The sequence below is a fragment of the Halorientalis pallida genome (genome assembly GCF_004118325.1).
In the GTDB taxonomy this organism is placed as follows: Archaea; Halobacteriota; Halobacteria; order Halobacteriales; family Haloarculaceae; genus Halorientalis; species Halorientalis pallida.
Genome location: NZ_RDFA01000010.1, coordinates 1 through 56,160, shown reverse-complemented (window position 1 = coordinate 56,160; position 56,160 = coordinate 1). Strand labels below are relative to the sequence as shown.

Here is a 56,160-nt window from a genome sequence, read left to right as displayed (position 1 = left end):
TACGGCGATACCCCGAAAAGCGTTGCGCGAGCGGCCGGCGTTGCCGCGTCAGTCGTCCAGCCGGCCGGGCAGGTCGTTGATCGAGTCGATCACGAGCTCCGCGCCGGCCCGCTCGTACTTCTCGCGGCCCGATTCGCCGGTGAGCCCGCCAGTGAGGACGCCCACGCCGTAGTAGGTCCGGTCGGGGTCGGCTTCGGCGGCGTTGACGGCGGTGCGAACGTCGTCGAGGGTGTCGCCGGCGAAGGCGACGGCGTCGGCCCCGAACCGCTCGGCCAGCGTCGTCAGCGCCCGCGGATGGGGTTTCCCCTCCTCCCAGTCGTCCATCGTGAAGCGGTGGTCGGCGGGCACGTCCAGGCCCACGCGGTCCAGCGCGATGTCGGCCTCGGCGGCGGGTCGGCCCGTCAATACGCCCACGTCGAAACTGCGCCGGAGGCGGGCGAGTGCTTCGGGGTCGACGAGTTTCGGTTCGTCGTTGATGAACCCCGCCGTGTCGAGGTCCGACTCCCCGCCTTCGAGGTCGCTGTACAGGTCGCTCCCGAGGTACAGTTGCTGGAAGACGTCACGCAGGCGGTCCGTGTCCCAGGCGTCGTAGATGCGCTCGCGCTCGGCCGGGCCGACGGCGTTGACGACGACCGTCTCGGCGGCGTCGAGGCCGCCGCCGGTCGCGGCGATCATGTCGGTGAAGGACTCCAGATCACGGTCCAGCCCGTACTGGGTGGCCAGCACGTACAGCGCCGCCGCGTAGGTGAGTTCCCAGTCGTTGTTGAAGCCCCCGGCGTCCTTGAACTGCTGGACGGCCGCCCGGTCGACCGTGTCCCCGTAGATGTGTTCGATAGACTCGACGATAGCCCGGCGGTAGGAATCGGCGACGTCGACGAGCACCCCGTCGACGTCGAGCACGACCGCATCTACCTGCATACCAGTTCCAAGAGGGGCTGACTTGAAAACCGCTTCTGACCTGTCGAGCCGCGAAGGGCGGCGTGTGCCATCACACCACACGATCATCCGGGTCGGCCGTCGTCGGTCACGAACAGCGTCTCGCCGGTCCCAGCGAGGTGATCGCGAGTGACCGGCACCAGTGGCGGGTCGCCGCCCAGCGTAGTGAACAGGAGGGGTGCGCCGGCCTCGCGGGCGACGGCGCGGGTCGGCCAGTGGAGTTCCGGCGGCAGGTTCAGCGCGTAGACGGCGTCGGCGTCGGCGTAGACGGCGGGATCGGGGTCGGTCACGTCGTCGCGGACGAAGTGGACGCTCGCGGGCGTCTCGCGGTCGTAGACGTCGGTGGCGGTCACGGTACAGCCCCGGTCGGCCAGGGCGGCCGCGACGGCGGGACGGTTGCCGATTCCCACTTCCACGAGGGTGTCGTGGGTGGCCAACCTGTCGACGAGAGCGGCGTGACGAGCGTCGGACACGGCGGGATGTTTATGGGCAGCCCGGTCATATGCGTTGGCATGCACGTCGACATCGTGCCGGTCGGCGAGGTGGCCGCCCCAGTAAAGCGGGAAGCCTCCGCCGGATTGCGGACCGTCTACGACTGCGAGGTTACGGTCCACGACGCCCAGCCGGTGCCTGACGGGTCCTACGACGCAAACCGGGACCAGTTCCGCGCAGAGGAGTTCATCGAACTCGCCAGCCACGTCGGCTCCGGGGAGAAAAACATCGCCATCACCCCGAAAGACCTGTTCTATCGGCGGCGCAACTACGTCTTCGGGCTCGCCTACCTCGACGGGAACGGTAGCGTCATCTCGACCTATCGGCTCCAGACCTCTTCGGACGGCGGCTTCTCGAATCGCTCCGCGGAAGACATCTTCTCGGACCGGGTGCGCAAGGAGGTCGTCCACGAGATCGGCCACACGCTCGGGCTGGAACACTGCGACAACAAACGCTGCGTGATGAACTTCTCACCGACCGTTCGGGAAGTCGACGTGAAAGAGGAGAACCTCTGTGGCACCTGTCAGCGACAGGTTCTCTGAACGAGAACCCGGACAAGACGGGTACGCGCTATGCGCCGGCCTTCTGGAGCGCGTCCTCGATGTCGTCGGCCTGTGTGACGCCCACGAACCGGTCGACGATTCCGTCGTCGTTCTCGACGATGAGCGTGGGCAGGGATCGGACCTGGTACTCGTTTGCCACGTCCTGCTCCTCGTCGACGTTTACCTTCTCGAACTCGACGTCTTCCCACTCCGTCTCCAGCTCCTCCAGGATGGGGTCCTGGGTCTTACACGGACCGCACCAGTCCGCGTAGAAGTCCTTGAGCGTGACTGTCATAGATCTACGACGGATGTAGCCCACGGTTCCCGATAAGGGTTTTCACTGCCGAGACGACCGGGTCCTGCGGACGAGTCGCCGGACTGCTCCCGTGAACGCGACTGGCACGACAGAACATTTATTCGACGGGTCACGAAAGTGGCGCGTATGCGGTTCGCTTCCTACGTCATCACGCCACATCGGGGGTACTTCGATCCAGGGGAGGAGGTATTCAGGGATCACGGGGTGATTCTGCGGACCATCGAGGACGTCAGCATCCTCACCGACGAGTCGTTCGTGGCGCTGTACGAGGTATCGGCCGACGTCGGGGACATCCACGAGAGCATGTCACTGGCCGGCGACAAGGTGATCGGCTACGACATCGCCGGCGGCGAGGGGACGCGACGGCTCCAGGTCCACTACTATCCGAGCGACGCCATCAGGAGTCTCTTCGATCTCCACCGGTCGCACGCGACCCATCTGGAGTACCCGCTGGAGTTCGTCCGCACGGACACGTCGAGTCTGCGGATCTCGCTGCTGGGGCCCGAATCGGAACTGCAGGACCAGATCACGGCGACTCGTGAGGCCATCGACGTGACCATCGAACAGGTGAGCAGTTACGAACCGGCGGCGAGCCGCGAGTTCGGGTCGCTCACCGAACGCCAGCGCGAGGTGTTACAGACCGCCGTCGAGAAGGGCTACTACGACGTGCCACGGAAGGTGACCTACGAGGACATCGCGGCCGATCTGGACTGTTCGGCCGGAGCCGTCGGCCAGCACCTCCGGCGCATCGAGAGCGAGCTCCTGACGGGCGTCGTGCCCGAGACCGGCGTCGGGGCGGACGCCGACGGAGCGAACTGATCCGCCCGCGCCGCCGGAAAAGTGAGAGTCGGGACGCCTGCGTGGGGAACAGACGCAACGTGGTGTCTGACTCCGGCACCGCGGGGCAGGTCCCAGACGTACGCCACGGCGCCGGTCGCTCGAACGGACGTCGGCCGCCGGCGGAGTACACGGCGAACCGGTAGGAGATTCTGTTACCGGCCGCCAGGTCACCCCGTGTCGCGGGCGAGCGCCCGTGTGACAGTCACACCACGGTAGGTATCAGCGCCGTCCGGTTGCTTAATTTTCTGCTTTCGACGTGAAGAATTTTATTAAAGACGTCCAGTCGCCGACGAGGGGCGGTTTTGAGCCTCGAAACGGTGACAATCACTATTGAGACGGTTCGCACTACAGGGAGTGTGAGACACGTCACGTACGCGCTGACGCCGGAGCGGGGGTATTTCGACCCGGGGGAGGTGGTCTTCCGGGAGTGTGGGGTCGTCCTCCGGTCGATCCAGGAACTCGACCTGTTGACGGACGGGACGGCGGTGACGCTGTACGAGGCGGAGGCAACCCGCGACCAGATCGACGGGAGCCTCGCGCAGGCAGACGGCAAGGTGATCGACTATCAGGTGGCGGACGCCGGCGGCCACGTCGTGCTCCAGGTCCACTACCACCCGAGCGACCTCATCAGGAACCTGATCGAACTCCACGACTCCTACGCGACACATCTGGACTACCCGCTCGAGTTCGTCGATCCGTCGACTTCGAGTCTCCGGGTGTCCGTGATCGGCGCGAAAGACCAGCTCCAGGCCCAGATCGCGGCGACGCGCGAGGAGGTCGACGTGACCGTCGAACGCATCGGCGACTACGACCCGGGGACCGACCGGCGGTTCGCCGCCCTCACCGAGCGCCAGCGCGAGGTGTTGCTGATCGCCGTACGGAAAGGCTACTACGAGTCGCCGCGGGAGGCGACCTACGACGACATCGCGGCCGACCTGGACTGTTCGGCCAGCGCGGTCGGGAAACACCTCCGCCGGATCGAGAGCGAACTCGTCGACGCGACGGTCTCGGACCGGGCGATGGGTGAGTTCCACGACACGCTCGCCGAGATACAGTAGGGCGAGGCCGGACAGTTGCCGTCCAGCTGGTCTTCACCCTGTGCGACCGCCGACCCGCTCGTCACCGAGAGGCCGGCGACGGTGACCGCACCGGCGGCCACACCCTGCAGTACGCGCCGTCGATCGATTCCGCGCCGCGTCGATTCCGCGTCGATACCCTGTTGGGCCTTCGGCGTGTGTACCATCTGTGTCCCCCCTCTGTGTGAGTTCCCCCACACGAAACGTACGAAGCGGGTACAGTGTATTAAATTTCTAGTTTTTCGTGCTGTAATTATTTTGCAGTGCAGGCGAACCCGTCACGCGGCGTGTGCGAGAAACCGTGGATACTCGTGGGCGGTGCGGGGTCGAATCCGGTGCTTTCGACTCGCTATCACCACCAGCCGTCGTCGTCTTCGTCGTCGCTCTCCACGTCGGTCCCGTCGTCGTCGAACCAGTCGACGATCCGGAGGACACAGCCCCGATCGGGCCGGAAGTAGTCACAGTGGTTCAGCACGGCGTCGCTGACGTCCACGTCGGTGTACGTGTCCGGTGTCGATCCGTCGTCGAACCAGCCGCCGTCACACTCGGCGCCGAGACAGCCGACGCCCTCGGTCGTCTCCAGCAGTTTGTAGGCGCTACAGACGATGTCGTCGTTCTTGGAGTGGAAGTCGTACACCGCGTCGGCGGAACTGGCGATGCCGTCGCCGAACCGCCCGTCGGCACAGACGGTCTCCGGGTCGTTCGCCGCACCGACGGCCGACACCGACGTGACCGACCCCGACAGTTCGTCCAGCATCGCGTACGGAGCACGCCCGCCCAGCGAGTGGCCGACGACGCGAACCGTGGTGTCCGGGTTGGCAGCCATGTACCCGTCGAGCCAGTCGGCGAACGCCTCGCCGGCGGCTTCGGCGGCCTCCTTGCCGGCCCACCAGTTGAGCGTGTTCGAGTCCCAGAGGACCGAGACCACCGGCGCACTGTACCCGTTGGCGTCGAGTGCGTCCGCCAGCGCCGCTCCCTGGTTCTCGCCGCCACCGGAGGCGTCTTCGAGCCAGCCGTGAACGTAGAACAACACTTCGTCCGCGCCCGACGGCATCGCGCCGCGGGTCGCAGGTCCGTCGCCGGTCAGGTCGACGACCGGCGTATCCTCGGGTGCCGCCGGCAGGTCGGCCAGGCAGTTCCCGAGGAACTCCGCCTCGGCCTCCTCGGCCGTGGCGGTTCCGCTAGCGGCGCCCAGTCCCACCGTCCCGACCGCGGCCGCCGACGTGGCCCTCAGCACGCTCCGGCGGTTCAATCGCGAGTCCCCATCCTGTTCGTCCCGGTGAGTGGTTTCGTCTGTCATCGCTTCCCTTAGTGACACACGCTAACACGCGTCAACGTGTCAGCGTTCTCTTCCGCATCCGGAATTACTCGAGTTGCCGGTCAATTGAGGCGATTGATCTCTGGGGAGCAAGGCGAAAAGCTTACCCCCAGGGACCGGTCACAGTCGGGTATGAGCAGCAACGACGGCGGGGGGCTGATGTCGAGTGCCGGGCTGGTCCGGTACTTCGACGCCGAGGACAAGAACGCGATCCGGATCGACCCGAAGACTGTCGTCGCCTTCGGCGCCTTCTTCGGCGTCCTCGTGCAGATCCTGAACCTGATTCTTTAGGACCCCGGCCCGCCAACGGCCGGGCATGCACTTCGACCAGCGGACACAGCAGGCGCTCCGCGAGGCCGGCCTCTCGACCGACGAGATCGGCGCGGCCTCCGAGCGCGTCGTCGAGGCGACCGCCGAGACGGCCGACGCCATCGAGGACTTCTTCGACGGACTCGACACCGTCCACTCGGACATGGACATCGCCCACAGCGCCAGCGACGTCGTCGAACACGAGGTCGAGTACGTCGACCTCTACACCCACGCCGCCGACCTGCGGGGCTATCTGAAGTTCGACGGCTGGGGTGTCTACGTCGAGGGCGGCCGCGTCCTCACCGACGACACCGTCGAGTTGACGCTGGGCCCGACCGTCCACGACCGGGTGCGATTCACGACCGACCCGGATTCGCTATGAACGTCCGCGTCCGCGGCATCTACAGCACGGCCCTGACTGCCACCTTCGGGGACCGCGAGGATCTGTCGGTGGTGCAGGCCTCCGACGCCATCGCCGAGCGCTTCGAGGGCTCGTTCCCGCCGGTCCACGCCGACGCGAGCGTCGAGACGACGGGCGACCGACAGGGCGTCGGCGTCGCCGGCGACCCCCGGGCCGTCGAGACGGTGACGACCCTGCTCGCGGACGTGGGACGGGACACGCTCGTCTGGACCGATCCTGCACCGCGGGACGCGGTGTTCGACGGCCGGGTGACCGAGACGCTGGGCAGCGGCGCAGTCGTCCGCCTCGACGACGGCGCCGAGGGGTTCCTGCCCTACGACCGCGCCGACGGCCGCGTCGAGACCGACGACCGGGTGCGCGTCCAGGTCCGCGAACCGTCCCCGCCCTGGGGCTCGAACAGACCCGTCCTCGACACGGAGATCGGGTTCACGGGCGCGCTGGCCGAACTGGTCCGGGGCGGGTCGACCACCCGCGGCGGCGGCCCTGCGGACATCGTGGATCTCGTCGCGGCGGACCCCCGGGACGGCTGGGGCGTCCGCTGGGGACGCCTGTCCGACGACGCCGAGTTCGACGCGCTCGCCGACGCCCTGCGGGCCCACAACGACCGTGCCGAATCGCTCGAGGAGACCCTCGCCGACGCCCCCGACCCCGGGGGGGCAGTCGGGCGGCGCTGGGACGGCACGGCGACGCGGTGGGTCTGGTTCGGTCGCGAGTCCCGCTTCGCGCTGGACGAACGCCGGCGCGACGTGGTGCCGACGATGGCCGGCCACCACCGCATCAAGGCCGGCGACGACCGCGCGAGCGCCGCCGTCGACTTCGCGGAGGCGATCTGTGGCTCGGCGGCGGGCGACGGCGAGCAGGACTTCCCGTTCGGCGTCGTGACCCGGCAGTTCGGCCCCCGCGAGGGCGAGTCCGTCGAGATCGGCCACGGCAAGCCCGACGGCCGCTACATCAGCCTGGGCCGGGGCGACGTGGCCGAGTACGACCCCGACGGGACCGTCACGGTCTCGCGGGAACTCTCGCCGGGCGGGACGCTGGACGCCATCGGCGAACCCATCGAGGCCGGGGACGTGGCCGTCACGAAGTTCAAGGAGGGCCGCTGGTGGTACGCGACGGTCTACCGGGACGCCGAGGACCGCCGGAAAGGGACCTACGTCAACGTCTGCACGCCCGTGGAGGTGTTCCCCGATACCGTCCGCTACGTCGACCTGCACGTCGACGTGGTGAAACACGGCGACGGCCGGGTCGAACGGGTCGACGACGACGAACTCGACGCCGCCGTCGCGGCCGGCGACGTGCCCGAAGCTCTGTCCGAAAAGGCGCGGAGCGTGGCCAGTGCAGTCGAGAACGCCCTGTAGTTCTCCCCCTACTCGCCACCGCGACCGTACCGCCACGCCCCAAGTCCGAGGCCAGCGAGCCCCGCCAGCACGCCGAAGCCGGGACCGCTCGCGCCGGTGGTGGTCGCAGTTCCGGTCCCGGACGGCGTGTCGGTCGCGCCCGCGGTCGGCTGTTCGGTCCTCTCGGTTCCGCTTCCATCCTCGGGCGTCAGGCCGGACCCGGGATCGGGGAACGTGTAGAGCCGTTCGGTGACGTCGACGCCGGGTGGCTGATCGACGCTGGGGGCGACCAGGAAGTCGCCCGCGGGACACGCGGTCCAGAAGCAGGCGTCGTCGGTGTCGCGCCAGGCGGCGACCTCGGTGGGGTCGGCCGGGTCGCTCACGTCGAAGACCTTCACGCCGCCCTGGTACCAGGAGGTGTACAGTCGGTCGCCGTCGAACGCGAAGTTGTGGGCGGTCGTCCAGACGCCGGTCCGGTAGCTGGCGTTCTCGCCGTCTGGAACGGGCGGCGGATCGATCCGGGCGAGCCGGGCCGGATTCACCGTGTCGGACACGTCGTAGAGGACGATCCCGCCGGGACCGGCACTGCCCCACGCTTCGACGCCGATGCCGAGCAGGTCGCCGCTGTCGTTCACGGCGACGTAGTGGTCGTTGCCCGGCCGGCGGAGCCCCTCGCGCTGAGCGGCTCTCCGGCCGTACTCCCGGAGGTCCTCGACGGGGCGACCGCGGACCCGGGAAACGAAGGCGGGGTTCTCGGGGTCGCTCACGTCGACGATCCACGTGCCGGCGTCCCAGTGGGCCAGGTAGGCCAGGCCGTCCTGGACGAACACGTCGTGGAGGTTCGCGAGGGAGTATCGCACGTCGGCCCACCGCTGGTCGTGGTCGGTGAGCGCCCAGCCGCCCAGCCGCTGGGGGTCGGCACCGGCCGACACCGTCGCGAGGCCGACGCTTCCGAGGGTGTTGGCGGTGAGGTAGGCCACGCCGTCGGTGAGGTCGCAGTTGTGGATCGGGTACCGCGTCTCGTGGACGCCGAGTCGCTCGGGCGCGGCGGGGTCGCGCACGTCGTAGAAGACGGCGGCCTGGACGGCGTCCCGGCGGGGGTTTGCCGGGCCGACGACGGCCAGCGTGTCGCCGTCGAGTTTCACGTCCCAGACGTTGCGCAGCGGACCGTCCTCGCGGTCGGCGAGGACGTCGCGGCGCTCGGCCAGCAGTGTCGGCGCGGTCGGGTCGGCGAGGTCGACGGTCGCGAACCCGTCGGAGACGGCGGCGTAGGCCGTGGTGCCGTCCGCACCGACGACGGCCTCGGCGAGCCCCGGGAGTTCGAGCGTCCCGAGCGGTTCGAACGGAGACGACGATTGCGGGCGAGGGCGACCGGCGGCGACCGGACTCACTCCGATTCCGGCCGTCGCCGCGAGGAACTGGCGGCGGCGCATGCCCCGAATCAGGTGGCTGCGACACCTATGGGTTGTGGTACCCAGTCGGCACGACAGGTTCAAGCCTCGTGGCGTGGTAGCACGAACCATGGTATCGGACGGATCGACGACACCGGTGGAGCTGACGGAGGACGAACGGGCCGCGTTACACCAGGTCGAGCTCGGGCTGGAGTGGCTCCACCGGGCACACGGACATCTGGTGGAGTTCCACCACAACACGGGTCACGCGATGGACCACCTCGCGGCGGCCGAACCGCTGTTGCGGGAGTGTGGCTACGACGACCTGGCCGACGCGGTGCGGGATCGGTACCTCCCCCGCGGCGTCATCGACGACGACCGGTGGTCCTACGACGTAGTGGAGAGCTTCCAGGAGGGCTTTCTCGACGAGATAGAGGGCTTCGAGCGGGAGGCTCGCGAGGTCGTCGCGGACGGACAGCGCCACGCGGCCGAGCGGGCACAGGAGCGAACCTGGAAGGAACGGGGCGGCCGGGAGCGGCCGGAGTGACCGGCTGAGAGCGGTCGGCGGCTCAGTCGTCGGCGAGGAGCCGGGACTGGATGTACGCGTCCAGTTCCGCGCGGATCTCTTCGAGTTCAGGGTCGGTGCTGGTCGTCGACTGGAACATCGCGCCCTGCACGATCGAGTGGATCATCGTCGCGACCTGTTCGGCGTCCACCTCGCGGAAGATCCCCTGTTCGATGCCCTCTTCGATGATGTTCTGGATGCGCTGTTTGAAGTAGCGGTCGTTCTTCGTGAACTGCTCGCGGAAGGCGTCGTCGTGGGCGGACTGGGCGCGCAGTTCCGTCATGGCCCGGTTGAACTCCGACTGTTCGCCGCCGAGAAAGGTCGAGAAGACGTGGTCGAAGCCGATCCGAATCCGGTCGTCCGCGTCGTCCGCCTCTTCGAGCGGGATCGTCCCCTCCATCCGTTCGAGCATGAACGCCAGGAAGTCGACCAGCAGCGCGTCTTTGCTGTCGTAGTGGTGATACAGCAGGGACTTGCTCTTGTCGAACTCGTCGCCGATGCGCTGGATCGTCAGATCCGCGTAGCCGTGTTTCGAGAGTGCATCGTACGTGGCCTTCATGATGGCCTCGCGCGTGTCGTCGGGCTCCGGCTCGAACAGGTCCGTCCGGTTCGGCATTGTTGACTGAATATTCAGTCACCGATTAATAGCCTTTCGACTCTCCCCATCGAGCAACGAACCTGGTACCGAATGGAAAGATACTTGTGTTGAATGAACGTTCAATCAAGTACGCGAACTGACTGAACGTTCAATCAAGCATGAGAGGATCACAACTTGCGGTTCTTGGAGTCGTGGCACTGTTTCTGGTACCGATGCCGGCGTTGGGTGGGTTCGTCGTGTCGGGTAATCCGGAGTTGTCGGCGTCCATCGGGGACAACACCGTCGTCTCCGGCGAAGACACGACGCTGAACCTGCAGATCAACAACCAGGGCGAGGTCGACTACGGCTCAGCCAGTGGGCTGGAGTCGCAGGTCACCAAGGCTCGCGGGCTGACGGTCGATCTACAGTCCGGGAAGGCACCGGTGAGCATCGAGACCGACCGACAGACCGTCGGGCAGTTGCCCGGCGAGGCCTCGGCAGAAGTGCCGTTCGACATCGCCGTCGCCGAGGACGCCGAGCCGGGGACGTACACCCTGACGGTGGAGGTCGACTACGAGTACTACTCGAAGATCACCCAGTCCGACACCGGCCTGCGGAGCTACAACGAGAGGACGGAGACCGACACGTTCGAGGTCACCCTCCGCATCGAGGACAGCGCCCGGTTCGAGATCGTCGACACCGAGTCCGACGTGCAGGTCGGCTCGAGCGGGACGGTCGGCGTGACCATGGAGAACACCGGGACGGAGACGGCCAGCGACACCAGCATCGAACTCGAATCGCTGAACGGCGACCTCACCTTCGGCCAGTCGAGTTCGGCGACCCGCTACGCCGGCGAGTGGGCACCCGGCGAGCGGAAGACCATCGAGTACCAGGTCCGCGCCTCGGCCGACGCCGAACAGCAGCGCTACGCCTTCCGCGCGACCGCCAGTTACGACGACAGCGACGGCGTGGCTCAGCAGTCCGACGGGCTGTCGATGGGGGTCGTCCCCCTGCCCGAGACGAACTTCGAGTTGACGAACGTCGCGTCCTCGCTCCGCGTCGGTGAGGACGGCACCCTTTCGGGGACGATCCGCAACGACGGCGACCTGACCGCCGACGACGTGGTCGTCCGGCTCACCAGCCAGCTACAGAACCTCAACCCCACTGACCGGGAGTACTCCGTCGGGACGCTCGAACCCGGCGAGTCGGCCGACTTCGACCTCGACATCGAGGTCAACGACGCCGCCACCAGCGGCCCCAAGCAGTTCGTCTTCGTCGCCGAGTACCGCGACGGCGACGGTGACGCGCGCACCAGCGACGACCTGCCCACCCGCGTGGACGTGGCCCCCGGCTCCGACGCCTTCGCCGTCAGCATCGTCAACGGATCGGTCGAGAACGGCGGGTCGACGACCATCGGCGTCGAGGTCACCAACACGGCCAACGAGACGCTGTCGGCCATCTCGGCGAAGATGTTCGCGGACAGCCCGATCAGCGTCTCCGACTCCGAGGCGTACGTCGACGAACTCGCCCCGGGTGAGTCGACGACGATCAGCTTCAGCGTCGGGGCCAGCGGCGCACTGCCCAAGCAGTACCCGCTGTCGATCGACTTCGAGTACGACGACGCGGACGACGACACGCTGCTCTCTGACCGGTACCGCGTCCCCATCGACGTGAGCGAACGGAGCGGCGGTGGCGGCGGCTTCCCGCTGACGCTCGTCGGGGTCGGCGTCGTCGTCGTCGTCGCTATCGGCGGCTACATGCGCTTCCGCTAACATGGATCACCAGCGCGTCATCGACCGGATCGACGAGACCATCGTCGAACGGCCCGGCCGGATCATCCTCGCGTTCCTCGTCGTGACCGCCCTGTTCACGATGGGGCTGGGGAGCGTCGGGACCTCCGCCGGGACCTCGCAGTTCACCACCGGCCTCCCGGCCGAGGAGGCGTTCACCCAGGTCAACGAGAAGTTCTCTCCCACGTTCGCCGCCGACACCGGAAGTACGTCGCTCATCCAGTACAACCGGAACGTCCTCGACAGGGAGTCACTGCTGAACATGCTTCGCGCCCAGGAGCGACTCCAGGAGCGGGACTCCCTGCGCGTGGCCTCGACGGCGAGTGCGGCCCGCATCGTCGCCACACAGCTCGATCCGTCGGCGACCACGCTCGAGGCACAGATCGACGCCGTCGAGGACGCGACCGCCGGCGAGATCGACCGGGCGGTCGCGCGGGCGGCCGACCGGAGCTCGCGGTTCTCGGGGCTCCTGAGCAACGACTTCAACCGCAAGTCAGCGACCGCGACGGCGACCATCGGGTCGGTGAGCCACGAGGTTCCCGCGGGGCTGTCCTCGGGGTCGGGCCAGGGTGGGACCAGCCCGCTGACGCCGATCCAGGAGCAGTCGATCTTCGTCGTGTCGAGCGTCGAGGGGTCGATCCAGGTGTTCGGTTCGGGCGTGCTGGCCAGCGAGTTCTCGAACGTCATCCTGGACTCGCTTCTGATCGTCGTGCCGGCCGCGGTGCTCTTCATCACGTTCTTCCTGGTCATCGCGTACCGGGACCTGCTGGACCTGCTGCTGGGCGTCGTCGCCCTGGTGATGGGGATCATCTGGACGTTCGGGTTCATGGGCCTGGCCGGAATCCCGTTCAGTCAGATGCTGATCGCCGTCCCACCGCTGTTACTGGCGGTCGGGATCGACTTCGGCATCCACGCCATCAATCGCTACCGCGAGGAACGGGAACTGGACTACTCCATCGAGGAGTCGATGCGGGTCACGACCGACCAGTTGATCGTGGCCTTCTTCATCGTCACCGGGACGACGGTCATCGGCTTCGCCGCCAACCTCGTCAGCGACCTCGGGCCGATCCGTGACTTCGGGGTCGTCGCGAGCGTCGGGATCGTCTTCACCTTCCTGATCTTCGGGATCTTCCTCCCGGCGGCGAAGGTGTGGCTCGACCGCAGGCGCGACCGGATTCCGATTCCCACCTTCAGTCAGACCCCCATGGGATCGGAGGGGTCGGCTCTCAGTGGCGTCCTTCGACTGGGCGTCGTCGTCGCCAACCGCGCGCCCGCCATCTTCCTGATCCTCATCCTGCTCGGGACCGCCGGCGCGGGCTACTACGCCACCGGCGTCAACACCTCCTTCGCCCAGGAGGACTTCCTCCCGCCGGAGGACAACCCCGACTGGGTGATGGAGTTACCCGAGCCGTTCCGCCCCCACGAGTACACCGTCACGGAGACGACGAACTTCCTCGAGGACAGGTTCGACTCCACCCAGTCGGACTCGGTGACGATGTACGTCGAAGGGCGGTTGGAGAAGCCCACGGCCCTGGAGAGTATCCACAGAGCCGGTGACGATCCGCCGGATACCGTGCTCACCGACGGCGGCCGTCACGCGGATTCGACGAGCATCGTCACGGTGATTCAAGACCGCGCCGAGCGCAACGAGTCGTTCGCGCAGCTGGTCGACCGCAACGACCGGAACGACGACGGGATTCCGGACCAGAACCTCGGCGACGTGTACGACGCCCTGCTGTCCTCGCCGGCCCGCGGGCAGGCGCTCGACTACATGACCGAGGACCGCCGGGCCACCCGCGTCGTCTACACGGTCGAGTCGGGCGCGGAACAGGGCGAGATCACCGCCGACGCCCGCGAGATGGCAGACGGCTTCCGGTTCCACGCCGTCGCGACCGGTCAGACGGTCGTCTTCCAGGCGGTCTCGGACGTGATCTTCATGTCCGCCGTCGAGAGCCTGGGGCTGGCCCTGCTCGGGGCGACCCTATTCCTGTTGCTCGTCTACTACGTCCTCGAAGGACGGGCGACGCTGGGCATCGCGAACGTCATCCCGATCGTCACGACAGTGTCGCTGGTCGCGGCGACGATGCGCTTCGCCGACATCCCGTTCAACGCCATCACGGCGACGATGCTGGCGATCACCATCGGGCTCGGGATCGACTACTCCGTCCACGTGACCCACCGGTTCGCCGACGAGCGCCGGGAACACGACCTGGTGACGGCCCTGGACCGGACGGTCCGTGGGACCGGCGGTGCGTTACTCGGCAGTATGCTCACCACGGCCTTCGGCATCGGCGTGCTCGCGCTGGCGCTGTTCCCCGCCATCGGTCAGTTCGGCATCCTGACCGCGATCAGCATCGTCTACTCGTTCCTGACCTCGATCTTCGTCCTCCCGGCGGCGCTGGTGCTGTGGGACCGCTTCGTCGGCTACGACGACAGTCCGGCGGCGACCACGGGCGGAGGCGGGCCGTCGCCGGATCTCGGCCCCGAACCGGCCACCGGGACGCCCAACCCCGACGTGGCTGGGTCCACCGAGGACCCGTCAGTGACCGAATCCCTGCTGGGAATCGGCTCGACGCCGGAGCCCGACACCGCGACGAACGGCGGCGCGACGGCCAGTGGGAACGGTGACGCGGCCACCGCCGACGGCGACGCGGACGCGACGGGCGAGGACGACACCGGGGAGGAAACGACGGAGCCGACTGCCGACGCGGACTCGACCGCCGAGGACTGACCGGCGGCGTTCGCGGGCGGGCCGATTAAGCGCTCGGCGGCGCTATCGGGGGTATGCTCACACCCGATCTCTCTGGACGGACGGCGCTGGTGACCGGGAGCGCGAAAGGCGTCGGACGGGAACTGTTGCTCGCCATCGCGGCCTGCGGGGCCGACGTGGCGGTTCACTACCGGACGAGCGACGCGGCCGCCGTCGAGGTGGCCGAGACCGCGCGCGAGGCGGGCGTCGACGCGACGGCGGTGCAGGCCGACGTGACCGATCCCGACGAGGTGGACGCGCTCTTCGGGACGGTCGAGGAGCGTCTCGGGACGGTGGACGTGCTGGTGAACAACGTGGGTGCGTTCGCGCCGGTCCACTGGGCGGAGATGGACTTTTCGACGTGGAACACGGTGCTAGAGACGAATCTGAACGGGACCTACCTCTGCTCGAAGCGGGCGCTACCGGGGATGCGGGCGGCTGGGGACGGCCGGATCGTCAATATCGGGTACGCCAGCGCCGAACGGGCGCTGGTCAGCCCGAAGAACTTCCCCTACTTCGTGGCGAAGACGGGCGTGTTGATGTTCACGCGGATGCTGGCGGGAGACACCGCCGACGACGGCATCACGGTCAACGCGGTCTCGCCGTACGTCGTCGAGAACTCCGACGAGTTCCCCGACGACCTCCCGCGGGATCGACCCGCCGCCTTCGCGGACCTGCTCCAGCCCACGCTCTTTTTCCTCGCGCCGGACAGCGACTATCTCAGCGGCGCGAACGTCGAGGTGTCGGGTGGCTGGGTGCCGGAACGGGTCTGACGGCGGAACGCTTTTTTCCGATTACGTGAATGTGAGACAATGTGACGGTCAAAGAACCGAGGACTACGGAGGAGGAGCGGGTCGCCGTGCCGGTTGGGGAGGCCGGCGTCGACCGGGAGGAGCTACCGCTGGACGTGCGGGTCGAGTTCTGGCTCGAAACGTTCCCCTGGTTTCCGGCGTTCAGCGCTGGTCTCGGGGCGTTCGTACTCGGCTACCTCGGGTTGTTCGCGGTGGTACTGGCGGGGTCACTGACGCTACCCGCAGGGAATCTACCGGTCCGGGTCGGGTTCCTGTTCTACAACGCGCACAACGTCGCCGTGACCGGTGTGACGACGGCACTTCCCAGTAGCATCCCGTTGACGATGAACTACCTGCCGATGGTCGAGCACACACTGCTGTACCGGTTCTACCCGGCGATCGTGCTCACGATCACGAGCGCGCTGTTTACTTTCTTCCGCGTGCCCGTCCGGCGGAGTACGGGGGCCGCACTCGCGACCGGTGTGGCCGTGGGGACGGGCTACGTCCTGCTGGCACTGGCCGGCACCTTCGCGTTCTCCCTGCACGTCGACAACGTCCTCTACCAGCCCTCCCGTGCGGGCACGGCGCTGTACCTCCTCTGTTACGGCCTGCTGTGTGGCGTCGGTGGAAGTCTGTGCGGGCAGGCGGTCATCGGCGCAGTCCACAGCAAATAGGAGCGTTACCGGCCGATCGCGTCGACGAACCGCCCGAGCCGCCCCTCGCGTTTCTCGCCCTCGGTGTCGCCGGTCGACTCCTCCGGTGAGACCGCTTCGTCACCGCTGTCGGCGGCCGCCGTCTCGGCGGGCACGTCGCCCTCGCTGGACGGCGCCGCCGGAGCACTCACCTCGACGCTCGTCGTCGGTTTCTCGGGCGTCGGTTCGAGCGTGCTGGTGATCCGGGGGGTCTGTCCGGGTTCGATGTCCAGCACCGCCGCGGGGTCGGTCGCCACGTCGTGGCCGATGAGCAACCGGACGACCAGCGTGCGGTAGGGCATCAGCGGGTCGGCGTCGGGCACGTCGAGGTCCGGGATCGTCGCGAGGTGGTGGGTATCGACGATGTCGACGATCTCCTCGTCGGTCAGCCCCTGGCAGGTCCGGGAGACGACGACACCGGCGACGGAACAGTCGAGGCCGCGGACGAACTCCGCGGTCTTTTTGGCGTCCAGCACCGCGGCGCGGTCCGGCGTCGTCATCACGATTGTCTCGTCGGCCGCCTCGATGGGGATGGCGCTCTCCCGGGAGACGCCGCTGGCGGTATCCAGGACGATGGCGTCGTAGCGACCGGCCAGGACGTCGACGACGTCCGTGATCCCGCTCGGATCGGCGGCCGCGAAGGCGTCGAGTTCGCTGGCACCGGGCAGCACGTCGAGTCTGCCGGCCGCGTCGAGCGCGTCGGCCGACTCGCCGACGATGGCGTCTTCGAGGTCGGCGTTCCCGCCGAGGACGTCGTGGAGCGTCGGGTCGTGGTCGATGCCGATGATGCCCTGGAGATTCGACATCGCCAGGTCGGCGTCCACGAGGACGACCTCCCGACCCGTCGCCCGCAACGTCGCCGCGAGGTTCGCCGCCGTGGTCGTCTTGCCGACACCGCCCTTCCCGCCGGCAACTGCATAGACTGTCGCTGGCATTGTTGATGAGAACGAGACCGACCACAATAAATCGGGGCTACCGTTCGCGCACGGAAAGGCATGCTACAGGCAGTGAGAACGTGTTTTCATCGATGATACTTCCGGGGAGCGGGCTGCTGACAGCCGATCCCGATTTCCACGAGCGATAACGGGAGATCTACATCAGTTCCCCTGGATCGCGTCGATCACCATCGCGGCGGCGACGATGGGCTCTTTGGGGACCTCGCTCGCGTCGTCGACGGTGATCTCGTAGCGGTCCCGCAACGAGATCTGTCCCGCGATGGTCCCGACGTGGGCTCCGGTCGCGTCGGTGATCTCGTACTCGTGGGGAATCAGCCAGCCGAGGGGGAGGAGGTTTCGCGCGAGGGTGACCACGGCACCCCGGGAGTCGATGCGGGCGAGTTCGCGTCCGTCGTCGGCGTCCCGAATCGTCCAGGTGTCCCGAAAGATCGAGAAATCGTTGTCCAGCACGACGAGATCCTCGTCCGTCCGGGAGTCACGCAGGACGTAGTTTCCGGCCACGTCGAGCATGCCGGTGGCCTCGACCTCGAAGACGTCTTCGCCCTGGTCGTCGACGAACGGGAACAACTCCTTGAGTTTGAACAGTTTCTGTTTGCCCCGGAGGACGACTCCGCCGTCCGAATCCATCGCCTCGTACTTGTTCCGGATCAGGCTCTGTTCGACGGTGTAGCTGTCGTCGCTGAGCTCCAGCCCCTCGATGTCGTACTCGCGTGAGATCGCCATATCCCGCCGTCAGGTCGTGTCTGCATGAGCTTTTCCGACGAGTGACACGGGAACTACTGACGGGAACCGACAGGGTTTCACTGGACCGGTCCTTGACTGCGCACAGATGACCAGAGAGCACATCGAGGTCCGCGGGGCCGAGGAACACAACCTCAAGGACGTCGACGTGACGATCCCGCGGGAGGAGTTGACGGTCGTGACGGGGCTGTCGGGGTCGGGAAAGTCCTCGCTGGCGTTCGAGACGATCTACGCAGAGGGCCAGCGGCGCTACATCGAGTCACTCAGCGCCTACGCCCGCAACTTCCTGGGTCAGATGGACAAACCCCAGGTCGAGAACGTCGAGGGCCTCTCGCCCGCCATCTCCATCGATCAGAAAAACGCCGCCAACAACCCGCGCTCGACGGTCGGGACCGTCACCGAACTCCACGACTATCTGCGCCTCCTCTACGCCCGCGTCGGTACGCCCCACTGCCCGGAGTGTGGCCGTGAAGTCGGCGAGCAGAGCGCCCAGAACATGGTCTCCCGGATTCTCGACCTGCCGGAGGGGACCCGCGCGAAGATCGCCGCGCCCGTCGTCCGCGACCAGAAGGGTGCCTTCGAGGACCTGTTCGACGACCTCGTCTCCGAGGGGTACGCCCGCGTCGAGGTCGACGGCGAGAGCTTCGACCTGACGATGGATCGCCCGGACCTCGACGAGAACTACGACCACACCGTCGACGTGGTGGTCGACCGCGTGAAAGTCAGCGACGAGGCCCGCTCGCGGATCACCGACTCCGTCGAGACCGCCCTCGAGGAGGGCGAGGGCGTCCTCAAGGTGATCCTGCCGGATCCGCCGGCGGACGCCGAACTCGGCGGCGCGAGTGCACGCTCGACGGGCGATCTGGCAGATGGCGACGCGGACGACGCCAGCGCCGAGGACCGCCTCGTCGTCGAGTTCTCCGAAGACCTGGCCTGCACGCACTGTGGCATCGACATCTCCGAGATCGAGACGCGTAGCTTCTCGTTCAACTCCCCCCACGGCGCGTGTCCGGAGTGTGAGGGGATCGGCTCGACCAAGGAGGTCAGCGAGGACCTGGTGATCCAGGACCCTTCGAAGCCACTCAAGCACGTCTTCGAGCCCTGGAGCTACAACCGGACCTACTACTCCCGACAGCTGGACAACGTGGCCGAACACTTCGACGTCTCGCTGGACACGCCGTTCGAGGACCTCGACGAGTCGATCCAGCGGCAGTTCCTCTACGGGACCGACGGCCTCGTGCACTTCGAGTGGACGACCAAGAACGGCACCCGCGAGAAGACCGAGCGGTTCGAGGGCGTCATCAACAACCTGGAGCGGCGCCACGTCGAGACCGACAGCGACCGCGCCCGCGAACACATCGAGGAGTACATGGCCGTCACCACCTGCCCGGCCTGTGAGGGAACCCGGCTGAAGGCCGAGTCCCGCGCCGTCCTCGTGGCCGACACGAGCATCACCGCGGTCAACCGCATGTCCATCGGCGACGCCCTCGATCACTTCGAGGGGATGGAAGACGGGCTGGACGAGCGAGACACGAAGATCGCAGAAGAGATCCTCAAGGAGATCCGCGCCCGCCTCGGGTTCATGTGCGAGGTCGGCCTGGAGTACCTGACGCTGGACCGGGAAGCCTCCACCCTGTCCGGCGGTGAGAGCCAGCGCATCCGGCTGGCCACACAGATCGGGTCCGGGCTGGTCGGCGTGCTGTACGTGCTCGACGAGCCATCCATCGGGCTCCACCAGCGGGACAACGACCGCCTGCTGAACACGCTCGAAGAGTTGCGGGACCTCGGGAACACCCTGCTCGTGGTCGAACACGACACGGAGACGATGCGGCGGGCCGACCGGATCATCGACATGGGTCCGGGCCCTGGCAAGCAGGGCGGCGAGGTCGTCGTCAACGGCTCCGTCGAGGAGGTCAAGGACTGCGCGGACTCGATCACCGGCGACTACCTCGACGGCGACCGGTTCATCGACGTGCCCGCGGAGCGGCGCGAGCCCGACGGGACGGTTACGATCCGGGGGGCGCGCCAGCACAACCTCGACGACGTGGACGTCGACCTGCCCGTCGGCTGTTTCACGGCCATCGCGGGCGTCTCCGGGTCGGGCAAGTCCACGCTGATGCACGACGTACTCTACAAGGGACTGGCCCGCGAGATGAACGACAACACGTCCGTCGACCCCGGCGAGCACGACGACATCGACGGACTGGATCAGATCGAGACCGTCCGGCTGATCGACCAGTCGCCCATCGGACGGACGCCGCGCTCGAACCCGGCGACGTACACCAACGTCTTCGACCACATCCGGGAGCTGTTCGCCGACACGAAACTCGCGAAACAGCGCGGCTACGAGAAGGGGCGGTTCTCCTTCAACGTCAAGGGCGGCCGGTGTGAGGAGTGTGGCGGGCAGGGCACCGTCAAGATCGACATGAACTTCCTCTCCGACGTGCAGGTGCCCTGCGAGGAGTGTGGTGGGGCCCGCTACAACGACGAGACGCTGGACGTGACCTACAAGGGCGAGACCATCGCGGACGTCCTGTCGATGAGCGTCGCCGAGGCCTACGACTTCTTCGAGAGCCACCCGCAGATCCGCCGGCGGCTGAAACTGCTGAAGGACGTGGGGCTGGGATACATGCGACTCGGTCAACCCTCGACGACGCTCTCGGGCGGGGAGGCCCAGCGGGTGAAACTCGCGGAGGAACTCGGGAAGAAAGACAGCGGCGAGACGCTGTACCTGCTGGACGAGCCGACCACGGGGCTCCATCCCGAGGACGAGCGGCGGCTGATCGACGTGCTCCACCGGTTGACCGACGACGGCAACACCGTGGTCGTGATCGAGCACGAACTCGACCTGGTGAAAAACGCCGATCACATCGTCGACCTCGGGCCCGAGGGCGGCGAGAACGGCGGCGAAGTCGTCGCCACCGGCACGCCCGAACAGGTCGCCCGCACCGAAGCGTCCCACACCGGGCGGTACCTGCGCGACCTGTTGCCTGCGGTCGAACTGGAAGGGCCACGGAGCGACCGAGAACCGGCGGTCACCGAGGGCGACGCGGAAGCGACCGGAGACGATTAGTCCGGCCCAGTCGGGCTCCTGCCCCGGGTTTCGGGCTCCGAAACGGGGAGAGATCCCTTACAGTCGGGACCGACACTGCGACCGAACGGACCCAGTGTGGCCCGCGTACGTGGGGATTCCAGTGGCGACCATCGCCATCAACGCGGCCGTGAGCTACTGGGTTTACACGCGACACAGGGGGACCCGTGGTAGGAGGTGGTTCGTCGCGACGCTGGTTCTCGGCATCCTCTGGATGGGCTTTCACCTGGCGCACCTCCTGTCGGCCGACCGGACGGTCGAGTGGATCGGGTCGATCGTGTCCGGCAAGGTGGGCATTCTGTCGGTACTAACGTACGTGGTATTCGCGTCCCGGTACTCGCGGGCGGACTTTCACCGGCGGCTGGAGGTCCGGGTGCTGATGGGCGTCGCCGTGGGCATCGTCTAGCTCCCGACGTTCTCCGAGCCCATCAGAGGCATCGTCTGCCGGGAGGTAGAGTACGTGTCCGGGACGCTGAGATACGTCGCCGTCGAACCCGGCACCCTCTACGCCGGGCCGGCGATCCTCCTCGTCGTCCTCACGGGGTACGCGCGGGTCGCGCTGACGCGGTACCCGTTGTCGACGCCGTGCCGGAGCGGACTGCAACTGGTGTTGCTCATCCTCGGATCGCTGTCGGTCGCGAGTGCCATCGCACTCGGTGACCTGGCACCGGCCGAGGGGATGAACCACGCCAGCTACGGGGCCGTGCCGTTCAGCGTCCTCGTCGCCTTCGCGCTGTTCAGGTTCCGGCTGTTCGAGATGAAACCCGTGGCTCGGAGCGCCGTCGTCCAGGACCTCCGAGGTCCGGTGCTGGTGCTCGACGACGACAGCAGTCTCGCAGACTACAGCGCCGCGGCGACCCGCGTGTGGCGGGAGACCGAGCACGGCGTCGGCCGGCCGCTGGCCGAGGCCAGTGGCGAACTCGCCGATAGACTCACGCTGCCTCCGACCGACGAGGGATCGGCCGAGCGAACCTCGCTACAGTCCGACGACGGGGTTCGACACTACTCGGTGAGTGTCTCGGGAGCCTCGCGTCGTCGCGATGGCGGCATCGCCTGGCACTCGATTCTGTTGCGGGACATCGCGGGACTCGAACAGTCCCGCTGGCAACTGGAAAAGCAGAACGACCGGCTCGATCAGGTCGCCTCGACCATCTCCCACGACCTCCGGAACCCGATCAGTGTCGTGGACGGGAACGTCGAACTTGCGGCGGTGCGACTCGACGAGGCAGACGTAGCCGACGAACTCCGGGAGGCAGTTCTGGAGCAGTTACAGAGCGTCGAGGTCGCCACCGAGCGGATGCGGGCCATCGTCGACGACGTCCTCACCATCGCCCGAGAGGGCACGACCGTCGAGGAGACCGAAGCCGTCAGCCTCGAGGACACCGCCAGGGACGCCTGGGCCACAGTCGATACGAAGCAGGCGACGCTGAGGACGGACGATGGCCGAGTCCCACGGCTGGACCGTCGAACACGACGCCGAGTACGACGGCGGGACCCGGTTCGTCTTCGGTAACGTCGATACGGGTCTCGGTCCGGTCACGGACGAAGAGAGTGTGCTGGTGACGTAACAGTGCCCGCAGACGGGGCGATCCACCGTTTTTCAGCGATGAGAACTGGGGCAATACTTGAAGCGCCTCAGTCCCGAATACCGAGCCATGGCGGAGAGTCGGATCGGGCTCTGGGCGGTCTACGTCGGCATCCACGTCGTGACGGTCCTCACGCAGACGTTCATCGCCTACTGGGTGTACACGCGACAGTGGGACCGCGACGGTGCCCGGTGGTTCATCGGGATGCTCGGGACCGGGCTGCTGTTCGCGCTCTTTTTCGTCCCGTTTCTCCTGCCGATCGGCGAGGGACTCAGACGTATCAGCTACACGCTTTCGGCGTTCGGGGCGATCCTGACCGTCGGTGCGTTCGTGGCCTTCGTCTCCACGTACACCGGGAACGACCTCCACCGGAACAGAGCGGTCCAGGGGCTGTTCGGCGCGGCCATCGTCGTGTTCCTGCTCCTCGCGCCGACGAACGGGACCCACCAGCTCCTGTTTGCCGACTTCACACCCGTCGCGGAGCCGTTCCCACACCTCGCGGTCGAGCGCGGTCCGGTGTTCGCGGCGATCATCGTCCTGATCCAGGTGCCGGCGGGGTACGGCATCTACCGGATGGCGACGCACCTGCTCGCCACACGCCGGGAGTCCGGGACGCAACTGACGATGTTCATCGTCGGTGCACTGTCGATCATGGCACTGGACGCCCTCAGTCAGTACACGTCCGTGTTTCCCCTCCGATTCAGTCACGCGTCGTACGGGTTGCTTCCCTTCTACCTGCTGACGGCCGTCTCGCTGTTTCGCTTCGGCCTGCTCGACGTGAAACCGGTGGCGCGCAACACCGTCATCGAGGATCTCAGGGACCCCGTGCTGGTCGTCGACGGTCGCCAGCGCGTCGTCGACGTCAACGAGGCCGCCACGCACGTCTGGCCCGGAATCGTCGACGACGTGCCCGCCGCCTTCGATCGGGTCTGCCCGGCGCTGTCGGACGCCATCGCCATGCCGCCGGACGAGGACACGAGACGACAGCTCTCCTTGCCCTACGACGGGCAGGACCGGCACTACTCGGTCACCGTCTCGGCGGTGTCGAAAGGCGGCGAGGAAGGGACCGGCTGGTACTCGATCCTCCTGCGTGACATCACGGAACTCGAACAGTCCCGCTGGCAACTCCAGAAGCAGAACGAACGGCTCGATCAGGTCGCTTCGACGATCTCCCACGACCTCCGCAATCCGATCAACGTGACGACCGGGCGTCTGGAACTGATGGAGACTCGTATCGACGACCTCGACGTCGACGCCACGGCACGCGAGCAACTCAGGGACGACGTCGAGAGCGTCGAGGACGCAACCGGGCGGATGCAGGACATCATCGACGATATCCTCACCATCGCCCGCGAAGGCAAGACCGTCGAGGAGACCGAACCCGTCGGCCTCGGAGACACCGCCAGGGACGCCTGGGCGAACGTCGACACGAAGGCGGCCACACTGACCGTCGTCGACGATCGCACGCTGCAGGCCGACCGGAGCAAACTCCTCACCATCTTCGAGAACGTCTTCCGCAACGCGATCGATCACGGACCCGCCGACGTGGCTGTCGACGTGGGCCCCACGTCAGACGGGTTCTACGTCGCCGACGACGGCCCCGGCATCCCCGACGAACACGCGGACAGCGTCTTCGACTACGGCTACACGACCAGTGAAGGTGGCACGGGGCTGGGGCTCTCTATCGTGCGGACGATGGCCGAGTCCCACGGCTGGACCGTCGAGCACGACACCGGCTACGACGGCGGAAGCCGCCTCGTCTTCGGCGGCCTCGACGGCGAGCGCTGGGGCGAACCGACGATGGCGGAGCCGAGGGGGTGACGCCCGAGCCGGATCGTGGGCCGCGTTATCACGTGCTGATATCGATCGGGGTTTGATGTGGCGGATCACCGACGTACAGACATTGTGGGATCGTCGGTGGTGTGGCTCGCGTATCTCGTTTGGCCGATAGTGACGCTTGTCACGGGCTCGTCGCTGCTCTACTGGATCTACTCGAATCGCTGGGAGCGTCGGGGCGCCAAGTGGTTCGTCGGCGTCCTCGGTGTCGGTGGGCTGTGGATGGCCAGTACCTTCCTGCACCTCCTGCTTCGCGACGCTCATCTCCAGCGGTTCGTGGCCATCGTGGAGGCGCTGTTGCTGTTCGCGTCGTTCGCGATGTACATCGTCTTCGTCTCGGTCTACACCGGCCGGGAGTTCCACGAACGACGGAGCGTTCAGGCCGCACTGGTCGGCGTGATGGGGAGTATGCTCGTCCTGGCACCGCTGAACTTCCTCGACGTCACGAACCTGCTGTGGACCGATCTCGTCGTCGTGACCGACCCCTTCCCGTACGTCGTCATCGAGCACGGGATCGGTCTAGTGGTCATCCTCACCGTCTTGCTGGGGCTGATCGGCTACAGCTGGTTCGTCCTGACGAACTATCTGCTGGCGACGGGTACCGGATCGGGGACGCAGGTGCTGTTGATCCTGCTCGGCGGACTGTCCATCGGGGTCGCAGAACTGCTGGGGCAGGCCGGTCTCCTTCCGGCCGACGGGCTACACCACGCGACGTTCGGCGCGCTCCCGTACGTCGTCTTCTCGACGTTCGGACTGTTCCGGTTCGACCTGCTCGACGTGTTACCCGTCGCGCGCAACGCCGTCGTCGAACATCTCACCGATCCGGTGCTCGTCCTGGACGACGATCGGCGACTCGTCGACTACAACGCCGCGGCGCTGAACACGTGGCCGGCCCTCCCCGAGAAGAAGGGGGCACCCTTCGCCGCGGCGTTCCCGTCGCTCGCCGACCGGATCGACCTGCCGATGGACGGTGGCAGGGCGACGGCCGATCGCATCACGCTCGCGCGTGACGGGACCGAACACCACTACTCGGTCACGACGACGCCGATCACCCGCGGTCGGTCCGGTGCAGTCGGCTGGTACGCTATCCTGTTTCGGGACGTGACGGATCTCGAACAGTCACGCTGGCAGCTCCAGAAGCAGAACGAACGCCTCGATCAGGTCGCGACCACCATCTCCCACGACCTCCGCAACCCGATCACGGTCGCCAGCGGGCAGACGGAGGCGCTCGCGCTGGAACTCGACGAGTGGGACGTGACGCCCGAACACCGTGATCGTGCCGAGGGGCGGATCACCTCGACGCAGGACTCGCTGGACCGGATGGAAGACATCGTCGAGGACATCCTCACCCTCGCCCGCGAGGGCAAGACCGTCGAGGAAACCGGATCCGTCGGCCTCGAAGACACCGCCAGGGACGCCTGGGCGAACGTCGACACCGACGGCGCGACGCTGACCGTGGCCGACGACCGCACGCTGCAGGCCGAGCGAAGCAAACTCCTCACCATCTTCGAGAACGTCTTCCGCAACGCCGTGGAACACGGACCGGACGACGTGGCCGTCGAGGTCGGGGCCACTGCCGACGGCTTCTACGTCGCCGACGACGGCCCCGGCATCCCAGACGAACACGCGGACGACATCTTCGAGTACGGCTACACGACCAGCGGCGACGGCACGGGGCTGGGGCTCTCCATCGTCCGGACGATGGCCGAGTCCCACGGCTGGACCGTCAGGCTGGATCGCGAGTACGACGAGGGCACCCGCTTCGTCTTCGGCAACGTCGACACAGTCGTCACCGACGGGGGTTGGCGAACAGGCGACCGCGGCCGGTCGTGACACGGGTGGTCGCGCGACGGCAGACCGTGCCACGGCGAGGGTCAGGACACGGACGGGGCTGGTTCCGTTCCGCGATATAAATTCTCGGACGCGACCGAGAAGGTATATGGGCGTCGGCGGGCATCGAACAAACATGTACGACTTCGTGGTGGTGGGAGCCGGACCGGCGGGCTCGCGGTTCGCGCGCCGGGCCGCCGCGAACGGGGCCGACGTCCTCGTCTTCGAACAGGGGCGGATCGGCGAGCCCCTGGCCTGTTCGGGCCACGTCAGCACGGATGTCTGGGAGTTCACCCCGCCGGGCGCCCGTGAGGAACTCCTCCAGAACGAGGTGTACGGCGCGCGCTTTCACACGGGTGGTCCCGACAGCGAGAGCTACCCCTTCTACAAGGACGAGGTGATCTCGAACGTCATCGACCGGGTCGGGCTGGACCGGACACTGGCGGAAGCCGCCCGGGACGCCGGCGCCGACGTCCGGGAGGAACACACGGTCGTCGACGTGACCGAGGGCCGGGACACCGTGCAGGTTCGGGCGCGCGGGCCGGACAGCACCGACACCTACGTGGCCCGCATGGTCGCCGGCGCGGACGGGCCGAAGTCCCGCGTCCGCTCGGAGCTGGACCTCCCCGACCCCGAGGAGTTGCTCCACGGCGTCCTCGGGTTCACCGACGAACCCGACCACGACGACTTCGTCGACGTCCACCTCACGGTGCCCGACTTCTTCGCGTGGCGCATCCCTCGCGGCGAGGCCGGCGTCGAGTACGGGCTGGCCGTGCCACCGGGCGACGACGTGCGGGCGCGATTCGAGGAGTTCACCGACGCGTACGGCGTCGAGACCGACCGACGATGTTCGGGGCTCATCCCGATCGGTCCGCCGCCCAGAGTGACGGGCCGGCGGAGTTTCCTGCTGGGCGACGCGGCCGCACAGACCAAGCCGTTCACCGGTGGCGGCATCCTCTACGGCATGACGGCCGCCGACCACGCCGCCCGGGAGATCGACCCCGCAGATCCGGGGACGCTGGGCGACTACGAGGACGCCTGGCGGGCGGCCCTGCGGACCGAGATCCGGCTCGGGAAACTGGTTCGAGCCGGCTACTCGGTCCCGGCGCCGATCCAGCGCGCCGGCATGCGGGCGCTCTCGGGCGAGATCGCCGTCCACATGGATCGGCCGACGACGCTGTTCTCCCGTGAGCAACTGCGCAAGCTGTTCGGGTAGGGCGGCTCAGGTTTCGGGGTAGGTCGGGAGTCGAGCGGACTCGTCGGAGCCCTCGACGAAGGGCAGGTCGACGACGGTGGCGGCCCGTTCCTCGCCGTCGATTCTGACCGTGAGGTCGCCCGCGGTGTCGTAGTCGACCAGCGCCAGCGCGATGGGTTCCTCGCAGGTCGGACTGTCGACGGCCCGGGTAACTTCGCCGGCCGTGCTGTCGCCGGCGAAGACCGCCGCGCCGGTCTCGGGGACGGCCTCGGCGGTGAGGCCGACGAGGCGACGACTGGGCTGGCCGCGGTTCTCGACACGGGAGACCACTTCCTGGCCGACGTAACAGCCTTTCTCGAAGTCCAGTGCGTTGCGGACCCCGACGACGTTTGGGATCTCGCCCTCGAGTTCGGTGTCGAAAAGCGGCGTACCGGCCTCGAGCGTGAGCGACTCCCAGGTGCGGTAGCCGAAGGGGGCGGCGTTCATCCCGCGATTTTCGAGGGTGTCGAAGACGTCTTCGGCGGCGTCGGCGGTACAGACGACGGTGTAGCCTTCCTCGCCAGCCAGCCCGTCGTCGCGGATCACGGTGACGCCGGTGTCGGCCATCGACCCGCGGACGAACCCGAGGGGGTCGTCGGGCGAGGCCGCGCCGTTGAGGACGCTGGCGATCTTCTCGGTGGCCTTGGGGCCGTGGACGCCGAAGGTGGCGAAGTCGTCGGTGGCGACGTCGATCGCCACGTCCTGGATGAAGGTCTTCTCGGCCCAGTCCTCGGCGACGGGCTCGGCGCGGGCCGGCGGCGTGAACACGAGCAGGCGCTCGCCGGCGTTGTAGACGTACATGTCGGTCGTAATCGATCCCTGCGGGTCGAGCAGGAGGGTGTAGACGCCCCGTCCGTCGGTCGGCGGGACGCGGTTGGAGACGGCGTTGTCGACGAACTCGACGCGGTCGTCGCCGGTGACGGTAACGACGCCGTAGCCGAACTCACAGACGCCGACGACGCGGCGGACGGCCGCGTGAGTTCGCTCGGGGCGGCCGTAGTGATCGACGACGCGGCGACCTCCCTGCTCGCGGAAGGTCGCACCGTGGGCCTCGTGGACGGCCTCGAGAACAGTCATCGTGTGGTGATGGACGCTCGGCGGCGTTAAATTGCCGGATTCGTCAGCGCCCGAGCCAGGAGCGAATCCGATCGAGCAGGGAAGGCTCCTCGTCGGGGTCGTACTGTCCGATAGCGTGGTCCTCCGGGAGGATGACGGTGCGGTCGTCCTCGTCTCTGGCTTCGATGAGTCCGTCGGACTTGAGGTCCGCCAGGGCCGTCTCCAGTTCGTCGATGTCCGCGTCCACCCGAGACCGGAGTTCGAACACCGTCATCCCGTCGTCGCGGCGGTCCGCGAGAGCGTCGAGCACCGCGACCTGCGTCTCGTCACGGTCGCGATACTCCCGCTTGGCTCTCATACGAAACCGTTCGGCCGGGTGGGTCTTAAGACTTCGAGACGCCGTGGGACCCAGCGCAGACGTGCCGGCGACCCGTCACACGCGGCCCGACCACCGGGGCGGGGATTCGCAAGCAGTGACAGGTGTCAGACACCCAAGCAGTAGGCTTAAGATTGGCGGGCGACCAGTATCGTGTCAATGGCTATCAAGTGTTCGCTACTCGGGCACAAGTTCAGCGGGACGGAGGTCGAGGAGGAACGTGAGGAACAGGGTAGCGAAGTCGTCATTACGATCGAAGAGGTCGAAATCTGTGACCGGTGTGGCAAACGGCGGGTCGTCTCGGAGAACAAGGAGGTGACCTCGCTGGCGACCTCGGGTGAGACCGACGCCGGCGCCGAGTCCGGATCGCCACCGGAAGCGACACCCGAACCGGCGCCGGACGAGCCCGGAACGGCCGAGACCGGGAGCGGGCCGGCGCCCGGTCCGGACATGAGCGCGGCCGAAGACGACGCGGAACTCCTCGACGCCGGCGGTGACGGTGCCGACACGGCGACGGGGGACGACGGGTCCGATCCGGCGACGGAGCCGGAGTCGGAGCCGGAACCGGACATCGCTACCGCGGGCGAGACCGAGGTCGACGACGAGCCGACCGCCGGGGACGACGGCGCAGTCATCCTCGACGACGAGGAACCCGAGCGCGAGCCCGGGGAGTGGCCCGAAGAGGACGCGTCCGCGGACGAACCCGACCCGGAGACGATCGAACGGGCTGCCACGGAGGCGGTCGGGGACAGCGAGGAACCGGCCGCCGAGGACGCGGAGACCGAGGAGTGGCCCGACGAGTACGGCTACGAGGAGGAGTCCGCGAAGGCGCCGGAGGTCGACTGGCCCGAGGAGGACGAGGGTGACGGCGAGGAGTGGGAGCCGGGCGAGAGCCTGACCCAGCGGATCGACAGCGACGTGGAGCCGGCGGGGGCCGCGACGGTCACGGTTCCGGAGGGCGAGTTCTACTGTCCGGAGTGTGAGTTCACGACGCTCGTCGAGGAGTCGTCGCTGCGGGCCGGCGACTTCTGCCCGTCCTGTCAGCGGGGGAGCCTCGTTCATCGGGCGGAGGACGCGACGCGAAAAGAGTAAACCGAACCCTGTCCAAACCTTCCTCCATGCGGGAGTACAAGATGCGTCGGGGCGAGCACCTCGAAGAGCGAGTACCGGACATGAAGGCCAAGATCGAGGACTTCTTCGGTGAGGTATCGGGGACCGAGGAGTACAAGGGCAGCGACCTGTACGTCGTCGAAGATCCGGATAATCCGGTCTTCGACCGTATCACCGCTGGCACCGTCGAGTACGACGGCAAGAAAGACAAGCTGGGCGTCGACTTCGTGGAGCGGCCCGCCGAGGACGTCATCGCAGAGGGGAAAGCCGACGCCGCGGCCGACGCGGTCGACGCGAAAAACGACTTCCTCGAGGAGTGTACGGGTCGCGACGCCAAGAGCCGCCGCGATTCGATGAAACGCTCCGTCGAAGACGACGCCGAAACCCCCGATAACGTCTGATCGGTTCTACCGTTTTGCCGAGACGATACCGTACTGCCAGAGCCCGTCCGTGAGCGTCTCGTGCTGGTAGCGGGCGGCACGCCGGTTGTCCGCCTGAGTCTCGTTGCGCAGGCCGACCGCGCTCGCGACGCGGCCGAACGGCTGGAGGAGTCGGCTGGCCCAGTAGAGTCGCCGCGAGGACGGCAGTACCTGCTCTGTCTCGTCGACGGTCTCGACGGCCTCGAAACCGGCTTCGGAAAGCGCCGCACCGAAGCCGGCGAGCGTCGCCAGGTTCGGTACCGCCCAGCCGTCGAGCCACACGTTCATCGACTCGCGCTCGCCGGGCGTCATCGCATCGACCGCGCGGAACCCGTCGGCGACGATCAGGCGTCCGTCCGGCCGGAGGACCCGCGCGGCCTCCGCGACGAATTCGGCTTTGTCCTCGGCGTGGCAGATCGCCTCGATACCCCAGACCACGTCGACCGAGTCGTCGGCCAGCGGCAGGTCGGTGAAGTCCCCGCGCGTGAACGTGGCGCGGTCCTCGACACCCTCCTCGGCGGCCAGTTTGCGAGCCTCTCGGAGCTGTAGCGGGACGATGTCGACGCCCGTGACCGTCGCGCCCCGTTCGGTCGCCAGCCAGACGCTGCTCCCGCCGACGCCACAGCCACAGTCGAGGACGTGATCGTCCGGGCCGATTCCCGCCCGCTCGGCCAGTTCCCGGTTCATGTTCTCGATAGCCTCGGCGTGTGACTGGTCGCGCCCGTCGTGGTATCCCGCGTGGAGGCCGTGGCTGTCCTCCAGCGCCCAGAGCAACTTGTAGTCGAAGTGACTCTCCGTGTAGTACTCCTCGATCCGCGAAACCCCCATGCTACTCGTCCCCATGACGACTGTCCACTCACGGCCGCGCGTAATTAATTTTCGTCTACGGGAGACTACAATTTAGTTATCTGACCACTGGATAGTGTCTCCCGGCAGTGGATGGCCCGTTCTCGCGCGGTCGCAGTCGCGCTGGATACCAGCGGTCGGCCGGATCAGTCGTCCTCGTCGACGACTTCGACGCCGCGGTTGTTGACCGCCGCGGGGTCGAGTCCGACCTCTTCGAGGAACTGGCGGTACTCGCGTTCGCACTGTTCGGCGTCTTTCTGTTTGTCGGAGGCGTGCGAACAGAGATCCCCGAGGTCGGCGACCACCTCGTCGGTGTAGACGATCCAGTGGTTCACCAGGTCCGAGAGCCGGCGAATGGGGCTGGTGAAGTGGCCGTAGATCTCGAAATTCAGCGCGTGGTGGCCGCCGAAGGGGTCGCTCATGTACTTCGCGCGGGGCATGACCTTCATCACCGCGCGCTGGATCTGGTTGAGTTGGCGTTCGGGAGCCTCTTCGAGGGTCTCGTTGACGGCCTTGCGGGGGTCCTCGTGGCTTGCCGACACCGAGACGCCGTTCAGGTCCTGGATCTCCTGCAGTGCCTCGTTCCACTGGTCGGGAGTGGGCTGTGGGTGGACCCGGTACATCGCTTCGAGACCGCGATCCCACTGGAGCGTGTGTGTGACTGCCTTGTTGGCCTTCAGCATACACTCCTCGATGATGGTGTGGGCGCGGTCCCGGCGGGGGTTGAGGACGAGCGAGCCGTCCTCCTTGCGCTGTTCGTGGAGTCGGTCGGCCAGGTCCCACACCTGCTCGCACTTCGTGGCGAGGTCGACGTCGGGGTCTTCCAGCAGGTCGTCGGCACTCGACGGGTCGTCGAGCAGGGACTCTGCCTGCGCATAGGTGAGGCGAGCGTCGCTGCGGATGACGGACTTGTAGATGTCGATGGTCTCGTAGGAGAGGGTGTCGGGGTCCAGATGCATCTCGACGGTGTGGGCCAGGCGGTCCTCGTGGGGGACCAGCGAACAGACGGTCTCGGCCAGGACCGGCGGGAGCATGTGGATCGTGTAGGCGGGCAGGTAGACGGTGTTGGCCCGCTTGAGCGCTTCCGACCACATCTCGGTCTCGGGGTTGACGTAGTGGGTCACGTCGGCGATGTGGACCCACAGGACGATCTCGTCGTCTTCGACCTCGATGGAGATGGCGTCGTCGAAGTCCTGGGCGTCGACGGGGTCGGTCGTCCAGGTGGTCATCTCCCGGAGGTCCTGCCTGTCGTCGAGTTCGGCCTCGACCTCGCTTTGCACGTCGTCGGTCAGTTCCTCGGCCTCCTGGCGGACGGCGGGTGGGAAGTCGTCGCGGATGTCGAACTTCTCGAACAGCTCCTCGCGCTTGTTGGCGAGGTGGCGGGCCAGCTCCTCGTCGATCTCGACGGGGCCCTGGCCGGCCGCTGTCCCGGCCTCTGCTTGGTCGCTCATGGGGCCTGGTAGGGGGACCCGGTAGTTAGGCGTGTCGACGCCCGTCGCTAGGACTCCCGGCCTTCCGGAGAATCACCGCGGTCGGCCAGCAGGTCGTAGAAGGTCGCGATGAACTCGTCCCGGTCGCAGGTGCCGGCGCGGCTCTCGACGAGCAGCGACTCCAGTCCGTCGCGTGGCTGGTGACAGAGATCGCGATAACAGTGTTTACAGAGGAACTCGAACTCCTTGTCCTCGCGGTTCCAGCGGTCGCCGTGTTTGTCGTACTCGCGTGCGTCACTCCGGGCGACCGAGTCACCGCAGGCGATGCAGGTGACCTGCGCGCCGTCCCGGTTTCGCCGGGAACCCCACATGCACCACCGTTCGGCCGGTGAGTACTTAGCCCTTTTCGAGTGGGAAAAGTCGCCGCGACGAACGCTCACCGCAGCTCAGCGAGCGACACGGCGTGGTCCCGGTCCGCCGTGAGCCAGGCCGTGTAGAGACTGTCCTCGTCGGCGGTCGAGAAGATCGTCACTTCCGTGGGCTCGTCCCAGTCGTCGTACATACACTCCAACTCGAACTCCGGTAGTCGGTCGAACTGGCCCTCGTCGGTTTGTGCGGCTCTATCGACGACACTCATTCCTGGCTCACCTCGGTGACACAGTTTCTGGTCGGCGCTCCGTCCACCACGACGCTCCGTGCTCGCCCGACGTAACCCGATTGCGACCAGCGTGCCATCCAATTTTACCTACCCGCAAGACAAATAAAAGGCTTTGCTACCCAATATCATGCATGATAACCGTGGCGGGGAGAGCGGGCGATTTATGCGGCGAGCGGGCGACGTGGGGTGTATGCAGGTGAAATCACGGCACCACCTCCGTGCCGACGCGGTGGACGAGTTGGAGTCGGCACTGGAGGCGAAACTCGGCGTCACCATGGACGCCGACACCCACGAGATGGTCGAGCTGGAGGGGACCGACTACGACCTCGTGCTGGTCGACGGCGAACCCGCGGTCGTCTACATCGAAGACGAGCGCGGCGAGCAAGAGCCGTTCCTGACCGTCCGCGGCGCGAACGAGTACCCGCCCGAACGCAACGTCGTCACGGTCGACGCCGGCGCGATCTCGTTCGTCAGCGACGGTGCCGACGTGATGCGCCCGGGGATCACCGAGGCCGATTCCAGCATCGAGGCGGGCGATCTGGTCGCCATCGCCGAGGAGAACCACGGGAAGGTCCTGGCCGTCGGCCGGGCCCGCACCGATGGCGACGACATGGTCGGCGACGAAGGCAAAGTCGTCGACAGCATCCACCACGTCGGCGACGACCTCTACGAATTCTCAGTCTGAGTGGCGGTCGAGCCCCGTCCCGTCTGACGAGTGACCGACGACCGGAACCGACGTTTTGCCGGTCTAACGGCCCAGACGGCCGGAAATGCTAGTTCGCGTACGTATGTCTGACGAAAACCCTATACTTTTGGGAGCCACTTTCGAGGGTATGGGCTTCATGAACAAACTCCTGGGTGAGTCGGGGGCGACGCGTCGCACCGACGATTACGTCGAACTCGACGGCGTCCAGGCACCCGAGGCACAGGCGGACTACCAGCTCCACATCGCCAAGATCAGCGAGAAGCAAGACGTCATCGACATCAAGGACGCGGTGTACGCCGGCGACATCGTCATCGCGGACATCACGCGGCACACGACCCAGGACCGCACGATGGAGCAGATCACCGACGAACTCCAGCAGGTCGCCCGCGGCGTCGGTGGCGACATCGTCCAGAAAGACGAGGATCAGATCATCATCACGCCCCGCGGCGTCAAGATCAGCCGCGAGAAACTCGGCCGCTGAGCTACGTCTCTTCTTCGCTCTCCGCGTCCAGAATCAGCCGCTCGTACTCCTCGGTCGGTCGCCAGGCGAAACAGAGGATCCCACCCGCACTGGCCACCAGCATGCCGATCACGTAGCCGCCGAAGGCGACCAGGAAGGAGAGCGACGCGAGGACGAGCCCCGCGACGCCGAGTGCCCGCGCCCGCTCGGGCCGCAGCAGCGCCGCCACACCCACGAAGACGATGCCCGCGCCGACGAGCGTGCCGAGGCTGGAGGTCGGATACGCGTCGAACGGCTGTGTGCTCAACACGACCTGCAGCGACGGCCAGGCGACGAGTAACCCGCCGGCGACGAGCAGGACGGCGCCGGCGAACGGCCGGGCACGGCGCCACTCGGCGAACGTGATCGTCTCCACGTCGGCGTCGTCGTCCGCGGCGGTCAAAACGCCGTCGGAGCCATCGAGTTCCGAGCCGTCGGGTGTCACAGGCAGTTCGACGGCGGGGTGGTCGGTCCGTCGTCGGCCGGAATCGGCTCGCGGACCCCGGTGTTGTTCCCCAGTTCGGCGCCGATCTCGAGTTTGAAGTCGGTCAGCACCGTCTCGGAACTGCCGAGCTGGTGGGCCAGCAGGGAGACGTCGCGGCCGTCGGTCAGCCGCGGGTTAGTGTCCAGTCCGAGCCGAATGTCGTTGATCGTCCCGAAGCCGCTGTCGTTTTGGGGCGTACAGCTCCAGTAGGCGATGTTGTCCGCCGGAATGCCCGGCGTCCCGGGGAACTCGATCAGGTCCAGTCGGGCGGTCAGTTTCTCCGATCGGAACTCCGAGATGTACACGTCGATAGCGCGGCCGTCGTCGGTCTCACTCGACGCGACGGCCTGTGAGGCCGTCAGCTCGAAGTAGACGTTCTTGCCGCCACGCAGGTCGGTAAAGAGGTTCTCGTAGATGAGGAAGTCGTTGATGTCCACGTCCGCGACGCTCGTGCTGTCGAGTTGCTGGCGCGCGGCCCGGTCGATGTTCTCCTGACTCGTGCTGTCGACGGTGATGTCGATGCAGTCCTCGCCGCCGATGGCGAAGCCGGGGTCGGTGTCACAGTCGGTCTGGTAGCTGTACATCCCCGAGTCCAGCGAGGACTGGCTGACTACGAACCCGTCCAGCGTGTCCGACTGGGCGGGGAACGTGTCACCGGAGACGGCTGGTGCGGCCGTGAAGGCCAGCGCCAGCACGAGGCCACAGACCAGCGCGGCGCGGCCAGCACGGAACACCGGGCCCCGCTCGATGCGGACGGTACTGTCGTGATCCCAGGCGAGACAGATCACAGCGCCGATCCCACCGATCACGAACCCCGTGAACGCCAGTTCCGGGTGGGCGAAGGGAACGCCCGAGAGCAGGAGGCCGGCGAAGGTGAACCCGACCAGCCCGAACCCGACGCCGCCGGCGTTCCGGGTCTTCTCGGGCCTGGCGAGGACGAACAGTCCGAGAACGACGGCGACGAACGGTGCCGTCGCGCCGGCGACGCCCACCGGCGTGATGCGCCCGAGCGGGACCGCCGACAACTGGGCGAGGACGCGCCAGCCCAGGACGGCACTCCCCAGCGTCAACAACGTCGCACCGAGCGTCGGTCGAGTCGCGACCCAGCGGTCGAACCGGGCCCGAAGCCCGTCCGAACGCCCGGCCGACGGGTCGCCGTCGGTCGCTGCCCCCTCGTCGTCGGTCGTGTCGTCACGCGCCATACTCGAACTCACCGTCGTTGTTGAAGTCGTAGCGGACCCGCAGCGAGAGATCCGAGAGCTGGAGTTGGTCCGCCGAGAGCGTCGAGGTCGTGATCTTGGCCCCGCGTAGCTCGAAAGCCGGATCGCCGTCGCTCGGCCTGATCGCGCCCGGATCGCTGCCCTCGATCTGGAGCGGGTCGTTCGTGTTCGGTGCCTGGTTCGGGTTGGGTCCGGCGTAGGCTTTGAACCGGTCGAAGATCTTCGGTCCCGTCCGTTCGTCGAGGACGAACCCGCGCCAGGTCGCGGTCTGGGCGGTGATCCTGTCGGTCTTGAACGCGACGCCTTCCGCCGTCGCCTCTTCGCTCCGGATCTGTATCTGTAACCGTCCCGTGAGTCCCGGTACGTCACTGACGTTCAGTGTCTTCTGTAAGTTCAGGTCGCGGATGTAGCTGCGCTCCACCTCGAACAGCACCGACGGCGTGACGATCTTCGTCTTGGCGGGCACGACGGTCGCCTCGGACGCTGTCAGGTAGTCGGCCGATACGTTGAACCCCCCAGTGCTGCTCAGCGGAATCGAGACGCCCACCCCAGTACTCAGTATCAACAGCCCGACCAAGGCCCACAACGTGAGCAACACGCCAACGCCGCTGGCTAGCCGTTTGGTATCGTACATTGTTCTACCGTCCGACCGATACGAGCCCCCCGACCATCCCCTGGTCGTCGACGGATACCGTCCGTCGCCGCGCTCGACAGCGTACACTGTGTGCGCCGTCGATGTGGTGCCGTCCCCCCTAGTGGCCAGCAATGCGACGGCCCAGCAGTGTGACCGGTGCTGACTCGGTTCGGTCTCTTGGTCACTCAATATCTGCCGAGTTATATCAAAGTTCCGGCCTTCGAAATCAGGTTCGATACCGACTACTTGCCCATCGGCGGCGACCCCGGCTACCGGGAGACGACCCGAGAACGTGGGGCTTACCCGCACAGAACCGCTGACAGTGGATAATGACACTCGCCATCCGAGCCCGGAATCTCGTCAAGGAGTACGACGACGTGCGGGCGCTCGACGGCCTCGACATCTCCGTCGAGGCCGGGGAGTTCTTCGGACTCCTCGGACCCAACGGCGCGGGCAAGACCACGTTCATCAACATCCTCGTCGGCCTGGCCCACCGGACCGACGGCGAGGCGGCCGTGTTCGGCCACGACGTGGGCGAGGAGTACCAACAGGCCCGCGACGCCATCGGCCTCGCCCCCCAGGAGTACAACGTCGACCGCTTCTTCCCCATCCAGGAAGTGCTGGAACACAAGGCCGGCTACCACGGCATCCCCTCGGGCGAAGCCACCCGCCGGGCCGAGGAGGCGCTCGAGACCGTCGGCATCTACGACAAACGCGACACGCGTTTCGACTGGCTCTCCGGCGGGATGAAACGCCGGTTCATGCTCGCGCGGGCCCTGGTGTCCGACCCCGATCTGTTGATCCTCGACGAACCGACCGCCGGCGTCGACGTGCAGTTGCGACGGGACCTCTGGGACGTCATCAACCGCATGAACGACGCCGGGACCACCATCCTGCTGACCACCCACTACATCGAGGAGGCCGAGCGCCTCTGTGACCGCGTTGCCATCATGGACGAGGGCCGCAAGGTCGAGGAGGCCAGCCCCGACGAGCTGATGGACCGGGGCACCGACCGCATCAGCGTCACGCTGCGCTCGACGCCCACGACCGCGCCCGATCTGGACCTGCCCGACGTGCACGACGCCCGGATCGAAGACGGTGACCTCGTCGTGACGGCCGCTCGCGGGAGTTCGGTGGTCCCAGACCTGCTCCGCCAGCTAGAGGCCACGGACTACACCGTCACCGAAGTCGACATCGAGCGCGCCTCCCTCGAAGAGGTGTTCGTCGACATGACTCGCACCGAGAGCGCGGTGGAGGCATGAGCGGCGACGATAGCGTCGGCGTGACGAGCGACGGTGGGAACGCCGCGACCGACGGGACGGCAAGCCCGACCGCCAGTCCTGGCCTGCTCGACCGCCTGCTCCCGACGGGCTTCCGGACGCTGTTCCACCGCGAAGTGTTGCGGTTCGTCCGACGACCCCGCAACACCTTCCTCCCGCCGGCGATCACGAACGTCCTCTACTTCTCGGTGTTCGGCGTGATCCTCGGCGGCCGGATCGATTCGTTCACCCTCGGCGGCCGGGAGATCGAGTACATCGCGTTCATCCTCCCCGGCCTCATCGTGCTGGGTGCCATCTCGAACGGCTTCGAGAACGCCTCCTTCTCGATCTTCCACGGCCGCTGGAACGAGTATATCCACGAGGTCCTGACCTCGCCGTTGCCCTACACGTCGATGGTGATGGCCTACATCCTCTCCTCTGCCCTCCGGGGGCTCATCGTCGGGGTCATCATCGCGCTGATCGGCCTGCTCTTTACCAGCGTCCCGGTCGCACGGCCGCTCTATCTGGTGGCGTTCATGCTCGTCATCTGCCTGCTGTTCGCGAGCTTCGGCGTCGTCGGCGGGCTCTGGGCGCGTGACTTCGACTACCTCACCGTCCTCAACCAGTTCATTCTGCGCCCGCTCGTGTTCTTCGGCGGCGTCTTCTACTCGCTGGACGCGCTGGACGGGTTGGCCTACACCGTCTCGCTGTTCAACCCGATGGTGTACATGGTCAACGGTGTGCGCTACGGCTTCTTCGGCGCGGCCGAACTCCCGCCCAACGAGTCCCTGGCCGTCCTCTCGGTGCTGACCCTGGCCGTCGTCGCTCTCGACGTGGAACTGTTCCGGCGCGGCTACGGGTTGGTCGACTGATCGAACCCGGTGCCGCAAGCTGAACCGTTTTGGGTCGCCGGCCCCTCTAACCGGTGTGTCCGAACTCGAACCCAGTACGCTGCTCCCGAGCGACCGGATGCAGAGCCAGGCCCTCGACGGTGAGGTCACCCAGATCCACCGCGGCCAGCAGTACGCCGAGGAGGGCGACACCTTCCAGATCGACGACGCCACCTTCGAGATCGTCGCCGTCGACGACCGAACCCTGGGCGACATGACCGACGAAGACGCCCAGGCCGAGGGCGCGCGCGACCTCGATCACTACAAGCAGATCCTCGAACGCGCCCACGACAACTTCGAGTGGGAGGACGACTCCGAGATCGTGATGCACCGCTTCGAGAAACAGTAGTCAGCGCTCGGTCACCAGGAACTCCTGGCCCGGTTCCATCCGGAGGGTCATCTCCGGCGAGACCGGGGGCTCGCCGTCGGCGTCGTTCTCGCCCAACCACCCAAGATCGTACTGTTGCCCGATGGTCGCCAGCGTCAGTTTCGCCTCCAGCAGGGCGAACTGGCGACCGATACAGATGCGTGGCCCCCCGCCGAACGGCGCGTAGGCGAAGTCGTGGAGGTCCGACCGGAGGTCGCCGTCCCACCGCGACGGCCGGAACTGTTCGGGGTCGTCGTAGAACCGCGGGTCCCGCTGGACGTGCCGGATCCCGACCAGCACCCGCTCGTCGGCGGGGATCCGGTGGCCGTCGAAGACCACGTCGGTCGTCGTCTCGCGGGGCAACGAGTGGACGGGCGGATAGAGGCGCAGCGTCTCGGTGACCACCCGCTCGGTCACGTCCAGTTCGGCCAGCTCGTCGAGCGTCGGCGGCCCGTCGAGCGCGTCCACCTCCGCGTGGAACCGCTCGCGGACCTCGGGGTTGTTCGCCAGCGCCCAGAAACTGAAGGTGAGCGTCGTCGTCGTGGTGTCGTGGCCGGCGAAGATCATCGTCACCATCTGGTCGCGCAACCGCTCGTCGGTCAGCATCGCCGAGTCGGCGACGCCGGCCTCGCGCAACCCCACCAGCAGCGAGAGCAGGTCCTCGGCCGCGGCGGGATCGGTCGGTCCGCCCCCCGCTTTCTCCGCGAGCAGTCGATCGGCCTCCGCCCGGATCGTCTCCTTGGCCGCCCGGAACCGCCGCCGGGCGGGCGTCGGCACCCACTCCGGGAGGAAGTAGGAGGTCGGCTTGAACCAGTCGTGGAGGTGGGCCGCGCTCTCGCGCAGTTCGCGGTCGCCGTCCAGCGCCAGCTCCCGGCCCAGCACCGTCGCGAACAACACATCCAGCGCCAGATCCGTGAACTCCGCCTGCAGGTCCAACCGGTCGCCGTCGCGCCAGCGGTCGATCCGGCGCTGGACTTGCTCGACCATCCCGTCGGCGTAGTCCATCACGCTGTCGCGAGTGAACAGGGGCTGTAACACGTCCCGCTGGCGCTGCCACTCCTCGCCCTCCACGGTCAGCAACCCCTCGCCGAAGGCGATCCGGAAGTCCTCGGTCTTGCGGAACTGCTCGCGCTCGGTCAGCAGGACACGCTTGGCGTGGTCCGGGTGGCCCACGCCGTAGATGTCACCGTTCCCCAGCAGGTTCATCCGCACCACGTCCCGCGTCGCCAGCGCTTCCTCGGCGAACGCTAGCGGCTCGCGCATCTGGTGGACGAAGTGCAACCACGGCGGTCCGCAGTTGGGCGGGTACGGCGCGAGCGGCGCGTCGGTCGGGCTCTCGGTCACACCCCCCGACCGCGCCCCCTGATCGGCGTCGGATGCCATGCCTTCAACTGTGAACGGCTGGGTAGTTAAATTCGGGGTTCGCAGACACGCCTTTCGTTCAGACTACTCTCTTCCTCGGCCCGACGCATCCGCCACGCGACCGAGTGCCGGAGCGTGTGGGCGCTCACGTTCGCCGGTACGCCACGGCCTCGGTAGGCGTAGGGTTCGACGCCCGCGCGCTGCCAGCCGCTTGTCCACGTCGTCGATGCCCTTCCCAGTCATCCGGTCGGCCTTCCCCGAGAGAAACGACGCTGAACTGCCGTCGTCGCGAGCAGAGAGGTACGCCTGGAGCGTCCGAAGGTCGCCTACTCTTGTCCGGCTCGAAAGTCACCACACACGGACTGTCGTCGTTGGGGTAGTCCTTCTGAACCTCGGCAGGAATCAACACCGCCACGGCGTCGAGATCGGGCAGTCGCGAGTTCGCTCGAACCCCGACGATCGACTCTCGAACCGGGACGATTCGATACCACGTCGGGCGGGGCGGTCGCGCCAGCATCCACGGCGGGAAGTCGTTCGAAAGGCGCGGAGCGCCCTTCGTGATCCCGAGAGAGCGTTGCTCTCTCGGACGACGCCGCGGTTCACTTCACGCGAACGGAGTGAGCGTGAAGCAGTTTTTCCCCACGTTTTTGCAAGGGGGGGTTCGCCGAAGGCGAATCCCCCCGCAGTAAAAAGTGGGATGGACTCACCGGAAGACTCACTCCGTTCGTCTTCCGAGCCTTCACTCGGGCCTACGGCCCTCGTGAGGACGCTGGGATTTGAACCCAGAGCCAGACGTGCTCGCTCACTTCGTTCGCTGTGCGCGACTGGCAGGGCTTCAAATCCCGACTCGACAGGCTATTCGCGCCGCTCACGAATTGTGAGCGGCGCAGAAATAGTGGACTCGCTGGGATTTGAACCCAGGGCCTCTTCCTTGCGAAGGAAGCGATCTACCGCTGATCTACGAGCCCGCACTCGGGAGTTGCGTATCGACGCCGTTATAGCTTCCGTTCCGTCTCTGGAAAGCGCGAGTGCCTCGCGCGTGAGACGGTGGCCGACCCACCGGAACGAAACCGGGCGGTCCGGTTCGTCAGTCCTCGAGGACGATCTCGATGGAGACGTCGTTGGGCACCTGAATCCGCATCAGCTGCCGCAGCGCGCGTTCGTCGGCGTCGATGTCGATCAGCCGCTTGTGGACGCGCATCTCCCAGTGTTCCCACGTGGCGGTCCCCTCACCGTCGGGGGACTTCCGGGCGGGAACTTCCAGCGTCTTGGTCGGGAGCGGCACCGGGCCGCTGAGCTTGACGCCCGTCTTCGAGGCGATCTCACGGACGTCGTCGCAGATGTCGTCCAGATCCTCGGGACTCGTGCCTGCGAGCCTGACGCGAGCCTGCTGCATGCGTTAGGGCTCCTGGACGCTCAGGACCTTGCCAGCCGCGATGGTCTGACCCATGTCGCGGATGGCGAAGGAGCCGAGTTCCTCGATCTCGGAGGACGGCTCGATGCTGAGTGGTTTCTGCGGGCGCACCGTGACGACCGCAGCGTCACCGGACTGGATGAAGTCCGGGTTCTCCTCGGCCGTTTCACCGGTCGAGGGGTCGATCTTCTTGTCGATGGACTCGACGGTACAGGCGACCTGTGCCGTGTGGGCGTGGAAGACCGGGGTGTAGCCCGCGGTGATCACGCTCGGGTGCTGCATCACGACGATCTGGGCCTGGAACGTCTCGGCGACGCTCGGCGGGTCGTCGGCGGGCCCACAGACGTCACCACGGCGGATGTCGTCCTTGCCGATACCGCGGACGTTGAATCCGACGTTGTCACCGGGTTCGGCCTTGGGCACCTCTTCGTGGTGCATCTCGATCGTCTTGACCTCGCCGCTCACGTCGGAGGGCTGGAACGACACGTTGTTGCCCGTGTTGAGGGTCCCCGTCTCGACGCGGCCGACCGGCACGGTACCGATCCCGGAGATCGTGTAGACGTCCTGGATCGGGAGCCGGAGGTCGGCGTCCGTCGGCGGCTTGGGCTCGGGCAGGTCGTTGAGTGCCTCGAGCAGGTTCGGGCCGTCGTACCACGGCGTCTCGTCGGAGTCCTCGGCGACGTTGTCGCCCTCGAACGCCGAGATCGGGATGAACTTCGCGTCGTCGACGTTGAACTGGACCTGCTTGAGCAGTTCCGTCACTTCGTCGACGGCTTCCTTGTAGCGGCTCTCCTCGTAGTCGACGAGGTCCATCTTGTTGATGCCGATGATGAGCTCGTCGATACCCAGGGTGCGGGCCAGGAAGACGTGCTCGCGTGTCTGGGGCTGGACGCCGTCGTCCGCCGCACAGACGAGCACGGCGTTGTCGGCCTGGCTCGCGCCCGTGATCATGTTCTTCACGAAGTCGCGGTGACCCGGACAGTCGACGATCGTGAAGAAGTACTCGTCCGTGTCGAACTCCTGGTGGGCGATGTCGATGGTGACCCCGCGCTCACGCTCCTCGGCGAGGTTGTCCATGACGTAGGCGAACTCGAAGCCACCCTTGCCCTTCTCTTCTGCTTCTTCCTTGTGCTGCTCGATGACGTGCTCGGGTACGCTCCCCGTCTCGTAGAGGAGTCGTCCGACCAGCGTACTCTTCCCGTGGTCCACGTGGCCGATGATGGCCAGGTTCTGGTGCGGTTTGTCGCTCATTGATTATCTCACGCGCAGAGGCGCTATATCGGACTCTTTTGGTGGAGGCAGTTAAAACGATTTCGATAGGTGACGTTCGCCGTCCCGCCGCCGTCTTGCGTTTTGGGAGACTGTCACACGACTGGGAGAGAAAGCGGCCCCGGATCGAGGGGTCGAACCGCTCACAGTTCGGGCAGTCGACCCACGTCCGAGAGCACGGCGGTCGCGGTCTCGGGGCCGCCGGCACCGCGGCCGCTGAGGTTGAGCCGGCCGGCGTGGTCGGTCTCCAGCTGGACGATATTGGTCGTCCCGCCGACCGCCAGGTCGCCGTGTTCCGAGACGAGGCGCGGGCCCACGCGCACGCCGTCCCCGCTGACCTCGCCGACGAGCCGGACCGTCCGGCCGTCTTCGTGTGCCAGTTCCAGCGCGCTCCCGGGCACGTCCGTGATCCCCTCGACCTCGGCGTCTTCGAGCCGGTAGGTGCGCTCGCCCTGTGCGAGGACGTTGGCGAGGATCACGCACTTCAGCGCCGCGTCGGTCCCCTCCACGTCGAAGGAGGGGTCGGCTTCGGCGACGCCCATGTCCTGGGCCTCCGCGAGGACGTGTTCGTAGTCCAGTCCTTCGGCGGCCATCCGCGTGAGGACGAAGTTCGCCGTCCCGTTGAGGACGCCGCGCGCGGCCACGATGTTGTTCGGCCCGAAATCCTCGACCGTCGAGAGGACGGGGATCGCCCCGCCGACGGCTGCCTCGAACCGAACCCCACCCGCGCTCTCGGCTTCCAGTTCGCGGACTTCGTCGTAGCGCTCGGCGACCGGGCCCTTGTTAGCCAGCACGACGTGACGATCCCGCTCCAGTGCCGTCCGGACGTGGCCGAACCCGGGCTGGGCGTCACCGAGCGTCGTCGGCGTCGCCTCGACGAGGGCGTCGTACTCGCCGTCGAGTGCGTCCTCGGGCGCCGCGGTCCCGACCTGCCCGTCCTCGCGTTTGCGCTCCAGCGCGGCGGCCACGTCGATCCCGTCGGCGTCGACCGCGGCACTCCCCGAGTCCGCCAGCGCGGTGACGGTGTGTCCGTACCCGCCCGCGAGATCAGCGACCGAACGACCAACGGCGCCGGCCCCGACGATGGCGAGTCTCACGCTTCACCACCTCCCGTGAGCGGCTCGATGACACGGAGATCTTTCTCGCCCGCCACCGACCGAACCGCCGAGAGGACGGTCTCGGTCTCGCCGCTCTGTGTCGCCAGCCTGAGCCGGGCGCTCGCGCCGTTCTCCGTCCCTTCGGGCGCGGACAGCGACACGTCGGTCACCGACGCGTCGGTCCCGTCCTGGATCGCCGACAACGTATCCGACAGATCCGTCTGGACGAGTTGGCCGACGATTATCACTGTGAGTTCCTCGCTGTACTGTTCGGCACCGGCCTGGATGACGTTGACCCCTGCGTCACGTAGCGCCTCGACGATGTCGTCGAACCGCTCGGGCGTCGCCTCCAGATCGACCTCGACCGGGATGTGCCCCCGCGGTGTCAGGTTCCCCCGTTCGTGGAAGATCGAGAGCAGGTTCCCCCCGTTGTTGGCGATCGGCCCGAGCGCCCGCAGCAACTCGCCCGGTTCGTCGACGAGTTCCAGCCGGATCGTGTAGGCGTGGACCTCGTCGCCGTGTGCGTCGTTCATGTTCCGGTCACCCCCGCTCCCCAAAGTCCGTCGTCTGGTAGATACCGCCGCGACCGGTCTCCGGTCCCGTCACTGGTCATACCACCATCTGACACACGGATCGACATAAGACCCCCCTTTTTCTGCAGCGGATCCCGCGGCGACCACTCCGAAATTCGGTTTCAAACATCGGAGATCGCTGGCGGCCTCACGGGAACCATGTACCCGCGACCGTGGGGGAAAGAGCGCGAGTGGCTTTGCCGCACCCGAGAACCGGCGGCCAAGACCGCCGGCAGCTTGTGGAGTGCAGTTGATCTATGGATCGATGTGATGCACTACCTCGGGAGAGATCAGACGGCCAGTAGGGAGCGCAACCTAACTGTTCGGGAGGATGCGAACCGTACCCTGATGAAGCACTTGCTCCTGCTCGAAATCGCCGTACACAGTTGCATTCTCGTACTCGATTACCAGGCCGTCCGCGATCTCGTCCGCGAGTTCGTCCCGGATTAGTGTAGTCGAAATGATCAGATCCAGTGGCTGGTTCTCGAAGTATATTTCCCTTATTTCAACTGGAAGAGAGTCGAGAGCCGAGTCAGATTCGTCGGTAGTCCGAGGGCAGTCCGCTGAAAACACCACCGTATGGCTTCGTCGGAATCGCCCGTCTCACGGTAGAATCGTCTCGTACATCGCGTCGATCCGCTCGTTCCACTGTTTTCCCTGCTCGCGACTCGCACCCCACGGATTCCGGGAGAAGTAGTACATACTCGCGAGGATGACCCCGATAGTCACGGGGAGGTTCGGGTCCGCGATGGCGTAACTCAGCATGAAGTGTGTGAGCCCGGCGATCAGACCCCCGATGAGGATGTCCAGCACCTGGTGGAGCAGCGACATACCACGCCGTAGGGACCGCTACGGGGTAAAGTTGGTCAAGTACAGTGCGGTGCTGTCGCGGAGCGGTGCGGGAGTGAGACGAGCATCCGCGCGAGCATGGCGAGCGCGGTTCCCGGGATTCGCGCCGTCGGCGCGAATCCCGTGTTTTTCCCCAAGTTTTTGGAAGAGGGGGTGCGCCTCGCGCACCCCCTCTTGTAAAAAGTGGGTTAGAAGTAGTTGATCGCTTCCGGCAGCTCCGTCTTCATGCCCTTCCGTTCGCGGATCTCGGTGATCTGGTCGGGCTGGAGGTTGTCGGCCATGACCTGGAAGCCGGCGTTCTCGGTGTTCCAGGAGGCACGGCCCTCGGTGGCCGAACGGATGTCGCTGGAGAAGCCGATCATCTCCTCGACGGGCGCGACGCCCTCGACGACCATCAGGTCGCCTTCCTGGTACATGTCGTCGACGCGGCCACGGCGACCCTGGATCTCGCCGGAGGCGGCACCCATGTGGTCGTTGGGCACGTCGATCCGGACCTCCTGGATCGGCTCCAGCAGGCGGATCTCGGCGTCGATCAGGGAGTTGTGGACGGCCTCCCGAACGGCGGGGATGACCTGTGCCGGACCGCGGTGGATGGCGTCCTCGTGGAGTCGGGCGTCGTGCAGGCGGATCAGCGCACCCTGCACGGGCTCGGCGGCCAGCGGCCCGTCGTCGAGGGCCTCTTCCAGGCCCTCGATGACGAGTTCCATCGTCTCGTTGAGGTGCTGGATCCCCTTCGTGTCGTCGATGAGGATGTTGGTGTTGTGGATGTGCTCGACTTCCTGGGCGGTGTCCTTGTCGAGGCCAGCCTCCATCAGGGCTTCACGGCGCTCGAGTTCGGGCATGTCCATCGAGGCGTCGCCGAGCTTGATCGTCTCGACGACGTCCTCCGGGAGCGGTTCGATGGAGATGTAGAACCGGTTGTGGCGGTTGGGCGAGATGCCCTCGACTTCGCGGGACTGCTGCTGGGGTGCCTCGCGGAAGACGACGATGGGCTCACCGGTGTGGACCGGGATGCCCTGGTTGCGCTCGATACGCTGGGTGATGACTTCGAGGTGGAGTTCACCCTGCCCGGAGATCAGGTGTTCGCCGGTGTCCTCGTTGATCTCGATCTGGATGGTCGGGTCCTCCTTGGAGACCTGCTGGAGCGTCTCGATGAGCTTGGGCAGGTCGTCCATGCGCTGGGCCTCGACGGACTTCGTGATGACCGGCTCGGAGATGTGTTCGATGGACTCGAACGGCGTCATCTCCACGCTCGAAACCGTCGAGCCGGCGATGGCGTCCTTGAGGCCGGTGACGGCGGCGATGTTCCCGGCGGGAACCTCTTCGACCTCCTCGCGCTCGCCACCCATGTAGATACCGACGCTCTGGATGCGGTTGGTGCCCGCGGTGCCGGAGACGTACAGCTCCTGGCCCTTCTCCAGGGTCCCGGAGAAGACACGACCGGCGGCGATCTCCCCGGCGTGGGGGTCGACGCCGATGTCGGTGACCATCAGGACGACTTCGCCGTCCTCGTCGACGAGGCGCATGGTCTCGGCGAGTTCGGACTCGTCGTCGCCACGCCAGACACGGGGGATACGCATCGGCTGGGCGTCGATGGGGTTGGGGAAGTGCTCACAGACCATGTCGAGGACGACGTCGGCCAGGGGCGTCCGCTCGTGGAGTTCCTGGCGCTTGTCGGCCTGTTCGAGGTCGATGATGTCGCCGAAGTCCATGCCGGTGCGCTGCATCGACGGCATGGAGACTCCCCACTTGTAGAGTGCAGACCCGAAGCCCACAGTCCCATCCTCGACGGAGACGGTCCAGTCGTCGATGTCGTCCATCTCCTCGGTCATCCCGCGGATGAGGTCGTTCACGTCGCGGATGACCGCGGTCAGTCGCTCCTGCATCTCCTTGGGACCCTCTTCGAGTTCCGAGATGAGGCGGTCGACCTTGTTGATGAACAGCGCGGGCTTGACGCCCTCGCGGAGCGCCTGTCGGAGCACCGTCTCGGTCTGGGGCATGGCACCCTCGACGGCGTCCACGACGACCAGCGCGCCGTCGACGGCACGCATCGCGCGGGTCACGTCGCCCCCGAAGTCGACGTGGCCGGGCGTGTCGATCAGGTTGATGAGGTGGTTGGTGTCCTCGTACTCGTGGGTCATCGAGACGTTCGCCGCGTCGATGGTGATCCCACGTTCCTGCTCGTCCTCTTCGGTGTCCATCGCGAGCTGTTCGCCGGCCGTCTCGTCGGAGATCATCCCCGCACCGGCCAGCAGGTTGTCCGTCAGTGTCGTCTTCCCGTGGTCGACGTGCGCGGCGATGGCGATGTTCCGGATGTTCTCCGGCTCGTCCATCAGCCGTTCGCACTCCTGTACGATCTTCTTGCGTCGGCCCATTATACCCAACCGTATCGGAAGCAGGGTCAAAAGTGAAGTGGTTTGCCCCAGCGGCCGAACCCGCCGGAAACTGCACGCGGAGCGACTCGTCCACCCGAAACCGGGGGGCGGCAGGGCGTTCGGGACGGGGCGGTCACGAAACCACCGGCGGGCGTCGGACCGCCCGCAAAAGTGATACGCGTCGCTCCCGTATCACGGGAAGACATGGACGTTCGCGTGCAGGGTACTGGGCCGACGGAGCCGTTTCTCAGCGCACGTGACCTCTTCGAGACCGAGTACGATCTGGACCGCCCTGTCTGGGTCTACGTTCGCGAGGACCCCGACGAGCGCACCTGGACGAGCCACGACGCCGAGGGCCACGACCTCTCGATCTCCCGGCAGGCCGCCAGCAGCGCCATGGCCCGCGAACTCGCCCTCCACGAGTTCGCGCACATGCACCGCAACGAGCAGGGTCACCCGTCACACACCCAATCGACCGAGGAAGCGCTCTATCTCGCCCTCTCCGGGCGGAGCGTCGAGCGCCGGAAGCTCACCCACTGCTACCAGATCGCCAACCACATGAAAGACATCTACGCCGACGACCTGACGCTGTCGGTCGCCCCGGCGGACAAGCTGGTGGCGTTCCTCGAGTCGAGCCTGGCGACGGCCCTGGCCGACCGCCCGGCCGACCCGGCGAGTTGGACCCGGCTCACCCCGGCGGCCGACCCCGAAATCACCGCCGTCAACGCCGCGTTCGCACTGGCACTGGTCGAGCGCCACGGCCTCGTCTCCCGGGACCATCGACTGTACGACCTCGCGCACGCGGCCGCGCAGGACGCCCCGAGCATCCGCTTCGAGCGGTTCAAAGAGCGGTTCCGCTCGCTCGCCGACGACCCCGGCGAGAGCGAGTACCGCAAAGCCCTCGTCGACGTGACCCGGGAGTACGCCATCGACGAACCGCGAGCGGCCGACTGACCTACAGTTCGTCGCCGGAACCGCACTCCTCGGGCGCCGTCCAGGCGAACGCGAGGATGCCGCCGATCCCGCCCAGCACCGACCCGACGACGAACCCCCCGAGCGCCCCGAACAGCGACACCGTCGCGACGAGAATTCCCAGCCCACCTAGCACCGACGACAGCGACGGCACGCCGAACACGAGCAGGCCACAGACGACGAGTGACCCCCCGAACAGGAGCGCCGAACCGGTGAACGAACCGGCCGTAAAGAGGAGGAACTCGTCGTAGGCCACCGGCAGGTACGCCGTCAGAAGTCCGGCGACGATCAGTAACGCCCCGCCCCAGAACGGTCGCTGGCGACGCCAGCCGTCGAACGCGACCCACCGTTCACGCGCCGCCGCGAGGCGATCGTCGGCGCGACCCTCGTCCATAGACGGTCTGACAGTGACGGCGTGAAAACAGTTGTCCTAGAACTTGAACCGATCGTCGAGGTCGCCGGTCTCGATCTCGTCGTCCGCGTCGGCCGCGTCGGCCGTCGACGCACCGTCGGCCTCACTCAGGTCGAGTCCGAGGCCGAGGTCGTCTTCGCCTCCCGCTTCGTCGTCCTCGTCCGCTTCCTCCTCGTCGGTCTGCCAGATGAACTCCGAGGTCTTCCCCCAGATGAACCCCGACGTGCCGCCCCAGATGAACTCGGAGGTCCCGCCCCAGATGAACTCCGAGGCCTCGGCCACCGTCTTCACGTCGACGCCGGACTCGGCCGGCGGCTCCCAGGCGTAACAGAGGACGCCCCCGGCGGTGGCGACGATCATGCCCACGAAGAAGCCGCCGAGCGCCCCGACGAGCGAGAGCGTCGCGAAGGCGATACCGAACACCCCGAAGATCGACGCGAATTCGGGCTTCGCGAGCGCCGCGAGCCCACAGAACGCCACGAGCGATGCGAAGAAGAGACCCACGATGGTGAACGCGCCGCCGACGAACAGCAACTCGGCGGCGAACTGGATCGGCACCCAGCCGATGATCGCAGCCCCCAGCAACAACAGTGCGCTCCCGAGCATCGGCCGTGGCCGCCGCCAGCGCCGAAACGCACCCCGTGGGTCGGCCAGCCAGTCCCGAACCGACGATCCGTCCCCCGACGACGTTACCATGCCAGCGGAACTGTACCCTGGACGCGCTTTTGTCTTTCGACAGTGTAGAGCCCCGAAATCAGAGGCAAATGATGAAGCAGTCGTTGACCGTCACGGTAACGGTATCGGTCGCGGTGGCACCGTCGTCGTCAGTCACAGTCAGCGTCACCGTCTTTTCGCCGGACTCCGAGAACTGGGTCGTGACTTGCTGACCGGTCGCCTCGACGGTGCCGTCCCCGTCGAAGTCCCACTCGTAGGCGGCGATCGACCCGTCCGGATCGGTCGATCCCGACCCGTCGAAGGTGATGTCGGTATCGGGATCGACCGAACCTGAGCTAGCCGACGCGCTCGCGGTCGGCGCGTCGTTGGTGTCGACGGTGACGTTCACGATCGCCGTCGCGGTCGCGCCGTCGTCGTCGGTCACCGTCAGCGTCGCCGTGTACTCGCCGGGTGCGGTGTAGGCGTGCGTGGTGAACGCCCCGGTGGCCGTGCTCCCGTCGCCGAAGGCCCACTCGTAGGACTCGATCGAGCCGTCCGGGTCGCTCGACCCCGAGCCGTCGAACGCGAGAGCGACGCCGACTTCGGTCGTGGTGCTCTCGACCGACGGCGTGGCGGTCGGTGCGTCGTTGGCGGTGACGGTCGTCGTCACGGTGTCGGTCGCACTCGCACCGTCGTCGTCGGTCACCGTCAGCGTCGCCGTGAACTCACCGCCCGTGTCGTACGTGTGCGTGACCTGCTGGCCCGTCGCGGTCGTCCCGTCGCCGAAGTCCCACTCGTAGGACGTGATCGTGCTGTTACTGGCGGACGACCCGGAGCCGTCGAAGGTGACCGGCTCGCCGGCCAGCACGTCGCTCGGGCTCGCCGAGGCGCTGGCGATCAGCGAGTCGTTCCCCTGCACGGTGATGCTGACCGAGTTCGAGGCGGTCGCACCGTCGTCGTCGGTCACCGTCAGCGTCGCCGCGTAACTGCCCGAGTCGGCGTACGCGTGCGTGACCTGCTGGCCCGTCGCGGTCGTCCCGTCGCCGAAGTCCCACCCGTAGGACGTGATCGTCCCGTCCGGATCGCTCGATCCCGAGCCGTCGAAGGTGATCGACTGCCCCGGTTCGACCGTCGTCGAGGAGGCGGTCGGACTCGGCATGGGCGGATCGTTGCCCTCGACGACGATGGTCACCGAGTCGATCGTCGTCGCGCCGTCGTCGTCGGTCACCGTCAGCCGCGCGGTGTAAGCACCCGGCTCGTCGTAGGTGTGACTGGCCTGCTGGCCCGTGGCGGAGGACCCGTCGCCGAAGTCCCACTCGTAGGCGGCGATCGAGCCGTCCGGATCGCTCGAGCCCGAGCCGTTGAACGAGACCGTGTCACCGGCACCGGCCGTCGTCGAACTGGCAGTTGCGTCGGCCGTGGGCGCGGTGTTGCCGCTGCCGCCGCCGGAACTCGTATCGTCGTTACACGGCCCCCACTCGAAGGACCCGTCGTTGTCGACGTCGTAGCAGGCGAAAAACCGCAGATCCGTGATAGAGATCCGGTCGGCCGCCAGGTAGTGTGCCCGGATCCGGACACCGTTCCGGTCGTCCCCTTCGAGCGTGACCGGACCGTCGGACCTGATTCGCCAGCGGCCGCGCGCGTCGGACGCGTTCGTGTCGTTGGTCACGAAGTTGGTGAACGTCGCCTTGTCGGCACCGAGTGCAGTGGATTTCACCAGCACGTCTCCGCCGTCGGTCCCGTCCGGCGACAGGAACTTAATCCGCAACGTTCCCGGGAGCGGGGACATCGGAACCGATCCGAGGTCGAGATCCTTGGTCAGCGCGAACTGCTGGATGTCGGTGTTCGACAGCTGAACCACCGTCTGGGGAAAGTTCTCCTCCGAGTCGGTATTCCCGACACCGGGATACAGTACCAGATCGTCCGCAGTGATCTCGGACGCCGTGATATTGAACCCACCCACGCCGGCCAGCGGCAGCGCATACGCGACGCCAGTCGACATTATCAACAGTCCGATCAGTGCCCATGTCGCAACGGCGGTTCCAGCCCCCCGCGCGATGCGTTTCCGGTCGTACATAGTTAACAATCGCTCGTTGTGTGCCGTCCCACGGGCAGTCCCCACCCCCCTCGCCCGCTCGAAGGCGTGCTGATGCTATCAATACAAGATTCCATGCTGAACCTTACCCCGGATATGGACGGCCCTTAATAATAATCCCGACGACGGGTTCGGGCACCGACGAAACTGCCGGAAACGACGCCCGGCGGACCGACCTGACTTACTGGTCGCCCTGCCAGCTGAACTGCACGTCCTCGCTGGTGCCCGCGTCCGGGCTGCCGGTTCCGGGACTGGTGCTGTGATCCGGATCGGGGTGACGCCAGGCGACACAGAGATTGCCGCCCGCGATCCCGACGAGCATCCCGACGAACATTCCCCCCAGTGCCCCGATGAGCGAGAGGATCGAGAGCGCGATCCCGATGACGCCGAAGATGGTCGACATCTCCGGCCGAGCCATGACGAAGGCACCGGTCAGGAAGACCATGGCAGCGAACACGAGCCCGATGACGGTGAACGACCCACCGATGATAGCCAGTTCGGTCGCGAACTGGATCGGGACCCAGCCGATGATCAGCCCACCGATCATCAACAGGAGCGCGCCCATGAACGGACGGCCCTCTCGCCACTCGCTGAACCGATTGAGACGGTCGTCGATACGACGACGGATCGGACCCGGAACCGTGTGCCAGAGTTTTGCTCGAACAGACATTGTTTCTATCTCTTTCGTGTTGTCGCACTAAAATCTCGCGGCTACTGCGTTATAAAAAACGGTTTGTTGGTTAGTTAGCTAGCTGTCGTTAGCTGGCGTACTCGTAGACGTCGTCGCCGTCGGGGTTGTACTGCACCTCGAGGCGCAGGTCAGGGATCGTAATCGAGTCCGTGGCGAGGTAGGTCGCACGGATGAACGGATCCTGCAGGATCAGACCGGGGCTGGAGCCACCGGAGAAGTTGTACTTGGTGTCGTACTGGACCGGCGCGCCCTCGTCCGGGATCGGGCTGTCAGCGTCCTCCTGCGTGCGGAGTTCGAGCCAGCTGGTGATCTCGCCGGGGTCTTCGACCGTGTTCTCCTTGATCTCGAGACCCGAGAACTTCGCCTTGTCGGCGGCGATCTGCGGGGTCTTGATGATGATGGAGTTGGTCGTCACGTTCTCAGGTGCGTCCGAACGGATCTTGATCCGTGCCTGCCCGGGAATCAGCGCGGGCGCGGCCGCAGTCGGCTTGCTGTACTTACTGAGGTTGAACACCTTCGTCAGTTCGAGCCCGTCGATCTCGGTGTTCGTCAGCTCGACGATGCCGACGGGGTACTGGTCCTGGTAACCCGGACCCTGCGTGGAGGCGTTCGGGTTGATGTTACTCGTGTTCTCTGCCTCTGACGTACCGGGGTACAGGATCAGGTTGTCACCCGTAATCGAGTTCGCCTCGATCGTGAAGCCACCGATACCTGCGACCGGAGTCGCGAATGCGGTGCCGGTGCTGAGGAAAAGCAGGCCGACGATTGCGACCACCCCAAGCGATGCACCCGTACTCTTTGCGAGTATGCTTTTGTCGTACATTGATTTCTCACTCTCGTTCGTGCGCGTTGCACGCGTGGCGTGCGACACTTCGTCGAATCTCCCCCCAGACATCCCCGACACCCAGACAGGTGCCAGGTCCCAACACCACGGGAACACCGCCCGCAACGTCTCCCCACGAGAGTGCGAGCGGCGTAGCGGGAGATTTCACATCATCTCATCCGCTGTTACCACGTCATTGAAACACACATGCTGTGTTACCCCTCAGTGTTTCCCCGGACATAGACGGTCGTTTATTACAAGGGGACAGAATTACAGGGTTTGATCCCACGAAACAATCACGAAAACTACAGGACTGCACCATGGTGTATGGTAAATAATTGAGGATAGATGAACGTGCTTGCGTGAACGGTTCCAGGTAAGTGTCGAGCGCGTTCTCGATCGGTGTCGGGCGGCGACGATGTGCAGCCGAGACGCGCACCGCAGTGGTCGTCTCTGTCGGTCGAGACGAAAAAGAATGAGATCGGTTCTACGACGCTGCGGACGGTTAGTCCTGCAGGTTCAGCTTGATGTCGTAGACAGCTTCGTTGTCACCGGCAGGTGCCGGCAGCCCCTGTTCGAGGTCGACCTGGTTGTTCATGTTGACACCGAAGTAGTTGTCGTTACAGTCCATCGCACTCCCGACGGAGAAGTCGTCAGTGACGACCTTGCCGTAGAGGCTCTCGTTGAGCCGCTCGCCGGAGACGGTCGTTCCGACACCGGGGAACGGTGACCCGCTCGTGAAGCTCTTCTCGGAGGACGCCTCGATCTGCACGTTCGGGATGGTGCAGGTGGGGTCCGTCACTTCGTTGGTCCGCTGGGAGTAGGGGTTCTTCGCGGGCGAGAAGGTGCTGAAGATACTGGATCCGACGGGCCAGATCGAGACGTTGATACTGACCGTCGTGTCCAGCGACGTCTCACCGGTCGTGGGATCGAACGTACCACGGGCACCGCCGACCGTCGAGAAGTCGGCCTCGTAGTAGACGTTACCCAGCGTCTGCGTCTTCGTGTCGTTGATGATCCCGGTCACGGGCTCGAAGTTCACGTCACCGACCCAGGAGTTGTTCGACGGGAAGACCGTCCCCTCGAAGGTGATACACTCGTCGGTCGGCAGGAAGAACGGCTTCTGCTCCGACGGGGCGGGCTGGCCGTCACGACACCGCGAGTACGTGATCGGCCGCGAGTTGTCGGGCGTCCCCGTGTGCAGGTACGCGTCGTCACCGAGCACGTAGCCCGTGAAGTCGGTCGGACCGGTGAGGTTGTACTTGCCGTCACCGCCGTCACCGCTCTCCGCGGCGAGGTCGAAGTCGACGGTCACAGTCTCCCCGGCAGCCGGCGAAACCGTCTGCGAGGACGACTGGTACCCCTCGGCGTCGGCCGTCACCGTGTAGGTGCTACCGCCACCGACCGAGAGCGTGTAACTGCCGTCGGCCGCGCTGGTCGTCGACTGACTGCCAGCCGAGACCGTCGCACCTGCGATCGCGGTCCCGTTGCCCGATGCGGCCACGCTACCGCTGATAGTCGCAGGCTCGGGGGCACTGCTCTGGACTTCGACGCTGGTCGTTCCAGTGTCGTTGGCGCTGGTGACCGTCGCGGTGTAGTTGCCCGCGTCACCGCTCCCCGTCGCCCACGAGAGCGAGATCGTCTGACTCGCTCCGCCGGCCAGCTGGACGCTCTGACTGTCACGCTCGGTGCCGTTCACCGAGAGCGCGACCGTCTGTGTGCCCTGCTGGTCCCCGACGTTCTGGACGGTGGCGGTCACGTCGAGCGTGTCGCCTTCCGTCACCGGCGAGTCGCTGGAGACGCCCGAGAGCTGGAAGTCCGCGGGCGCGTTCGGCGCTTTGACCCGCACGGTCGTCGAGACGGTATCGTTGGCCGTCGTGACGCTCGCGGCGTACTGGCCGGCGTCACCCGTCTGGGTGGCCACCGACAGCGTGACTGTCTGACTCGCACCGCCCGCCAGGGTCACCTGCTGGTCGTCCGCCGTACCCAGCACCGACAGGGTGACCGTCTGGGTCCCCTGCTGGTCGCCCGTGTTCTCGACCGTGGCGTCGATCGTCAGCGTCTCACCCTCCGTCACCGGCGAGTTCGACTCGATGCTCGACACCTGGAAGTTCGTCGGATCAGGCTGGGTATCCAGCGTGATCTGTGCAGTCGCGGTGTCGTTCGCCGTCGAGACACCGTGCGTGTAGGTGCCTGCCGCCAGCG

General features: G+C 66.5%; 56 protein-coding genes and 1 tRNA gene. 25 read left to right on the top strand and 32 right to left on the bottom strand.

All coding sequences use genetic code 11. The annotated features are described in order from the left end of the window. Positions 1-48: 48 nt before the first annotated feature. Together EAF64_RS19835 and EAF64_RS19830 are read right to left on the bottom strand one after the other, a co-directional pair. Complete coding sequence (locus tag EAF64_RS19835; protein WP_129070718.1) at positions 49-918, bottom strand: TIGR01548 family HAD-type hydrolase; 870 nt, start codon at positions 916-918, stop codon at positions 49-51. An 83-nt stretch (positions 919-1,001) separates the two neighbouring features. Further along, positions 1,002-1,409, bottom strand: a complete 408-nt coding sequence (locus EAF64_RS19830) for a UPF0146 family protein (RefSeq protein ID WP_129070717.1) — start codon at positions 1,407-1,409, stop codon at positions 1,002-1,004. Between the two features lie 39 nt (positions 1,410-1,448). On the opposite strand from EAF64_RS19830, the gene EAF64_RS19825 reads away from it, so the two are divergent. After that, complete coding sequence (locus tag EAF64_RS19825; RefSeq protein WP_092659514.1) at positions 1,449-1,970, top strand: archaemetzincin family Zn-dependent metalloprotease; 522 nt, start codon at positions 1,449-1,451, stop codon at positions 1,968-1,970. A 28-nt stretch (positions 1,971-1,998) separates the two neighbouring features. On the opposite strand, the gene EAF64_RS19820 is transcribed toward EAF64_RS19825, so the two are convergent. Beyond that, positions 1,999-2,265: a thioredoxin domain-containing protein gene (locus tag EAF64_RS19820; protein WP_129070716.1), complete on the bottom strand. Its 267-nt coding sequence runs from the start codon at positions 2,263-2,265 to the stop codon at positions 1,999-2,001. Between the two features lie 147 nt (positions 2,266-2,412). Between EAF64_RS19820 and EAF64_RS19815 the strand changes: the two genes are divergently transcribed. Next, positions 2,413-3,105, top strand: coding sequence for a helix-turn-helix domain-containing protein (locus EAF64_RS19815; protein ID WP_129070715.1), 693 nt, complete (start codon positions 2,413-2,415; stop codon positions 3,103-3,105). A gap of 377 nt (positions 3,106-3,482) precedes the next feature. Then, complete coding sequence (locus tag EAF64_RS19810) at positions 3,483-4,184, top strand: helix-turn-helix domain-containing protein (RefSeq protein ID WP_129070714.1); 702 nt, start codon at positions 3,483-3,485, stop codon at positions 4,182-4,184. Positions 4,185-4,554: 370 nt separating this feature from the next. On the opposite strand, the gene EAF64_RS19805 is transcribed toward EAF64_RS19810, so the two are convergent. Continuing rightward, entirely contained in the window at positions 4,555-5,502 is a 948-nt protein-coding gene (locus EAF64_RS19805; RefSeq protein WP_129070713.1) for an alpha/beta hydrolase, read from the bottom strand. A gap of 150 nt (positions 5,503-5,652) precedes the next feature. On the opposite strand from EAF64_RS19805, the gene EAF64_RS19800 reads away from it, so the two are divergent. Genes EAF64_RS19800 through EAF64_RS19790 form a run of 3 tightly spaced genes read left to right on the top strand, consistent with a single transcriptional unit; the run spans position 5,653 to position 7,608 of the window. Next, positions 5,653-5,811, top strand: a complete 159-nt coding sequence (locus EAF64_RS19800; protein ID WP_129070712.1) for a preprotein translocase subunit Sec61beta — start codon at positions 5,653-5,655, stop codon at positions 5,809-5,811. Positions 5,812-5,836: 25 nt separating this feature from the next. Continuing rightward, positions 5,837-6,211 carry a DUF7532 family protein gene (locus EAF64_RS19795; protein WP_129070711.1) on the top strand — a complete coding sequence of 125 codons (375 nt, stop codon included), beginning with the start codon at positions 5,837-5,839 and terminating at the stop codon, positions 6,209-6,211. Then, a complete protein-coding gene (locus tag EAF64_RS19790; RefSeq protein ID WP_129070710.1) occupies positions 6,208-7,608 on the top strand; it encodes a DUF402 domain-containing protein in 1,401 nt (466 codons plus the stop codon). The genes EAF64_RS19795 and EAF64_RS19790 overlap by 4 nt, the downstream gene beginning before the upstream one ends. Positions 7,609-7,616: 8 nt before the next feature. Here the strand turns inward: EAF64_RS19790 and EAF64_RS19785 are convergent, their stop codons facing one another. Beyond that, positions 7,617-9,020, bottom strand: coding sequence for an LVIVD repeat-containing protein (locus EAF64_RS19785; protein WP_129070709.1), 1,404 nt, complete (start codon positions 9,018-9,020; stop codon positions 7,617-7,619). Between the two features lie 88 nt (positions 9,021-9,108). On the opposite strand from EAF64_RS19785, the gene EAF64_RS19780 reads away from it, so the two are divergent. Beyond that, positions 9,109-9,525: a hypothetical protein gene (locus EAF64_RS19780; RefSeq protein WP_129070708.1), complete on the top strand. Its 417-nt coding sequence runs from the start codon at positions 9,109-9,111 to the stop codon at positions 9,523-9,525. A gap of 22 nt (positions 9,526-9,547) precedes the next feature. On the opposite strand, the gene EAF64_RS19775 is transcribed toward EAF64_RS19780, so the two are convergent. Next, positions 9,548-10,159: a TetR/AcrR family transcriptional regulator gene (locus tag EAF64_RS19775; RefSeq protein WP_129070707.1), complete on the bottom strand. Its 612-nt coding sequence runs from the start codon at positions 10,157-10,159 to the stop codon at positions 9,548-9,550. Between the two features lie 194 nt (positions 10,160-10,353). Here EAF64_RS19775 and EAF64_RS19770 point away from each other — a divergent pair, with 194 nt between their 5' ends. The 4 genes from EAF64_RS19770 to EAF64_RS19755 are packed head-to-tail and all read left to right on the top strand — an operon-like array spanning position 10,354 to position 16,124. After that, positions 10,354-11,892, top strand: coding sequence for a COG1361 S-layer family protein (locus tag EAF64_RS19770; RefSeq protein ID WP_193767779.1), 1,539 nt, complete (start codon positions 10,354-10,356; stop codon positions 11,890-11,892). 1 nt (position 11,893) lies between these two features. Continuing rightward, entirely contained in the window at positions 11,894-14,641 is a 2,748-nt protein-coding gene (locus tag EAF64_RS19765) for an efflux RND transporter permease subunit (RefSeq protein WP_129070705.1), read from the top strand. A 53-nt stretch (positions 14,642-14,694) separates the two neighbouring features. Further along, positions 14,695-15,432 carry an SDR family NAD(P)-dependent oxidoreductase gene (locus EAF64_RS19760; protein WP_129070704.1) on the top strand — a complete coding sequence of 246 codons (738 nt, stop codon included), beginning with the start codon at positions 14,695-14,697 and terminating at the stop codon, positions 15,430-15,432. A gap of 41 nt (positions 15,433-15,473) precedes the next feature. After that, on the top strand, positions 15,474-16,124 hold the full coding sequence (locus tag EAF64_RS19755; protein WP_129070703.1) for a hypothetical protein: 651 nt from the start codon (positions 15,474-15,476) through the stop codon (positions 16,122-16,124). A 5-nt stretch (positions 16,125-16,129) separates the two neighbouring features. Here EAF64_RS19755 and EAF64_RS19750 read toward each other — a convergent pair whose 3' ends face one another. Both EAF64_RS19750 and EAF64_RS19745 read right to left on the bottom strand, forming a co-directional pair. Beyond that, positions 16,130-17,077: a MinD/ParA family ATP-binding protein gene (locus EAF64_RS19750; RefSeq protein WP_129070702.1), complete on the bottom strand. Its 948-nt coding sequence runs from the start codon at positions 17,075-17,077 to the stop codon at positions 16,130-16,132. Between the two features lie 162 nt (positions 17,078-17,239). Further along, positions 17,240-17,821, bottom strand: a complete 582-nt coding sequence (locus EAF64_RS19745) for an LURP-one-related/scramblase family protein (RefSeq protein WP_129070701.1) — start codon at positions 17,819-17,821, stop codon at positions 17,240-17,242. A 106-nt stretch (positions 17,822-17,927) separates the two neighbouring features. Between EAF64_RS19745 and uvrA the strand changes: the two genes are divergently transcribed. From uvrA to EAF64_RS19715, 6 genes are all read left to right on the top strand, one after another. Next, positions 17,928-20,912, top strand: coding sequence for an excinuclease ABC subunit UvrA (gene uvrA / locus EAF64_RS19740; protein WP_129070700.1), 2,985 nt, complete (start codon positions 17,928-17,930; stop codon positions 20,910-20,912). A 121-nt stretch (positions 20,913-21,033) separates the two neighbouring features. Then, entirely contained in the window at positions 21,034-21,336 is a 303-nt protein-coding gene (locus EAF64_RS19735; RefSeq protein WP_193767778.1) for a histidine kinase N-terminal 7TM domain-containing protein, read from the top strand. 54 nt (positions 21,337-21,390) lie between these two features. Continuing rightward, positions 21,391-22,443, top strand: coding sequence for a histidine kinase dimerization/phospho-acceptor domain-containing protein (locus EAF64_RS19730; RefSeq protein ID WP_129070698.1), 1,053 nt, complete (start codon positions 21,391-21,393; stop codon positions 22,441-22,443). 142 nt (positions 22,444-22,585) lie between these two features. Beyond that, positions 22,586-24,337 carry a sensor histidine kinase gene (locus tag EAF64_RS19725; RefSeq protein ID WP_129070697.1) on the top strand — a complete coding sequence of 584 codons (1,752 nt, stop codon included), beginning with the start codon at positions 22,586-22,588 and terminating at the stop codon, positions 24,335-24,337. A 129-nt stretch (positions 24,338-24,466) separates the two neighbouring features. Then, entirely contained in the window at positions 24,467-26,185 is a 1,719-nt protein-coding gene (locus EAF64_RS19720; protein WP_193767777.1) for a sensor histidine kinase, read from the top strand. Between the two features lie 133 nt (positions 26,186-26,318). After that, positions 26,319-27,398 (top strand): geranylgeranyl reductase family protein, encoded by a 1,080-nt coding sequence (locus EAF64_RS19715; RefSeq protein ID WP_129070695.1) that lies wholly within the window; start codon positions 26,319-26,321, stop codon positions 27,396-27,398. Positions 27,399-27,404: 6 nt separating this feature from the next. Here the strand turns inward: EAF64_RS19715 and ygfZ are convergent, their stop codons facing one another. Beyond that, positions 27,405-28,493, bottom strand: a complete 1,089-nt coding sequence (gene ygfZ / locus EAF64_RS19710) for a CAF17-like 4Fe-4S cluster assembly/insertion protein YgfZ (RefSeq protein ID WP_129070694.1) — start codon at positions 28,491-28,493, stop codon at positions 27,405-27,407. A 43-nt stretch (positions 28,494-28,536) separates the two neighbouring features. After that, positions 28,537-28,830 (bottom strand): DUF6432 family protein, encoded by a 294-nt coding sequence (locus EAF64_RS19705; protein ID WP_129070693.1) that lies wholly within the window; start codon positions 28,828-28,830, stop codon positions 28,537-28,539. A gap of 177 nt (positions 28,831-29,007) precedes the next feature. Here EAF64_RS19705 and EAF64_RS19700 point away from each other — a divergent pair, with 177 nt between their 5' ends. Both EAF64_RS19700 and EAF64_RS19695 read left to right on the top strand, forming a co-directional pair. Then, on the top strand, positions 29,008-29,940 hold the full coding sequence (locus EAF64_RS19700; protein ID WP_129070692.1) for a DUF7093 family protein: 933 nt from the start codon (positions 29,008-29,010) through the stop codon (positions 29,938-29,940). Between the two features lie 26 nt (positions 29,941-29,966). After that, positions 29,967-30,359: a DUF5611 family protein gene (locus tag EAF64_RS19695; RefSeq protein WP_129070691.1), complete on the top strand. Its 393-nt coding sequence runs from the start codon at positions 29,967-29,969 to the stop codon at positions 30,357-30,359. Positions 30,360-30,365: 6 nt separating this feature from the next. Here the strand turns inward: EAF64_RS19695 and EAF64_RS19690 are convergent, their stop codons facing one another. From EAF64_RS19690 to EAF64_RS19675, 4 genes are all read right to left on the bottom strand, one after another. Next, entirely contained in the window at positions 30,366-31,220 is an 855-nt protein-coding gene (locus EAF64_RS19690) for an SAM-dependent methyltransferase (protein WP_129070690.1), read from the bottom strand. Positions 31,221-31,369: 149 nt separating this feature from the next. Continuing rightward, positions 31,370-32,674, bottom strand: coding sequence for an RNB domain-containing ribonuclease (locus EAF64_RS19685; RefSeq protein ID WP_129070689.1), 1,305 nt, complete (start codon positions 32,672-32,674; stop codon positions 31,370-31,372). A 47-nt stretch (positions 32,675-32,721) separates the two neighbouring features. Continuing rightward, positions 32,722-33,024 carry a DUF7562 family protein gene (locus EAF64_RS19680; RefSeq protein ID WP_129070688.1) on the bottom strand — a complete coding sequence of 101 codons (303 nt, stop codon included), beginning with the start codon at positions 33,022-33,024 and terminating at the stop codon, positions 32,722-32,724. A 65-nt stretch (positions 33,025-33,089) separates the two neighbouring features. Then, positions 33,090-33,290 (bottom strand): DUF7511 domain-containing protein, encoded by a 201-nt coding sequence (locus EAF64_RS19675; protein ID WP_129070687.1) that lies wholly within the window; start codon positions 33,288-33,290, stop codon positions 33,090-33,092. Between the two features lie 211 nt (positions 33,291-33,501). On the opposite strand from EAF64_RS19675, the gene EAF64_RS19670 reads away from it, so the two are divergent. Then, positions 33,502-33,996, top strand: coding sequence for an RNA-binding protein (locus EAF64_RS19670; protein WP_129070686.1), 495 nt, complete (start codon positions 33,502-33,504; stop codon positions 33,994-33,996). A gap of 148 nt (positions 33,997-34,144) precedes the next feature. Further along, positions 34,145-34,498, top strand: coding sequence for a cell division protein SepF (locus EAF64_RS19665; RefSeq protein WP_129070685.1), 354 nt, complete (start codon positions 34,145-34,147; stop codon positions 34,496-34,498). Between the two features lies 1 nt (position 34,499). Here the strand turns inward: EAF64_RS19665 and EAF64_RS19660 are convergent, their stop codons facing one another. The 3 genes from EAF64_RS19660 to EAF64_RS19650 are packed head-to-tail and all read right to left on the bottom strand — an operon-like array spanning position 34,500 to position 36,854. Further along, a complete protein-coding gene (locus EAF64_RS19660; RefSeq protein WP_129070684.1) occupies positions 34,500-34,961 on the bottom strand; it encodes a DUF6114 domain-containing protein in 462 nt (153 codons plus the stop codon). Continuing rightward, positions 34,958-36,202 (bottom strand): hypothetical protein, encoded by a 1,245-nt coding sequence (locus EAF64_RS19655; RefSeq protein WP_129070683.1) that lies wholly within the window; start codon positions 36,200-36,202, stop codon positions 34,958-34,960. The genes EAF64_RS19660 and EAF64_RS19655 overlap by 4 nt, the downstream gene beginning before the upstream one ends. Beyond that, positions 36,192-36,854, bottom strand: coding sequence for a hypothetical protein (locus EAF64_RS19650; protein ID WP_129070682.1), 663 nt, complete (start codon positions 36,852-36,854; stop codon positions 36,192-36,194). Before EAF64_RS19650 ends, EAF64_RS19655 begins: the two co-directional genes overlap by 11 nt. A gap of 329 nt (positions 36,855-37,183) precedes the next feature. Between EAF64_RS19650 and EAF64_RS19645 the strand changes: the two genes are divergently transcribed. Genes EAF64_RS19645 through EAF64_RS19635 form a run of 3 tightly spaced genes read left to right on the top strand, consistent with a single transcriptional unit; the run spans position 37,184 to position 39,352 of the window. Next, positions 37,184-38,116: an ABC transporter ATP-binding protein gene (locus EAF64_RS19645; protein ID WP_129070681.1), complete on the top strand. Its 933-nt coding sequence runs from the start codon at positions 37,184-37,186 to the stop codon at positions 38,114-38,116. Next, positions 38,113-38,985, top strand: coding sequence for an ABC transporter permease (locus tag EAF64_RS19640; protein WP_129070680.1), 873 nt, complete (start codon positions 38,113-38,115; stop codon positions 38,983-38,985). Before EAF64_RS19645 ends, EAF64_RS19640 begins: the two co-directional genes overlap by 4 nt. A 55-nt stretch (positions 38,986-39,040) precedes the next feature. After that, the gene (locus EAF64_RS19635; RefSeq protein WP_129070679.1) at positions 39,041-39,352 is read left to right on the top strand and encodes an ASCH domain-containing protein; all 312 of its coding nucleotides are present in this window, start codon (positions 39,041-39,043) and stop codon (positions 39,350-39,352) included. On the opposite strand, the gene EAF64_RS19630 is transcribed toward EAF64_RS19635, so the two are convergent. The 9 genes from EAF64_RS19630 to EAF64_RS19590 all read right to left on the bottom strand — a co-directional run bounded on the left by EAF64_RS19630 (position 39,353) and on the right by EAF64_RS19590 (position 48,308). Further along, positions 39,353-40,753: a cytochrome P450 gene (locus tag EAF64_RS19630; RefSeq protein ID WP_129070678.1), complete on the bottom strand. Its 1,401-nt coding sequence runs from the start codon at positions 40,751-40,753 to the stop codon at positions 39,353-39,355. An 875-nt stretch (positions 40,754-41,628) separates the two neighbouring features. Continuing rightward, a tRNA-Ala gene (locus EAF64_RS19625) sits at positions 41,629-41,700 on the bottom strand. A 119-nt stretch (positions 41,701-41,819) separates the two neighbouring features. Further along, on the bottom strand, positions 41,820-42,128 hold the full coding sequence (rpsJ, locus tag EAF64_RS19620) for a 30S ribosomal protein S10 (RefSeq protein ID WP_092661954.1): 309 nt from the start codon (positions 42,126-42,128) through the stop codon (positions 41,820-41,822). 3 nt (positions 42,129-42,131) lie between these two features. Continuing rightward, on the bottom strand, positions 42,132-43,397 hold the full coding sequence (gene tuf / locus EAF64_RS19615; RefSeq protein WP_129070677.1) for a translation elongation factor EF-1 subunit alpha: 1,266 nt from the start codon (positions 43,395-43,397) through the stop codon (positions 42,132-42,134). 161 nt (positions 43,398-43,558) lie between these two features. Further along, a complete protein-coding gene (locus tag EAF64_RS19610) occupies positions 43,559-44,512 on the bottom strand; it encodes a homoserine dehydrogenase (RefSeq protein WP_129070676.1) in 954 nt (317 codons plus the stop codon). Further along, complete coding sequence (locus tag EAF64_RS19605) at positions 44,509-45,045, bottom strand: amino acid-binding protein (protein ID WP_129070675.1); 537 nt, start codon at positions 45,043-45,045, stop codon at positions 44,509-44,511. The genes EAF64_RS19610 and EAF64_RS19605 overlap by 4 nt, the downstream gene beginning before the upstream one ends. Positions 45,046-45,399: 354 nt before the next feature. Continuing rightward, entirely contained in the window at positions 45,400-45,657 is a 258-nt protein-coding gene (locus tag EAF64_RS21515) for a hypothetical protein (protein ID WP_129070674.1), read from the bottom strand. Between the two features lie 30 nt (positions 45,658-45,687). Then, a complete protein-coding gene (locus EAF64_RS19595) occupies positions 45,688-45,915 on the bottom strand; it encodes a hypothetical protein (protein WP_129070673.1) in 228 nt (75 codons plus the stop codon). A gap of 206 nt (positions 45,916-46,121) precedes the next feature. After that, on the bottom strand, positions 46,122-48,308 hold the full coding sequence (locus tag EAF64_RS19590) for an elongation factor EF-2 (protein ID WP_129070672.1): 2,187 nt from the start codon (positions 48,306-48,308) through the stop codon (positions 46,122-46,124). A 204-nt stretch (positions 48,309-48,512) separates the two neighbouring features. Here EAF64_RS19590 and EAF64_RS19585 point away from each other — a divergent pair, with 204 nt between their 5' ends. Further along, positions 48,513-49,262, top strand: a complete 750-nt coding sequence (locus EAF64_RS19585) for a DUF5781 family protein (protein WP_129070671.1) — start codon at positions 48,513-48,515, stop codon at positions 49,260-49,262. Between the two features lies 1 nt (position 49,263). On the opposite strand, the gene EAF64_RS19580 is transcribed toward EAF64_RS19585, so the two are convergent. The 6 genes from EAF64_RS19580 to EAF64_RS19555 form a co-directional block, all read right to left on the bottom strand. Next, positions 49,264-49,674, bottom strand: coding sequence for a DUF6114 domain-containing protein (locus tag EAF64_RS19580; protein WP_129070670.1), 411 nt, complete (start codon positions 49,672-49,674; stop codon positions 49,264-49,266). Positions 49,675-49,710: 36 nt separating this feature from the next. After that, entirely contained in the window at positions 49,711-50,388 is a 678-nt protein-coding gene (locus EAF64_RS19575) for a DUF6114 domain-containing protein (protein ID WP_129070669.1), read from the bottom strand. A 58-nt stretch (positions 50,389-50,446) separates the two neighbouring features. Beyond that, a complete protein-coding gene (locus EAF64_RS19570; protein WP_193767776.1) occupies positions 50,447-52,348 on the bottom strand; it encodes a PKD domain-containing protein in 1,902 nt (633 codons plus the stop codon). A gap of 274 nt (positions 52,349-52,622) precedes the next feature. Then, a complete protein-coding gene (locus EAF64_RS19565) occupies positions 52,623-53,111 on the bottom strand; it encodes a DUF6114 domain-containing protein (protein ID WP_193767775.1) in 489 nt (162 codons plus the stop codon). Positions 53,112-53,199: 88 nt separating this feature from the next. Then, positions 53,200-53,955: a hypothetical protein gene (locus EAF64_RS19560; protein ID WP_129070667.1), complete on the bottom strand. Its 756-nt coding sequence runs from the start codon at positions 53,953-53,955 to the stop codon at positions 53,200-53,202. Positions 53,956-54,460: 505 nt separating this feature from the next. Next, the coding region (locus tag EAF64_RS19555) for a CARDB domain-containing protein (RefSeq protein ID WP_193767774.1) at positions 54,461-56,160 on the bottom strand (1,700 nt) is incomplete at its 5' end.

Excerpts from the sequence above, each read along its gene's own strand:
- EAF64_RS19835 (WP_129070718.1), bottom strand. The coding sequence starts at position 918 with ATGCAGGTAGATGCGGTCGTGCTCGACGTCGACGGGGTGCTCGTCGAC.
- EAF64_RS19825 (WP_092659514.1), top strand. The coding sequence starts at position 1,449 with ATGCACGTCGACATCGTGCCGGTCGGCGAGGTGGCCGCCCCAGTAAAG.
- EAF64_RS19820 (WP_129070716.1), bottom strand. The coding sequence starts at position 2,265 with ATGACAGTCACGCTCAAGGACTTCTACGCGGACTGGTGCGGTCCGTGT.
- EAF64_RS19815 (WP_129070715.1), top strand. The coding sequence starts at position 2,413 with ATGCGGTTCGCTTCCTACGTCATCACGCCACATCGGGGGTACTTCGAT.
- EAF64_RS19805 (WP_129070713.1), bottom strand. The coding sequence starts at position 5,502 with ATGACAGACGAAACCACTCACCGGGACGAACAGGATGGGGACTCGCGA.
- EAF64_RS19800 (WP_129070712.1), top strand. The coding sequence starts at position 5,653 with ATGAGCAGCAACGACGGCGGGGGGCTGATGTCGAGTGCCGGGCTGGTC.
- EAF64_RS19795 (WP_129070711.1), top strand. The coding sequence starts at position 5,837 with ATGCACTTCGACCAGCGGACACAGCAGGCGCTCCGCGAGGCCGGCCTC.
- EAF64_RS19790 (WP_129070710.1), top strand. The coding sequence starts at position 6,208 with ATGAACGTCCGCGTCCGCGGCATCTACAGCACGGCCCTGACTGCCACC.
- EAF64_RS19785 (WP_129070709.1), bottom strand. The coding sequence starts at position 9,020 with ATGCGCCGCCGCCAGTTCCTCGCGGCGACGGCCGGAATCGGAGTGAGT.
- EAF64_RS19780 (WP_129070708.1), top strand. The coding sequence starts at position 9,109 with ATGGTATCGGACGGATCGACGACACCGGTGGAGCTGACGGAGGACGAA.
- EAF64_RS19775 (WP_129070707.1), bottom strand. The coding sequence starts at position 10,159 with ATGCCGAACCGGACGGACCTGTTCGAGCCGGAGCCCGACGACACGCGC.
- EAF64_RS19770 (WP_193767779.1), top strand. The coding sequence starts at position 10,354 with ATGCCGGCGTTGGGTGGGTTCGTCGTGTCGGGTAATCCGGAGTTGTCG.
- EAF64_RS19765 (WP_129070705.1), top strand. The coding sequence starts at position 11,894 with ATGGATCACCAGCGCGTCATCGACCGGATCGACGAGACCATCGTCGAA.
- EAF64_RS19760 (WP_129070704.1), top strand. The coding sequence starts at position 14,695 with ATGCTCACACCCGATCTCTCTGGACGGACGGCGCTGGTGACCGGGAGC.
- EAF64_RS19750 (WP_129070702.1), bottom strand. The coding sequence starts at position 17,077 with ATGCCAGCGACAGTCTATGCAGTTGCCGGCGGGAAGGGCGGTGTCGGC.
- EAF64_RS19745 (WP_129070701.1), bottom strand. The coding sequence starts at position 17,821 with ATGGCGATCTCACGCGAGTACGACATCGAGGGGCTGGAGCTCAGCGAC.
- uvrA (WP_129070700.1), top strand. The coding sequence starts at position 17,928 with ATGACCAGAGAGCACATCGAGGTCCGCGGGGCCGAGGAACACAACCTC.
- EAF64_RS19725 (WP_129070697.1), top strand. The coding sequence starts at position 22,586 with ATGGCGGAGAGTCGGATCGGGCTCTGGGCGGTCTACGTCGGCATCCAC.
- EAF64_RS19715 (WP_129070695.1), top strand. The coding sequence starts at position 26,319 with ATGTACGACTTCGTGGTGGTGGGAGCCGGACCGGCGGGCTCGCGGTTC.
- ygfZ (WP_129070694.1), bottom strand. The coding sequence starts at position 28,493 with ATGACTGTTCTCGAGGCCGTCCACGAGGCCCACGGTGCGACCTTCCGC.
- EAF64_RS19705 (WP_129070693.1), bottom strand. The coding sequence starts at position 28,830 with ATGAGAGCCAAGCGGGAGTATCGCGACCGTGACGAGACGCAGGTCGCG.
- EAF64_RS19700 (WP_129070692.1), top strand. The coding sequence starts at position 29,008 with ATGGCTATCAAGTGTTCGCTACTCGGGCACAAGTTCAGCGGGACGGAG.
- EAF64_RS19695 (WP_129070691.1), top strand. The coding sequence starts at position 29,967 with ATGCGGGAGTACAAGATGCGTCGGGGCGAGCACCTCGAAGAGCGAGTA.
- EAF64_RS19690 (WP_129070690.1), bottom strand. The coding sequence starts at position 31,220 with ATGGGGACGAGTAGCATGGGGGTTTCGCGGATCGAGGAGTACTACACG.
- EAF64_RS19685 (WP_129070689.1), bottom strand. The coding sequence starts at position 32,674 with ATGAGCGACCAAGCAGAGGCCGGGACAGCGGCCGGCCAGGGCCCCGTC.
- EAF64_RS19680 (WP_129070688.1), bottom strand. The coding sequence starts at position 33,024 with ATGTGGGGTTCCCGGCGAAACCGGGACGGCGCGCAGGTCACCTGCATC.
- EAF64_RS19675 (WP_129070687.1), bottom strand. The coding sequence starts at position 33,290 with ATGAGTGTCGTCGATAGAGCCGCACAAACCGACGAGGGCCAGTTCGAC.
- EAF64_RS19670 (WP_129070686.1), top strand. The coding sequence starts at position 33,502 with ATGCAGGTGAAATCACGGCACCACCTCCGTGCCGACGCGGTGGACGAG.
- EAF64_RS19665 (WP_129070685.1), top strand. The coding sequence starts at position 34,145 with ATGGGCTTCATGAACAAACTCCTGGGTGAGTCGGGGGCGACGCGTCGC.
- EAF64_RS19655 (WP_129070683.1), bottom strand. The coding sequence starts at position 36,202 with ATGGCGCGTGACGACACGACCGACGACGAGGGGGCAGCGACCGACGGC.
- EAF64_RS19650 (WP_129070682.1), bottom strand. The coding sequence starts at position 36,854 with ATGTACGATACCAAACGGCTAGCCAGCGGCGTTGGCGTGTTGCTCACG.
- EAF64_RS19645 (WP_129070681.1), top strand. The coding sequence starts at position 37,184 with ATGACACTCGCCATCCGAGCCCGGAATCTCGTCAAGGAGTACGACGAC.
- EAF64_RS19640 (WP_129070680.1), top strand. The coding sequence starts at position 38,113 with ATGAGCGGCGACGATAGCGTCGGCGTGACGAGCGACGGTGGGAACGCC.
- EAF64_RS19630 (WP_129070678.1), bottom strand. The coding sequence starts at position 40,753 with ATGGCATCCGACGCCGATCAGGGGGCGCGGTCGGGGGGTGTGACCGAG.
- rpsJ (WP_092661954.1), bottom strand. The coding sequence starts at position 42,128 with ATGCAGCAGGCTCGCGTCAGGCTCGCAGGCACGAGTCCCGAGGATCTG.
- tuf (WP_129070677.1), bottom strand. The coding sequence starts at position 43,397 with ATGAGCGACAAACCGCACCAGAACCTGGCCATCATCGGCCACGTGGAC.
- EAF64_RS19605 (WP_129070675.1), bottom strand. The coding sequence starts at position 45,045 with ATGAACGACGCACACGGCGACGAGGTCCACGCCTACACGATCCGGCTG.
- EAF64_RS19595 (WP_129070673.1), bottom strand. The coding sequence starts at position 45,915 with ATGTCGCTGCTCCACCAGGTGCTGGACATCCTCATCGGGGGTCTGATC.
- EAF64_RS19590 (WP_129070672.1), bottom strand. The coding sequence starts at position 48,308 with ATGGGCCGACGCAAGAAGATCGTACAGGAGTGCGAACGGCTGATGGAC.
- EAF64_RS19585 (WP_129070671.1), top strand. The coding sequence starts at position 48,513 with ATGGACGTTCGCGTGCAGGGTACTGGGCCGACGGAGCCGTTTCTCAGC.
- EAF64_RS19580 (WP_129070670.1), bottom strand. The coding sequence starts at position 49,674 with ATGGACGAGGGTCGCGCCGACGATCGCCTCGCGGCGGCGCGTGAACGG.
- EAF64_RS19575 (WP_129070669.1), bottom strand. The coding sequence starts at position 50,388 with ATGGTAACGTCGTCGGGGGACGGATCGTCGGTTCGGGACTGGCTGGCC.
- EAF64_RS19570 (WP_193767776.1), bottom strand. The coding sequence starts at position 52,348 with ATGTCGACTGGCGTCGCGTATGCGCTGCCGCTGGCCGGCGTGGGTGGG.
- EAF64_RS19565 (WP_193767775.1), bottom strand. The coding sequence starts at position 53,111 with ATGTCTGTTCGAGCAAAACTCTGGCACACGGTTCCGGGTCCGATCCGT.
- EAF64_RS19560 (WP_129070667.1), bottom strand. The coding sequence starts at position 53,955 with ATGTACGACAAAAGCATACTCGCAAAGAGTACGGGTGCATCGCTTGGG.